44 protein-coding genes (2 of these 44 cut by a window edge) are annotated in these 57671 nt (G+C 74.5%); 17 read left to right on the forward strand and 27 right to left on the reverse strand.

Going from position 1 to position 57671, the window contains the following annotated elements; genetic code table 11:
* Positions 1-628, forward strand: partial view of a penicillin-binding transpeptidase domain-containing protein gene (locus WA788_RS14430; protein ID WP_335977175.1) — the 3' end only. It extends 863 nt beyond the left edge of the window; 628 of the gene's 1491 nt are visible here — the last part of the coding sequence; its start codon lies beyond the left edge, outside the window; its stop codon occupies positions 626-628.
* Here WA788_RS14430 and WA788_RS14435 read toward each other — a convergent pair.
* On the reverse strand, positions 606-1601 hold the full coding sequence (locus WA788_RS14435) for a polysaccharide deacetylase family protein (RefSeq protein ID WP_335977177.1): 996 nt from the start codon (positions 1599-1601) through the stop codon (positions 606-608). The genes WA788_RS14430 and WA788_RS14435 overlap by 23 nt on opposite strands.
* A 222-nt stretch (positions 1602-1823) precedes the next feature.
* Positions 1824-2933: a ferritin-like domain-containing protein gene (locus WA788_RS14440; RefSeq protein WP_335977180.1), complete on the reverse strand. Its 1110-nt coding sequence runs from the start codon at positions 2931-2933 to the stop codon at positions 1824-1826.
* A 174-nt stretch (positions 2934-3107) separates the two neighbouring features.
* Here WA788_RS14440 and WA788_RS14445 point away from each other — a divergent pair, with 174 nt between their 5' ends.
* From WA788_RS14445 to WA788_RS14455, 3 genes are all read left to right on the forward strand, one after another.
* Positions 3108-3998, forward strand: coding sequence for an AurF N-oxygenase family protein (locus tag WA788_RS14445; protein ID WP_335977181.1), 891 nt, complete (start codon positions 3108-3110; stop codon positions 3996-3998).
* Positions 3999-4723: 725 nt separating this feature from the next.
* Positions 4724-4909 carry a hypothetical protein gene (locus tag WA788_RS14450; RefSeq protein ID WP_335977183.1) on the forward strand — a complete coding sequence of 62 codons (186 nt, stop codon included), beginning with the start codon at positions 4724-4726 and terminating at the stop codon, positions 4907-4909.
* 83 nt (positions 4910-4992) lie between these two features.
* Positions 4993-5766: a bestrophin-like domain gene (locus WA788_RS14455; protein WP_335977184.1), complete on the forward strand. Its 774-nt coding sequence runs from the start codon at positions 4993-4995 to the stop codon at positions 5764-5766.
* 385 nt (positions 5767-6151) lie between these two features.
* Here the strand turns inward: WA788_RS14455 and WA788_RS14460 are convergent, their stop codons facing one another.
* Entirely contained in the window at positions 6152-6724 is a 573-nt protein-coding gene (locus tag WA788_RS14460; protein WP_335977187.1) for a TetR/AcrR family transcriptional regulator, read from the reverse strand.
* A gap of 84 nt (positions 6725-6808) precedes the next feature.
* Between WA788_RS14460 and WA788_RS14465 the strand changes: the two genes are divergently transcribed.
* On the forward strand, positions 6809-7759 hold the full coding sequence (locus WA788_RS14465) for an NADP-dependent oxidoreductase (protein ID WP_335977189.1): 951 nt from the start codon (positions 6809-6811) through the stop codon (positions 7757-7759).
* Between the two features lie 459 nt (positions 7760-8218).
* Here the strand turns inward: WA788_RS14465 and WA788_RS14470 are convergent, their stop codons facing one another.
* Together WA788_RS14470 and WA788_RS14475 are read right to left on the reverse strand one after the other, a co-directional pair.
* The gene (locus WA788_RS14470; protein WP_335977190.1) at positions 8219-8512 is read right to left on the reverse strand and encodes a hypothetical protein; all 294 of its coding nucleotides are present in this window, start codon (positions 8510-8512) and stop codon (positions 8219-8221) included.
* A gap of 34 nt (positions 8513-8546) precedes the next feature.
* The gene (locus WA788_RS14475) at positions 8547-9251 is read right to left on the reverse strand and encodes a TetR/AcrR family transcriptional regulator (RefSeq protein ID WP_335977192.1); all 705 of its coding nucleotides are present in this window, start codon (positions 9249-9251) and stop codon (positions 8547-8549) included.
* 75 nt (positions 9252-9326) lie between these two features.
* On the opposite strand from WA788_RS14475, the gene WA788_RS14480 reads away from it, so the two are divergent.
* The 3 genes from WA788_RS14480 to WA788_RS14490 all read left to right on the forward strand — a co-directional run bounded on the left by WA788_RS14480 (position 9327) and on the right by WA788_RS14490 (position 12974).
* Complete coding sequence (locus WA788_RS14480) at positions 9327-9581, forward strand: hypothetical protein (RefSeq protein WP_335977193.1); 255 nt, start codon at positions 9327-9329, stop codon at positions 9579-9581.
* Positions 9582-9847: 266 nt separating this feature from the next.
* Positions 9848-11398, forward strand: coding sequence for a chitinase (locus tag WA788_RS14485; protein WP_335977565.1), 1551 nt, complete (start codon positions 9848-9850; stop codon positions 11396-11398).
* A gap of 340 nt (positions 11399-11738) precedes the next feature.
* A complete protein-coding gene (locus WA788_RS14490) occupies positions 11739-12974 on the forward strand; it encodes a C40 family peptidase (protein WP_335977195.1) in 1236 nt (411 codons plus the stop codon).
* Positions 12975-12983: 9 nt separating this feature from the next.
* On the opposite strand, the gene WA788_RS14495 is transcribed toward WA788_RS14490, so the two are convergent.
* The 5 genes from WA788_RS14495 to WA788_RS14515 form a co-directional block, all read right to left on the reverse strand.
* Positions 12984-14258 (reverse strand): styrene monooxygenase/indole monooxygenase family protein, encoded by a 1275-nt coding sequence (locus WA788_RS14495; protein WP_335977567.1) that lies wholly within the window; start codon positions 14256-14258, stop codon positions 12984-12986.
* Between the two features lie 26 nt (positions 14259-14284).
* Positions 14285-14893 (reverse strand): GTP-binding protein, encoded by a 609-nt coding sequence (locus WA788_RS14500; protein WP_335977197.1) that lies wholly within the window; start codon positions 14891-14893, stop codon positions 14285-14287.
* The gene (locus WA788_RS14505) at positions 14874-15332 is read right to left on the reverse strand and encodes a DUF742 domain-containing protein (protein ID WP_443034028.1); all 459 of its coding nucleotides are present in this window, start codon (positions 15330-15332) and stop codon (positions 14874-14876) included. The genes WA788_RS14500 and WA788_RS14505 overlap by 20 nt, the downstream gene beginning before the upstream one ends.
* Positions 15329-15763 (reverse strand): roadblock/LC7 domain-containing protein, encoded by a 435-nt coding sequence (locus WA788_RS14510; protein WP_335977572.1) that lies wholly within the window; start codon positions 15761-15763, stop codon positions 15329-15331. Before WA788_RS14510 ends, WA788_RS14505 begins: the two co-directional genes overlap by 4 nt.
* Before the next feature lie 230 nt (positions 15764-15993).
* Positions 15994-18840: a sensor histidine kinase gene (locus tag WA788_RS14515; protein ID WP_335977199.1), complete on the reverse strand. Its 2847-nt coding sequence runs from the start codon at positions 18838-18840 to the stop codon at positions 15994-15996.
* A gap of 341 nt (positions 18841-19181) precedes the next feature.
* Between WA788_RS14515 and WA788_RS14520 the strand changes: the two genes are divergently transcribed.
* Positions 19182-19937, forward strand: a complete 756-nt coding sequence (locus tag WA788_RS14520) for a protein phosphatase 2C domain-containing protein (protein WP_335977201.1) — start codon at positions 19182-19184, stop codon at positions 19935-19937.
* Positions 19938-20030: 93 nt separating this feature from the next.
* Here the strand turns inward: WA788_RS14520 and WA788_RS14525 are convergent, their stop codons facing one another.
* Complete coding sequence (locus tag WA788_RS14525) at positions 20031-20534, reverse strand: MarR family winged helix-turn-helix transcriptional regulator (protein ID WP_435173017.1); 504 nt, start codon at positions 20532-20534, stop codon at positions 20031-20033.
* 198 nt (positions 20535-20732) lie between these two features.
* On the opposite strand from WA788_RS14525, the gene WA788_RS14530 reads away from it, so the two are divergent.
* Positions 20733-21617, forward strand: a complete 885-nt coding sequence (locus WA788_RS14530) for a lysozyme (protein ID WP_335977202.1) — start codon at positions 20733-20735, stop codon at positions 21615-21617.
* A 121-nt stretch (positions 21618-21738) separates the two neighbouring features.
* Here WA788_RS14530 and lon read toward each other — a convergent pair whose 3' ends face one another.
* A complete protein-coding gene (gene lon / locus WA788_RS14535; RefSeq protein ID WP_335977203.1) occupies positions 21739-24162 on the reverse strand; it encodes an endopeptidase La in 2424 nt (807 codons plus the stop codon).
* Positions 24163-24373: 211 nt separating this feature from the next.
* Positions 24374-25312: a class I SAM-dependent methyltransferase gene (locus tag WA788_RS14540; protein ID WP_335977205.1), complete on the reverse strand. Its 939-nt coding sequence runs from the start codon at positions 25310-25312 to the stop codon at positions 24374-24376.
* 147 nt (positions 25313-25459) lie between these two features.
* Between WA788_RS14540 and WA788_RS14545 the strand changes: the two genes are divergently transcribed.
* The 4 genes from WA788_RS14545 (at position 25460) to WA788_RS14560 (ending at position 32292) form a co-directional block, all read left to right on the forward strand.
* Positions 25460-26173 (forward strand): spermidine synthase, encoded by a 714-nt coding sequence (locus WA788_RS14545; RefSeq protein ID WP_335977207.1) that lies wholly within the window; start codon positions 25460-25462, stop codon positions 26171-26173.
* 74 nt (positions 26174-26247) lie between these two features.
* Positions 26248-26961: a response regulator transcription factor gene (locus WA788_RS14550; RefSeq protein WP_335977209.1), complete on the forward strand. Its 714-nt coding sequence runs from the start codon at positions 26248-26250 to the stop codon at positions 26959-26961.
* Positions 26958-28157, forward strand: coding sequence for a HAMP domain-containing sensor histidine kinase (locus tag WA788_RS14555; RefSeq protein ID WP_335977211.1), 1200 nt, complete (start codon positions 26958-26960; stop codon positions 28155-28157). The genes WA788_RS14550 and WA788_RS14555 overlap by 4 nt, the downstream gene beginning before the upstream one ends.
* A gap of 259 nt (positions 28158-28416) precedes the next feature.
* Positions 28417-32292, forward strand: coding sequence for a multifunctional oxoglutarate decarboxylase/oxoglutarate dehydrogenase thiamine pyrophosphate-binding subunit/dihydrolipoyllysine-residue succinyltransferase subunit (locus tag WA788_RS14560; RefSeq protein WP_335977213.1), 3876 nt, complete (start codon positions 28417-28419; stop codon positions 32290-32292).
* Between the two features lie 87 nt (positions 32293-32379).
* Here WA788_RS14560 and fxsT (WA788_RS14565) read toward each other — a convergent pair whose 3' ends face one another.
* The 12 genes from fxsT (WA788_RS14565) to WA788_RS14620 form a co-directional block, all read right to left on the reverse strand.
* A complete protein-coding gene (fxsT, locus tag WA788_RS14565) occupies positions 32380-35811 on the reverse strand; it encodes an FxSxx-COOH system tetratricopeptide repeat protein (RefSeq protein ID WP_335977216.1) in 3432 nt (1143 codons plus the stop codon).
* Positions 35808-37214 (reverse strand): CHAT domain-containing protein, encoded by a 1407-nt coding sequence (locus WA788_RS14570; RefSeq protein ID WP_335977218.1) that lies wholly within the window; start codon positions 37212-37214, stop codon positions 35808-35810. The genes fxsT (WA788_RS14565) and WA788_RS14570 overlap by 4 nt, the downstream gene beginning before the upstream one ends.
* Positions 37201-39210 (reverse strand): magnesium chelatase, encoded by a 2010-nt coding sequence (locus WA788_RS14575; protein WP_335977221.1) that lies wholly within the window; start codon positions 39208-39210, stop codon positions 37201-37203. Before WA788_RS14575 ends, WA788_RS14570 begins: the two co-directional genes overlap by 14 nt.
* Positions 39207-40136, reverse strand: a complete 930-nt coding sequence (locus WA788_RS14580; RefSeq protein WP_335977224.1) for an AAA family ATPase — start codon at positions 40134-40136, stop codon at positions 39207-39209. Before WA788_RS14580 ends, WA788_RS14575 begins: the two co-directional genes overlap by 4 nt.
* A complete protein-coding gene (locus WA788_RS14585) occupies positions 40133-40513 on the reverse strand; it encodes a CU044_2847 family protein (protein ID WP_335977226.1) in 381 nt (126 codons plus the stop codon). Before WA788_RS14585 ends, WA788_RS14580 begins: the two co-directional genes overlap by 4 nt.
* A gap of 57 nt (positions 40514-40570) precedes the next feature.
* A complete protein-coding gene (gene fxsT / locus WA788_RS14590; protein WP_335977228.1) occupies positions 40571-43579 on the reverse strand; it encodes an FxSxx-COOH system tetratricopeptide repeat protein in 3009 nt (1002 codons plus the stop codon).
* Positions 43580-43675: 96 nt separating this feature from the next.
* Positions 43676-45289 (reverse strand): aKG-HExxH-type peptide beta-hydroxylase, encoded by a 1614-nt coding sequence (locus WA788_RS14595; RefSeq protein WP_335977229.1) that lies wholly within the window; start codon positions 45287-45289, stop codon positions 43676-43678.
* Positions 45286-46482, reverse strand: coding sequence for an FxsB family cyclophane-forming radical SAM/SPASM peptide maturase (locus WA788_RS14600; protein ID WP_335977230.1), 1197 nt, complete (start codon positions 46480-46482; stop codon positions 45286-45288). The genes WA788_RS14595 and WA788_RS14600 overlap by 4 nt, the downstream gene beginning before the upstream one ends.
* 152 nt (positions 46483-46634) lie before the next feature.
* Positions 46635-46835 carry an FxSxx-COOH cyclophane-containing RiPP peptide gene (gene fxsA / locus WA788_RS14605; protein ID WP_335977231.1) on the reverse strand — a complete coding sequence of 67 codons (201 nt, stop codon included), beginning with the start codon at positions 46833-46835 and terminating at the stop codon, positions 46635-46637.
* A gap of 162 nt (positions 46836-46997) precedes the next feature.
* Positions 46998-50387 carry an SAV_2336 N-terminal domain-related protein gene (locus WA788_RS14610; protein ID WP_335977233.1) on the reverse strand — a complete coding sequence of 1130 codons (3390 nt, stop codon included), beginning with the start codon at positions 50385-50387 and terminating at the stop codon, positions 46998-47000.
* 7 nt (positions 50388-50394) lie between these two features.
* Positions 50395-51417, reverse strand: coding sequence for an AAA family ATPase (locus WA788_RS14615; protein WP_335977234.1), 1023 nt, complete (start codon positions 51415-51417; stop codon positions 50395-50397).
* 36 nt (positions 51418-51453) lie between these two features.
* Complete coding sequence (locus WA788_RS14620) at positions 51454-53538, reverse strand: VMAP-C domain-containing protein (protein WP_335977235.1); 2085 nt, start codon at positions 53536-53538, stop codon at positions 51454-51456.
* A 333-nt stretch (positions 53539-53871) separates the two neighbouring features.
* Between WA788_RS14620 and WA788_RS14625 the strand changes: the two genes are divergently transcribed.
* From WA788_RS14625 to WA788_RS14635, 3 genes are all read left to right on the forward strand, one after another.
* Entirely contained in the window at positions 53872-54054 is a 183-nt protein-coding gene (locus tag WA788_RS14625) for a DUF6104 family protein (protein WP_335977236.1), read from the forward strand.
* A 186-nt stretch (positions 54055-54240) separates the two neighbouring features.
* Positions 54241-55161, forward strand: a complete 921-nt coding sequence (locus WA788_RS14630; RefSeq protein WP_335977237.1) for a DUF4097 family beta strand repeat-containing protein — start codon at positions 54241-54243, stop codon at positions 55159-55161.
* Position 55162: 1 nt separating this feature from the next.
* Positions 55163-56167 (forward strand): PadR family transcriptional regulator, encoded by a 1005-nt coding sequence (locus WA788_RS14635; protein WP_335977240.1) that lies wholly within the window; start codon positions 55163-55165, stop codon positions 56165-56167.
* Here the strand turns inward: WA788_RS14635 and WA788_RS14640 are convergent.
* Both WA788_RS14640 and WA788_RS14645 read right to left on the reverse strand, forming a co-directional pair.
* Positions 56157-57119: a zinc-binding dehydrogenase gene (locus tag WA788_RS14640; protein WP_335977243.1), complete on the reverse strand. Its 963-nt coding sequence runs from the start codon at positions 57117-57119 to the stop codon at positions 56157-56159. The two genes, WA788_RS14635 and WA788_RS14640, sit on opposite strands and share 11 nt — an antisense overlap.
* A 143-nt stretch (positions 57120-57262) precedes the next feature.
* Positions 57263-57671, reverse strand: partial view of an NAD(P)-dependent malic enzyme gene (locus tag WA788_RS14645; protein ID WP_443034029.1) — the 3' portion only. The gene runs 806 nt beyond the window's last position; only the last 409 of its 1215 coding nucleotides appear in the window; the start codon falls outside the window, past its right edge; its stop codon occupies positions 57263-57265.

Below are 57671 nucleotides of genomic sequence, written 5' to 3' on the forward strand. Positions count from 1 at the left end.
GGACGTGGTGGCGCAGGCGGAGCTGTTCGGCTTCAACGACAGCCGGTTGCGCATCCCGCCGAGCGTCGCGAAGAGCAACGTGGACACCGTCATGAGCCCGGACCAGGTGGCCCTGTCCTCGATCGGGCAGTACGACACCACCGCGACGCCGCTCCAGATGGCCATGGTGGCCGCGGCGGTCGGCAACGGCGGGCGACTGATGGCGCCGTACCTGGTGGACCGGGTGACCAACCACGCCGGGAGCACCGTCTCGCAGGCCCGGCCGCACCTGCTGCACCAGGCGGTGGACGCGCGGACGGCCGCGGCGCTCCAGGAGCTGATGGAGGGGGTGGTCACCGAGGGCACCGGGACCAGCGCGGCGCTCCCGGGCGCGGTGGTCGGGGGGAAGACCGGCACCGCGCAGCACGGCCTGGCCAACACCGGTACGCCGTACGCCTGGTTCCTGTCCTACGCCAAGCCGCCCGGCGGGACCCGGGCGGCGGTGGCGGTCGCGGTGGTGGTGGAGGACGCCGACGCGGTGCGCGCGGACATCTCCGGGGGCGGGAACGCGGCGCCGATCGCCCGCGCGGTGATGGCGGCGGTGCTGCGGCAGCCCGCGGCCGGGCTCAACCGACCTGGGGGAAGCTGAACGCGTAGCCCTGCTGCTGGAGCCAGGTCAGGGTCTGGTCGAGCGCGGCGACGGTCTGCGAGCGGTCGCCGCCGCCGTCGTGGAAGAGGATGGTCGGGCCGTTGCCGATCTCGTACTTGACGGTGTTGACGATGGTGGACACGCCCTTGCGCTGGTAGTCCTCGGTGTCGACGTTCCAGCCGAGCGGGCGCATGCCGTGCTGGGCGGCGAAGGCGCGGCTGGCCGGGGTGAAGGCGCCGCCGGGCGCGCGGTAGTAGTACACCCGGGCGCCGCCGGACGCGGTCTCGATCATCTGCTGCGCGTCCCGGATCTCGGACTGCTGGTAGGCGACGGACTTCTTGTCCATTCCCTCGTCGTGGTGGACGGTGTGGTCGCACAGCCGGTGGCCGGCGGCGACGACCTCGCGGACCAGGGACGGGTTGTCGCGGGCCTGCGGGCCGATCATGCAGAAGGTGGCGTGCACGCCGTGCTGCTTGAGCACCGCCAGCACCTTCGGGGTCCAGACCGGGTCCGGGCCGTCGTCGATGGTGATGTTGACGGCTTTGCCGGACGCCTCGGCGGCGTGCACGATCGAGTCGGGGACGACCGGGTACTGCTGGTTCGTGCCCTTGCCGCCGGACTTCCCGTCGCCGGTGCCGCCGGTGCCGCCGCTGCCGGGCTGTGCGGAGTGGTTGGTGCCGGTCGGGCCGGAGGCGGCGGAGGCGGAGTGGCCGGAGCCGGGCGAGACGACCGCGGTGACCACCGCGGCGAGGACGACGACGGCCACGGCGACGGCGATCGCGACGAACCGCGGGGTGAACCGGCGCGGCCGCTGCGGCCCGCTGCTGTTCCAGCCCGGTCCGCCGAACCCGGCCGACCCGTACCCGGCCGATCCGTGGTCGGCCGGCCCGTACTCCGCCGGCCCGAACTCGCCCGGCCCGGTGAACTCGCCCGGCCCGTACGGCTGCTCCGGTATCTGCCCCGGTTCCGTCATGTGCTTCCCCGCCCGCTTTCCGTCTCGCTCGGCTCCTTGCGGCGGCAGGTCTCCCCGTCCGCGTTCGGTCGGATAGATGCCACCGCCCGAGCCGCGGTTCCGCGCCTGGTCAGCGGTACCGGCACCGTTACAGAATCCGGACGGCGCCGCCGTGCGAGGCGGCGCACCGGTGCCCCGGGCGCGAGACCCCCGGGGCCCACGGTACGGGAGGGACCGGCGACGTCAGGAACCGTCGGCGCCCCGGGCCACCGCCTCGGTCACCTCGGCGACGCGGGCGGCCTCCTCGGCCGCGAACCGCTCGGCGTCCAGGCGTTCGGCGATCTCCTCGTCCTGGGTCATCAGCAGGTCCAGGTTGGAGTCGCCCAGGTCGAACACGCCCAGGTCCAGGTACGCCTTCTGGAGCCGCGGCCCCCACAGCCCGATGTCCTTCACGCACGGCACGATCCGGCTGAAGAGCAGCTTGCGGAACAGGTGCAGGAACTCCGACTCCTCGGTCAGCGCGACCGCCTCGGCCGGCGGGATGCCGAAGTTCGCCAGCACCTCGGTGCCGCGCAGCCGGTCCCGCATCAGGTAGCAGCCCTCGATCACGAACTCCTCGCGCTCGCGCAGTTCGGCGTCCGACAGCTGCTTGTAGTAGTCGCGCAGCGCCATCCGCCCGAACGCGACGTGCCGCGCCTCGTCCTGCATCACGTACGCGAGGATCTGCTTCGGCAGCGGCTTGTCGGTGGTGTCGCGGATCATGCCGAACGCGGCCAGCGCCAGGCCCTCGATGAGCACCTGCATGCCCAGGTAGGGCATGTCCCAGCGGGAGTCGCGCAGGGTGTCGCCGAGCAGCGCCTGGAGGTTGTCGTTGATCGGGTACAGCATCCCGACCTTCTCGTGCAGGAACCGGCCGTAGATCTCCGCGTGCCGGGCCTCGTCCATGGTCTGGGTGGCCGAGTAGAACTTCGCGTCCAGGTCGGGCACCGACTCCACGATGCGGGCCGCGCAGACCATCGCGCCCTGCTCGCCGTGGAGGAACTGGCTGAACTGCCAGGAGGTGTAGTGCTGGCGCAGCAGCCCGCGTTCGCCCGCGCTCATCGCGTCCCAGTAGCGGGTGCCGTACAGGGTCATCGCCTCGTCGGGGGTGCCGAGCGGGTCGTACGGGTCGACCTCCAGGTCCCAGTCGATGCGGCGCACCGCGTCCCACTGCTTGTCCTTGCCCTTCTGGTAGAGGGCGAGCAGGCGGTCGCGGCCGTCGTCGTACTCCCACGAGAAGCGGGCGGCGCCGTGGGCGGGGACCTGCCACGTCCACTCGGTGGGGGGCTGCGGGTAGAGACCTTCCGTCGACATCGACACACTCCGATCGGGCGGCTGCGGATGTTCTGCGGGCGCGCTGTGGGGGTTCTGCACGGGCGCTGTGGGCGTCGTCACCGTTGTCGCACGGGGACTTGACGGGCTTGTTGACACAGAGTCTCATAAGAACCGTACCCAAGGTAACCCTCGTGCGGCGGAGGCCGGTTCACCATGGACGCAACCTTGATCAGCCGGGAGAAGACGGCAGAGCGGCTGCTGACCGCCTCGGCGAAGCACTCGTTCGACCCCGACACGGAGCTGGACTGGGAGGCCCCCTTCGAGGAGGGCGCCTGGTTCTGGCCGCCGGAGCTCGTCTCGCTCTACGACACCCCGCTGTGGCGGCGCATGCCGGAGGAGCAGCAGCGCGAACTGTCCCGCCACGAGGCGGCGTCGCTGTGCGCGTCGGGCGTGTGGTTCGAGACGATCCTCATGCAGCTGCTGCTGCGGCACACGTACTCGCTCGACCCGACCAGCGCGCACGTGCGGTACGCGCTCACCGAGATAGCGGACGAGTGCCGCCACTCCAAGATGTTCGCCCGCGCGGTCACGAAGTTCGGCACCCCGACCTACGGGCCGACCCGCCTCGACCACTCCCTGGGGCGCATCCTCAAGACGTTCTCCACGACGCCGGGTTCCTTCACCGGCACCCTCCTCGCCGAGGAGATCCTCGACTGGATGCAGCGGCTGACCTTCCCCGACGAGCGGGTCCAGCCCTTCGTCCGCGGGGTGACGCGGATTCACGTCGTGGAGGAGGCCCGGCACATCAGGTACGCGCGGGAGGAGCTGCGCCGGCAGATGGAGACCGCGCCGCGGTGGGAGATCATGCTCACCCGGACCATGTCCGCCGAGGCCGCCCGGGTCATCGCGCGCTCCCTGATCAGCCCCCAGGTCTACGCGAGCGTCGGCCTGAACCCCGCGGAGGCGGTCGCGGCGGTGAAGGAGAGTGGGCACCGGCGGGAGATGATGCGGCACTCGGCGAAGAAGCTGATGGACTTCTTCGACGAGATCGGGCTGCTCAGGGGGCCGTCGATGCCGCTGTGGCGGGCGTCGGGGCTGCTGTAGGGGCTGGCGCCGCCCTCCGCCGCCCCACCCTCGCCGGTGGCCGGAACTCGCCGCCGCGCGGCCCGGGTCGCCGGCCTTTCAGCGGACGTACGTTCGGCTTTCGGAACGGCGGCGGGGGCATGGTCGAACAGTTCGGGTGGGCGGGGCGCGGCGGGTGAGGGGGTTCGCGTCATTGCGGGGCGTTCCGGGGGTGTCGCCCATCTGGGCCATTTAGCTTAATAGTTATGAAAATGGGGAGACCGAGGACCCGTTGGGGCGGGTGGTGCGTGCGGGGTGCCGTGGCGGTGGTGGCCGGGGGGATGGCCGTACTGGCGGCGGGCGGGGTCGGGCAGGCCGCCCCGGCGCGGGGGGACGGCGGGTCGGGGGACGGCGGGTGTGTGGTCGTGGTGCTGGCCGGGGTGGTGGTGCGGATCGGGCCGTACGGATCGGCTGCGCCGACGTCCCGGCCGCCGACGTCCAGCGCTCCCACCTCCGGTGCTCCCACGTCAGTTGCTCCCTCCGGTGGCCTTCCGACGTCCACGGCGCCCGGGTCGGGTACGCCGTCGTCCAACGCGCCGACCTCGGCTGCTCCTTCGTCCGGGGCGCCGACGCGTGCGGGGGCGGGGCCGTCGGCCGGTCCGGCGGCGGGTTCCACGGCCGGCGTTCCGGGGAGTCCACCGGCGTCCGGCGGCGCGACGTCCGGTGCGGCTGCGACCGCGGCGCCGTCGGCCGGCCTGCCGGTGGGGGTGGCGGGTGCGGGCGGCCGGGCCGTCCACGCGTCGGGCGAGGACGTCTACGAGGCGGGGCAGGAGGCCGCCGTGCCCGGCCGGGAGGGGGGTTGGGACCGGTGGTGGGGGATGGCGCTGGTGGCCGTACTGCTGCCGGCGGTGCTGGCGGCGGCCGTACCGCGCGGGGTGCCGCGCCGCCACTGAGGCCGCACTGCCGTTGGGACCGCATTGCCGTTGAGGTGCTTCGCGTTGACCGCCCGTCCGGTGCCCGTACCCAGGGAGTGGCCATGTCCATCTATGTCGTCTCGCTGCTGGCCACGGTCGGCGGCGGGTGTCTCGCGCTGCTGCTCGGGCGGTTCCTCGGGACGGGACGGCGGGCGGCGGCCGGGGAGTTCGGCGGGCAGGCGCAGTCGCTGATCGGCGCGGTGCTGCTCAGCTCGTTCATCCTGCTCACCGGGTTCCAGGTGGCCGGGAGCTGGTCCGCGCTCAGCGACGCGCGGGAGGGGACGTACGACGAGGCGCGGGCGCTGGCGGACGCGTACTGGGCGGTCGGGGGGCTGGCGCCGGCCGACCGGGCCAGGGCGCGGGAGTTGCTGCGGGTGTACACCGGGGAGGTGCGGGGGGCGGAGTTCCATGAACTGGCCCGGGGGCGGACCAGTGCGGCCGCCTGGCGCGACCTGGACGCCGTGCGCTCGGCGGTGCGGGCCGCGCCCGCGACCACGGCCGGGCCGCAGACGGCGAAGGCGGCCGCGCAGACCGCGCTCAACTCCGTCTACCAGGACCGCACCGAACGCGCCGCCCAGGTCAAGGGGCAGATGCCGCGGGTGACCTGGATCGCCATGCTCGTCGTCGGCGCCTTCCTCGTCGCCTTCCCCGCGCTCCTCGGGCTCACCGCCACACCGCGGCACCTCGCCGCGCTCTGCTTCGTCGGAGCCGTCGTCGCCTTCGCGATCTGCTTCTCCGCCCAGCTCAACTCCGCCTTCCGCCAGCCCTTCGGCGTCCGCCCCACCGCCTTCACCCTGGCGACCACCCGCTTCAGCCAGCTCGACACTCCCCGCTGACGTTCTTTCCCGGTGACGCGGCGACTCCGGCGGTGGGGTTCGGGACTGCATATTTACGGCGCCCACGGGTGATGCCGCAGAGTTGCCCTTCGCCCCGGCGCCACAAATATACGAACGTCCCGAACCCCACCCCCTCCGCCGCCGCTCGCCTCTCCTGAGCCCCCACGGCGCCGACCCACTCCACCTCGCGCTCGTCTTCGGCATCGACGAGAAGACCGCCATCCGCTACGCGGACTCCGCCCGGCAGCTTCTCCAGGCCGACCTCGACGCCGGGGTATCGCCGAGGCGAGCCCAAAAGGGGCGATTTCGGTCAGTCCATGCCGGCCGACCCGGGACGGGACACCGTCGTGTCCGTTGGGGACGGCTTCGGGAGTCGTAGGCCGACTCAGCGGGTCGTCGGAGCCGGCGGCGCGACCTCCTCACGCAGCTCGGCGGCGGCCTGGGCCATGAGCTGAGCGAGGGTGGTGTCCGGCTCGGCCAGCCAGCGAGGCATGGCGCGCCGGTGGATCGCCAGCACCACGTCGATGATGAAGCGTGCCTTGCCGGGCTCGACGCCGCGGCGCTCAAGCGCTGGCGCCAGCGCGTCGGCGATGTCGGCGAGCTTGATCAGATCGCGCTCAGCCAGTGCCGGGTTGGCGGCGATCACTCTTCCCCGGCGCAGCAGGAACTCGCGCGGGCGGAAGATCTCCTCGGCGGTTCCCAGCGCGGTCAGCAGCGCCTCGATCGGCGTGAGGCCCGGGTCGGTCGCCTCGACCTGGGCGACGAGGTGGGCCTCGAGTTCGTCACCGGCGAAGAGGACTTCCCGCTTGTCGGGGAAGTAGCGGTAGAAGGAGCGCTCCTTCAGGCCGGCTGCGCCCGCGATCTGCGCGACCGAGGTGCGCTCGTACCCCTGCGTCTCGAACAGCTCGAGCGCCGCGCGCTCGAGCCGGCCCTGTGCGTCGGATTCCCATCTCGGCATACCCGCCAGGGTACGACAACAGCATCTGTTGTCACGGTGATAACGTCGATGACAACAGATGCTGTTGTCACTCGGGAGATCGTCATGAAGGCTCTTCAGTTCGACCGGTTCGGGTCCCCGGACGTGATCGTGCTCCGCGATGTCCCACAGCCGGAGCCGGGACCCGGTCACATCCGGATCGCCGTGCGGGCGTGCGGCCTGACACCGGCCGACTGGCACGTCGTCGACGGTCTCCTCGCCGATCATCTGCCGCCGCTGCCGCGCGGGCTCGGCCTTGAGATCGCGGGCACCGTCGACGCGCTCGGCGAGGGCGTCACCGGTGTCCAGATCGGCGACCGCGTGTTCGGCCCGGCCGCCTTCGACGGCCCGACGGCCGGTGCTGCCGAGTACGCGCTGATGCCGGCCTGGGCACGTATCCCCGAAGGCGTCACCGTCGAGCAGGCCGCCGCGCTGCCGATGGCGGCCGAGACGGCGTGGCGCGCGCTCGACGAGCTCGGCGTCCAGCCGGGTGAGCTGCTGCTCGTCCACGGCGCGGGCACCACCGTGGGTGAGGCGGCGGTGCGCTTCGCGCTGCACCGGGGCATTCGGGTGATCGCCACCGCCGGGCAGACCCGGGCGGCAGCTCTGGAAGAGATCGGCGCCCAGGTGACCGCCTACGGCGAGGGCATGGCCGAACGCGTCAGGGCACTGTCCGGAGGCCACATCGATCGTGCCCTCGACGCGGCGCCGACCGGCGGCCGGATCGACCGCGCCGACCAGCCCAGCCCGGCCGGCGGTTCACTGCCGACGCTGATCGAGCTGACCGGGGACCCCGGCCGTGTCCTCACCGTCTCGGACTTCGCCGCCGCGGCCGAACTGGGCGTCCGGACCACCACCGAGATCCGCTATGGGCAGATGGACGAGTTCGCCCGGCTCGCCGGCGAAGGCATCTTGGTCGTACCGGTCGCACGTACCTACACGCTCGACCAGATCCAGGAAGCGGCCGAGCTCAGCCAGTCCCGCCGACCCGGCGGCAAGCTCATGCTCGTCCTGTGATCGCCCGGCCGGCCTGACAAGGCGAGACCACCTCGACAAGGAGCTGGGGCAGACATCTTTTCAGGCCGGCCTCGAAGCCGATCCCGCGTGTTCGCCGCGAAACCACGGGTCAAGCCCCGACCATGGCAGTCTCGGACCCACGGGTTCCCGCTGAAGAAGCTTCAGCTTCCGCGAACTCGCGGGGATCTCGGCCCTGTTCTCCCGAAGCTGCGGCGAAGTGACAAGTAGCTCCCTGTAGCGGATCAGGGGTGAGCTTGTCGGCCGTTTCGATCTTCTGACCTTCCCGAAGGCTGCGCTCGGCCAGGTTGGGCGTGTCATGACACGACGACTGCTCGCCCTGCCCCTGCTCCAGTCCGCGCTGGTGCACGTCAACACCCTGCTGCTCCAGGACATTCTGAGCATCCAGCGTCGCGGTCACCGTCGAGTGCCATGAGACGTTCCTCTTGCGAATGGGGCTGGTTACCGGGATCGGGGCTTGGGGGTGTTCTGCGTTCGCGTTGTCTGCGTTTTGTCGGTCGCGGCGGCAGGGGTGGTCCCGGCCGTGCGTGGTCCGGGGGGCTTGGCGGTGGTGCTGGTGCCGCGCAGCAGGGAGGCGAGCGCGGCGAGGAAGGCGAGGGTGGCGCCGAAGGCGAACACGACGACCAGGCCGGAGTGGAAGGGCCCGGAGATCAGGTGCGGGAAGAACTCGCGTCCGGTCAGGGTCTGCTGCTGCGCCGCCGTCAGGTGGGTCAGGGTGCCGCTGGGCTGGAGCAACTGCTGGACCGGGTTGACGCCCGTCGCTCGCGCCCTACGGGAAGAGGGTGGTGATGTTGGTGAGGAGGAGGCGGCCGGGGCTGGTGGGGGTTTCCTGGGAGAGGGCACGGGCCGCGGCTTCGGCGGCTTCGGGGTCGGTGAGGGCGGTCGCGAGGAGGAGCGCGGTGAAGTGGTCGACCAGCCAGGCGCGGAGTTCGGGCAGGGGCGGCTGCTTGCCGTTGTCGAGCCAGAGGAGGGAGACCGTCTCGACGGAGGCGATCCAGGAGCGGACCATCATGGTCAGGCGGGGCCCGGGTTCGGCCACGCCGAGGTGGTGCAGGACCTGGGCGGCGGCGCCGCTGCGGACCCCCTCGATGATCGCCTCGGTACGGCTGGTGCCCACGACACCGCCGCCGCGCAGCAGCGCGCCGTACGCGGCGTCGTGCTCGTCGACGTAGCCGAGGTAGCCGTCGAGGGCGTCGGCGAGGCGCTGGGTGGGCGGGCCCTCGGCGGGGACGCCGAAGAGGCCGACGAGTTCCTCGGCGGCGCCGAGCACGGCGGATTCGTAGAGCTGCTGCTTGCCGCCGGGGAAGTAGCGGTAGACGAGGGGGCGGGAGACGCCCGCGGCGGCGGCCACGTCCTCGACGGAGACGTCCTCGGGGCGGCGGTGCCCGAAGAGGTCGAGCGCCGCGGCCAGCAGCTGCTCCCGGCGCTGCTCGACGCTCATCCTGCGGTAGGCGGGCACCGCGCTGCTGGTCATACCGGAAGCGTAACCACCTCGCCTCGCCGGGGTCGCGGCCGCATCCGGTCGCGTGGGCGTGGGAGCCTGGGCGGTGTGCGACACGAGAAGACCGAGTTCGTCGGTGGGCCGCTGGACGGCCGGGTGCTGGAGGTGATGGTGGGGATGACGGGGCAGCCCCCGCTGGACTACCGGGTGCCGGTGCCCGCGCCCGAGGGCGGCCCGGAGCAGGTGCACGTCTACCACCGGGAGCGCGGCGGGCGCGACCGCACCCGCTGGGTGTTCGTGTACGACCCGGACGGCAGCCCGCACCCGGACCGCCCCAGGTGGCCGTGGTCGAAGCGGCGTTGAACCGTAGGGCCGTCGCACCGGTACGGGCGTCGAGCCGACGCGGGGGTGAACGGCGGGTGCCGGCATGCGGCCAATCTTGGTCCGGACCATTGACGCGTATTGGTCTGGACCTGTTTGCTGCCTGGTGACATGAGCACTCCTCGCCGAAGGAGCATCCCCCCATGCCCACCCCCACCCCGCCCGGCCCGCACGGGCCCTCCCCCGCCCACAGACGCGCCCTGGCCGCCGCCGCCACCGCCCTCGCGGGCGCCCTCGCCGTCGGCGGCATGGTCGCCCTCGCCCCGTCGGCGAGCGCCGGCGAGTTCCTGAGCAACGGCGGCTTCGAGGCCGGCTCGCTGAACGGCTGGACCTGCGACGCGGGCGCCCAGGTCGTCAGCGGCTCGGCGCACAGCGGCAGTTACGCGCTGAAGGCCGCGCCGTCGGCGAGCACCACCGGCCAGTGCGCGCAGACCGTCACCGTCGCCCCGAACACCGCGTACACGCTGACCGCCCAGGTGGACGGGTCGTACGTCTACCTCGGCGTGGACGGCGGCACCTCCACATGGACCGCGGACACCGGCTCCGGCTACGCGCCCCTGAGCGTGTCCTTCACCACCGGCGCGACCCAGACCAGCGCGAAGATCTACGTGCACGGCTGGTACGGCCAGCCCGCCTACCTCGCCGACGACATCTCGCTCCAGGGCCCGGGCAGCGGCGGCACCACCACGCCGCCCACCACGCCGCCGACGACACCCCCCACGACACCGCCGACGACTCCCCCGACGACTCCGCCCACGACGCCCGCCTCCCCGCCGTCCTCGGACCTGCCCACCCACGCGCTCGTCGGCTACCTGCACGAGACGTTCGCCAACGGCTCCGGCTACACCAAGCTCGCCGACGTCCCCGACGACTGGGACATCATCGACCTCGCGTTCGGCGAGACCGACTCCCCCACCTCCGGGCAGATCCACTTCACCCGCTGCTCGGTCAGCGAGTGCCCGTCGGTGGAGTCCGACGCGGACTTCAAGGCGGCCATCGCGGCGAAGCGGGCCGCGGGCAAGAAGGTGCTGCTGTCGATCGGCGGCGCGGGCGGCGAGGTCCAGCTGACGACCACCGCGGCGCGCGACGCGTTCGTCTCCTCGGTCAGCGGCATCATCGACCAGTGGGGCCTGGACGGCATCGACATCGACTTCGAGAACCAGTCGCTCTCGCTGAACGCCGGCGACACCGACTTCAAGAACCCGACCACCCCGGCCATCGTCAACCTGATCTCGGCCGTCAAGTCGCTCAAGGCGAAGTACGGCGACGGGTTCGTGCTGACCATGGCGCCGGAGACGTTCTTCGTCCAGATGGGGTACCAGTACTACGGCTCGGGCCCCTTCAACGGCCAGGACCCGCGGTGCGGGGCGTACCTGCCGGTGATCTACGCGCTGCGCGACGACCTGACCCTGCTCACCGTCCAGGACTACAACTCCGGTCCGATCATGGGCCTGGACAACCAGTACCACACGATGGGCGGGGCGGACTTCCACATCGCGATGACGGACATGCTGCTCACCGGCTTCCCGGTGGCCGGCAACACCTCGAACATGTTCCCGGCGCTCGACCCCTCGCAGGTCGGCATCGGCCTGCCCGCCTCCGTCAACGCGGGCAACGGCTACACCTCACCCGATCAGGTGGACCAGGCGCTGGACTGCCTGACGAAGAAGACGAACTGCGGGTCGTACACCACCCACGGCACCTGGCCCGGGCTGCGCGGCCTGATGACGTGGTCGATCAACTGGGACGGCTTCGGCGGATGGGCGTTCAGCCACAACTTCGACAGCTACTTCGGCTGACACCCCGCGGAAGGCGCGGCGCCGTTCGGGGAACGGCGCCGCGCGGTACCTCGCGTGATATTCGGCCGATCCGGCGGCAACCGGGCGGCAAACGGCGGCAATCGGCCCGCGGAAGGCGGTGGCAGGGCCGGCGGCGGTGACGGATGATGGCACAGTGGGCCGCGAGTGGCCCCGGACCGCCTCGCGCGCGCCGCCGCCCGCCGCCCGCCGGGCCATGCGGATGGCGGACGGCGGATGACCGTTCCGCGGAGATTCAGCCACTACCTCTGTCGAAGATATGACAATCCATGATTGGCTACCGTCGCTGCTTGTTACCCGCCGGTCATGGGGAGATGAGGGAATGTCAGTGGCCCGTCAGCCCAGCTCGTGGTTCCGCTCGGCCGTGGTGTGCGGCGCCCTGCTCGCCGCGGCGGCGCTGTCCCTGCCCGCCGCCCAGCAGGCGTCCGCGCAGCCGTACGACCCGCCGGCCGACCAGGTCCCGCTGTCGACCCTGCTGACCCAGCTCCAGACCTACTACCAGCAGACCGAGACGGCCACCGAGGCGTACAACCAGGCCAAGGAGACCGCCGACCAGAAGCGGACCGCGGCCCGCAAGGTGGACAAGCAGCTCGCCGACCAGAAGGCCGCGGTCGCCGCCAGCCGGGCGCAGCTCGGGCTGATGGCCACCCAGATGTACCGCAACGGGGGCGTGTCGCCCTACCTGTCGCTGCTCAGCGGGCAGAGTCCGCAGGACTTCTTCGGGCAGCGGCACGTCCTGGGGCAGATGGCCCAGCAGCAGCGCAGCGTGCTCGGGCGGCTCACCTCCGGCGAGGCGCGGCTGAAGACGCTCAACACGCAGGCGCAGAAGGCGCTCGACACCGCCGAGCAGGCGCAGACTGTCGCCGGGGCGAAGCAGAAGGACGTCCAGAAGCACCTCAAGCAGGTCGAGGGGATGCTCTCCGGACTGACCGGGGTGCAGATCGCCGAGTTGCAGAAGCTGGAGCAGGCCGACACCGACCAGGCCCAGCAGCGGTTCATGGACTCCAAGGCGCTGGGCGGCGACCCGGCGCTGCGGGCCCCCTCGAAGGCCGGCGACCGCGCGATCGGCTACGCCTTCGACCAGCTCGGCAAGCCCTACGTGTGGGGCGCGCAGGGGCCGGACTCGTTCGACTGCTCCGGGCTCACCTCGCAGGCGTGGGCCCACGCGGGCACCACCATCCCCCGCACCAGCCAGCAGCAGTGGGCCCAGCTCCCGCACGTGCCGCTGGAGTTGCTGCGCCCGGGCGACCTGGTGATCTACTTCAAGGGCGCCACCCATGTCGCGCTCTACATCGGCGACGGGCTGGTCATCCAGGCGCCGCGCCCCGGGTCCTACGTCAAGGTCTCGCCGATCGCGGCGAACCCGATCCTCGGCGCGGTCCGCCCCGACCTCGGCGAGCAGCCGATCAGCGACTACACACCGCGGTCCATCCCGAAGAACGCCGAGCAGCCGCTGCCGATCGCCGCGGAGACGAAGGCCCCGGCGAAGTCCACGAAGTCCGCCAAGTCGGCCAAGTCCACGAAGTCCGGCGCCAAGGGCAAGGCCGAGGACAAGTAGCCGCCGGGCTCAGCCGGCCGCGGGAGCCCCGCCCGCGGTGCCCGTCTCCGCCGCCTCGCGCACCCGCGCGAGATACGCCCGCGCCGACGCCGCGTCGTAGAACCACCCCTCGAAGTCCGCCGGTTCGTCGAACCCGCCCGCGAACCGGTCCGCGACCGGCTGGAGTTCACCCGCCGCGCGGAGCAGCTCGAGGACGTGGTCCGGCGACGGCGCCAGCATCGCGTGGGTCCACTTGGTGGCCGGCGCGGCCAGCGCCCAGTACCGGTCGAAGGTCCCCTGCATCCAGGCGCGGTCGAACGGACGGTCCCCGTGCGCGATGATCCGCTCCAGGTGGACCGCCGCGCACCGGGCGGCGTTGTTCGCCCCCTGCCCGGTGACGGGGTCGTTGGCGACCACGACGTCCCCGACGCCCAGCACCAGTCCACCGGAGGGCAGTTCAGCGACGGGATGGCGTACGACCGGGGTGACGTGGCCGGTCAACGTGCCGCCCGCGTCGGTGAGTTCGACCTCCGAGGCGCGGGCGTGCTCCCAGGGGACGTGGCACCGCATGAGGTCGAGGGTGAGCCGCAGGTGCTGCCGGGGGTCCCGGACGCCGGTGAAGACGTCCGCGGGGCCGTCGGGGAGCGCCTCCCAGAAGAGGATGTCGCAGGGCCCGGACGTGGTCAGGGCGGGGATCGCGAAGAACTCGCCGACGCCCGGCACCAGGTTGCAGTGCAGCGCCCGTGTGTCCGGGTGCTCGGGGCGCGGCCGCAGCCCGTGCACGTAGCAGACCGCCAGCGCGCGCTGCGGGGCTCGGTACGGGGAGCGGTCCGGGTCCCGCCCGAACATCGCCGCCGGCTCGCCCCGGCCCGCGGCGACCAGCACCAGGTCGTAGGCGCGGGAGAAGTAGTCCAGGTCGGAGACGGCGGCGGCGTGCACGACCACCTTGCCGCCGCGCTCGGCGAACGTCTCCAGCCAGCCCGCCATCTTCACCCGCTGGTCCACCGACTGCGCGGCCCCCTCGAGCCGGCCGAGCCAGTCGACCGCGCGGGTGCCGTCGGGCGCCGTCACCGACACGCCCAAGTCCGTGATGCCCGGGGCCTGTTGCCGCCAGAAGTCGATGCCGAGCCGCCGCTCGTGGGCGAGCGCGCCGGCGAACATGACCTGCGTGGACAGCACCCGGCCGGTGCGTATCTCGTCCGCGGTGCGGTGGGTCATGACGGTCACGCCGTAGCCCCGCGCCTGGAGGCCCAGGGCGAGTTGGAGACCGGCCTGGCCGGCTCCGACGATGAGCACGCTGCGGATGGCGGTTCGCCTCCCCGTTCGTCAGGTCACAGCGGTGCCTCGGCCATCGCGTGCGTCACCAGCGCGAGCAGCGCGTCGACCACGGACCGCCGCTCGCGGGCGTCGATGACCAGGACCGGGATGTGGTGCGGGACGGCGAGGGCGTCGCGTACGTCGTCCGGACCGTAGGCCGCGGTGCCCTCGAACTGGTTGACCGCCACGGTGTACGGCAGGCCGGTGCTCTCGAAGTAGTCCAGCGCCGGGAAGCAGTCCGCCAGCCGGCGGGTGTCGGCGAGCACCACGGCCCCTATCGCGCCGCGCACCAGGTCGTCCCACATGAACCAGAACCGCTGCTGGCCCGGCGTGCCGAACACGTAGAGCACCAGGTCCTTGTCGAGCGTGATCCGCCCGAAGTCCATGGCGACCGTGGTGGTGGTCTTCTCCGGAGTCGCCGCCAGGTCGTCCAGCGCCTCACTGGCCTGGGTCATGACGGACTCGGTCGTCAGCGGGGTGATCTCCGAAACGGCGCCGACGAACGTGGTCTTGCCCACGCCGAACCCGCCGGCGACGACGATCTTCGTGGAGACCGGTGCGCGTTCGCGCGTGGTCTGCCAGTCCCGCAAGCCCTCCTGCTGGTCAAAGCCTGCGAAGTCCACTGAGCACCCTTTCGAGCAGCGCGCGGTCGGGCCCGCCGGGACCGTACCCGGTGCCGTACACGCGAATTCTTCCCTGGTCGGCCAGGTCGCTGATCAGGACCCGGACGACGCCGAGCGGTATCCGCAGGAGCGCGGAGATCTCGGCCACCGACCGCAGCATGCGGCACAGTTCGACGATCGCGCGCAACTCCGGCATCACCCGCTCCGCCCAGTCGCCCCTTGTGAGGGCGGGCTGTTCGTCCGGTCGCTCGATCGTAGCCACGAAAGTCTCGACCAGCAGCACCTGCCCGGCTCCGGTCCGCCCGCGGGTGAGCGCGTAGGGCCGCACCCGGGAGGTCCGGCGGTCGCTGTCGCGCTGCCTGGGCACCCCGGTGGCGGCGGCCGGCCGACGACCCGCCGGCGGGCCGGCGGAGCCGGTCGGGCCGGGCGGCCGGCTCACCTTTCGCCCGCCATGACCTGCCGCAACTCACCGCGCAGCGCCGGGGTCAGCACATGGCCGGCCCGGCCGACGAACAGGGCCATGTGGTAGGCGATAACGCTCAGGTCGCAGTCTGCGGAGGCATGCACGCCAAGGAGTGAACCGTCGCTGATGGACATGACGAACAACATGCCGTCCTGCATCGCGACGGTGGTCTGCCGCACCCGGCCGCCGTCCATCAGGCGGGCCGCGCCGATGGTGAGCGAGGCCAGCCCGGAGACCACCGCGGCGAGGTCCATCCGGACGTCGGAGACCCGCGCGGGTCCGGCCGCGGGCCGCGGGGCGACGGGGTCGGGTTCGGAACTGAGCAGCAGCAGGCCGTCGGAGGAGACGACCGCGACCGAGCGGACGCCGGGCACCTCGTCGACGAAGTTCGCCAGCAGCCAGTGCAGGCTGCGGGCGTCGTGGCTGAGGGCGCCGGGGTGGCTGCCGGTGCCGGGGTGGGCACCGGTGCCTACGGGGCCGCTCTGGCCGTTCGTGCTGGTCGGGCGGGTCGGGATGGTGGGGCTGATGGCACTGCCGGGGCCGGTCGGGCTGCTGGGGGCAGGGCCTTCGGTGAGGCCGGTGGTACCTGCGGTACCGGTGGTGCCGGCGTGCGTACTGGCGTGCGTGCGGACCGCGTTCAACGGGTCGCCTCCTCGACGGTTTCTCCCGGGCTGGCTGATGGTGCGGGCGGCGGCGCCGCGTGGTCGGCCGCGCCCCGGGTCTCCAGCGCGGCGTCCCTGCGGCCGTCGCGCAGACCGCGCTGCAACCCGGCGAGCTGGCGGCGCAGCCCCTCCGCGTCGAGGGGCTCGGTGCGGCGCCGGCCGTCCTGCGCGGCGGCCCGTATCCCGCTGGCCTTCCGGACCCGGCGCGGCAGCGGCCCGTCCAGCCCGGGGGGCGCGGACGGGGCGTCCGGGGAGTGCGCCGGCGCGCGCTCGGCGCGCGTGTGCTCGGCGGGCGCCAGGGGGGCGCGCGCCGCCTCGGTCCCGCCCGACGGCAGGGCGGGCTCCGGAACGATCAAGGTTTCCGCCACGAGCGGCTGCACTTGCACGGCCGGGACGGCCCCCGGGGGCATCGGTGCAGGTGGAACGTCCAGGCGTTCGACGCGTACCCGCGACTCGGCGGGGGCGTCCGCGGGGTGGGCGGATACGAGGCCGGTCGCGCCCTGCTGCTCGGGTAGCAGCCCGCGCTGGGCGAGCGGCCGCCGACTGGGCAACGGGGGCGCCGAGGGCGCCGGTTCGGCCGGCTGCGGGCGCACCCGCCGGTCGAGCGGCGGAAGCCCGCCCGGCGCCGCCCCCGCGGCCTCCTGAGCGCCCTCTGCGGCCGCCCCGGGCGCCGCCTGCTCCGGCGGTACGGCCGCCGGCTGCGCGGGCACCAGCGGTACGGCCAGGGGCGGCCCCGGCTCCGCGGCGAACGGCCCGACGCCCAGCGGGACTTCCGCGGACGGCAGCCCAGCCGGGGCCGGCACCGGCGACTCCGCACCGGGGCCGTAGGCAGCCACGGGGGCCGCGGAGGCCGCGGGCTCCGTGCGGGCGGACGTCTGCGCCGGCGCGTTCGGGGGCGTGCCGTACGCCGTTTCGCGCGCCCCCTCGCGCTGGGCGGGCAGCACCTGGGTGAGCGGGTCCGCGCTCGGCACCAGCAGCCGCGGCAGCATCACGACCGCCGTGGCGCCGCCGTTCGCGTGCGGCCGCAGCTGGACCCGCACTCCGTGCCGGTGCGCCAGCCGCGCCACCACGTACAGGCCGAGTCCGGCCGCCGCGCCGGGCGCCGCCGGATCGGGTTCGGCCAGCAGCGCGTTGAGCCCGTCGATCCGCTCGGCGGGCACCCCGATGCCCGCGTCCTCGACCGCGACCATCACCTCGCCGCTCTCCATCACCCAGCCGTTGAGGTGCACTTCGGACTCGGGCGGGGAGAACGCGGTGGCGTTGTCGAGGAGTTCGGCGATGAGGTGGCCGATGTCGTCGGCGGCGCGGCCGGCCACCTCGGCCTCGGGCATGGTCAGCACCCGCACGCGTTCGTACCGCTCGACCTCGGAGATGGCCGCGCGGGCCACGTCGATCAGCGGCACCGGGCGGGCGGTGGCGCCGTGGCTGTGCTCGGTCCCGGTGAGCAGCAGCATGTTCTCGCTGTTGCGGCGCATCCGGGTGGCGAGGTGGTCGAGGCGGAAGAGCGTGGCGAGCCGGTCGGGTTCCTGCTCGTGCTCCTCCATGCCCTCGATCAGGGTGAGTTGGCGCTCGATCAGGCCGAGGGTGCGCAGTGCCAGGTTGACCTGGACGACCTGGGTGGCGTTGCGCGCGGTCGCCTGGTTCAGCTGCTCGGCCAGCTCCTCGCGCGAGCGCAGCAGGTCGTCGCGGGTGCGGGCGAGTTCGGCGGCGGTGGCCAGCGCCGACCGGTGGTCGGCGGCGAGCGCGGTGTGGGCGGCCTCGGCCTCGGCGCGCTCGGTGTCGAGTTCGGCGGCGCGGGCGCGCAATGTACGTGCGTCCTGGGCGAGGGAGTTGATACGGCGGGCGACGGCGGCGAACTCGTCGGAGCCGATCGCCTCGGCCTGCTGGCCGCTGTCCGTGGCGGCCTTCGACCAGCGGTGCAGGGCGGCGAGCGGGCGGGTGAGGGTGCGGAAGAGCGTGACCAGCACCGCGGCCAGCAGGAGCAGGCACAACGCGGCCAGTGCGGCCCGCAGTTCGAGGACGGTGACCTGGTGGTCGCGGTGGGAGGCGGCGGTGGCGGCCTCGTCGGCGGCGGCGGACGCCTCGACGCCGCGCATCAGCGAGAGCCGGGCGGTGAGCGCCGCGGCGACCTTCCCGGTGCCCAGTTCCCGGTCGGCGGAGGTCAGTTCGCTGCCGCCGAGCAACTGGTCCAGGTCGCGGTCGGCTTCGGCGGTGTCGGCGCCGGTGACGGTCCGGTCGTAGGTCCTGCGCAGGGCGGCGGGCGCGGTGGCGTCGAACTCGGCGAGCGCGGCCTGCTCCTGGAGCCGGGCTGCCTGCGCGGCGGCGACCAGGGCGCGCTGGGTGCCGCTCGCGGTCAGCCCGGCGACGAGCAGGCCGCGCTGGACCGAGGCGGCCGCGGTGGCCCGGGCCAGCGGGGCGCCGACCGGGCCCATGGCGCGTCCGAGCGCGTCGATCAGCGGCTGGTAGCCGGCGACGGCGGCCTGTGCGGTGGCGGCGGCGAGGGCGGCCTTGCGGACGGCCGGCAGGGTGGCGAGCGCGGTGCGCAGGTCGGCGGAGAGGTGACCGCCGCCGGTGACGTCGGCGAGTTGGCGGTCGGTGCGCTGCCGGTCGGCGGCGGACGCGGCGGGCTGGCCGGCCGCGACGGCCCCGGCCAGGTCGTCCCGCTCGTCGGCGAGGTCGGCGGCCAACGCGGCCGCGCGGGTGGCGAGCCGGGCGGCGCCGACCCGGTCCTGGGCGGACGACAGGTCTCCGGTGGCGAGGGCGACACCGGGCGCCGCCGCGGCCAGGACGATGGCCGAGCAGAGCAGCAGGGCGGCGAGCATGCGCTGCCTGACCCGCCGTTCGCGCCGTCGGAGACGTCGTTCACGCACTGTCGGTGCTCGCATTCACGGGTTGCGGGGCCCGGGGTCGCCCCGGGATACGTGCAAAGTCCCTCAGACCCTCGCAGGCCAGCGGGGAGGGGAGCCAGGCGTCGTCCCCTCGGACACCCGAACGAGTGAATCGCACCGGTGAGTTGACCGACAAGTCGGGCACGGGCGCCACCATGCGCACCGCGCCCGCCGCGCCGGACACGGCCTGGCACCCGCCGTTCCGCTTTGAGAGGATGCCCGCGCACAGCAGGGCGTTGCCGTGGTCCGGACCAGCCGGCTGCGAGACTGGGCGCATGCGGATCGAGACGGCGACCGAGCCCGGCACGGCGGGCGTGCCCAACGAGGACTTCGCGGCGGTGGCGCTTCCGGCGTCCGGCGCCGGCGGGGTGGTGGTGGTCCTGGACGGGGTCACGCCCCCGCCGGACAACGGCGGCTGTGTGCACTCGGTGCCGTGGTTCACCGCGCGGTTGGGCGGCGCGCTGCTCGAACTGGCGTCCGCCCGGCGGGAGTCGGCGCTCGCGGAGTGCCTCGCGGAGGCGATCGCGCGGACCGCGGCGGCCCACCAGGACACCTGTGATCTTTCTCACCAGCTGACGCCGCAGGCCACGGTCGTGGCCGCCCGCTGGGACGCGGAGGCGGTGGAGTACCTGGTGCTGTCGGACTCGGCGCTGCTGGTGGAGGACACCGCCGGGGTGGTGACGGCGGTGCTGGACGACCGGATCGACCGGCTGCGCGCGGCCGGGCTGCGGCTGGCGCCGCTGCGGAACCGGGAGGGCGGCTTCTTCACGGCCGCGGCGGACCCGGCGGTGGTGAAGCGCGCGGTGACCGGGCGGCTGCCGCGCGCGGACGTCACGGCGCTGGCCGCGCTGACCGACGGCGCCGCGCGCGCGGTGGAGTACTACGCGGTCGACGACTGGACGGGCACCTTCGCGCTGCTGCGCAAGTCCGGGCCGGAGCGGCTGTTCGCCCGGGTGCGGGCGCTGGAGGCGGAGCAGCCGCCGCCCGGCAAGCAGCATGACGACGCGACGGCCGTGCTGGTGGAGCTGTAGCCGCGGCGGTCAGCGGTAGCCGTGGCGGTCAGGTGCGGCCGCGGCGGTCCCGGCGGCCCGCACGGTCCGGGCCGCCGTGCAGGCGCGTCGGCGTCAGCCGTCCTGCGTCGCGTTGAGGCGGTGCAGCAGGCGGGCGAGTTCGGCGACGTCCCGCGGGTCCCACTCCGCGAGCTGCCCGAGGTAGCGCTCGCGGCGGGCGCGCCGCACCCGGGCGAAGCGCTCCCGGCCCTCGTCGGTCAGCCGCATCAGGTAGGCGCGGCCGTCGGCCGGGTCGGGCTCGCGGGTGACCAGCCCGAGCTCCTCCATCGCCCGCAGCTGGCGGCTCATCGTGGCCTTGCCCACGCCGAAGTACGCCGCCAGCTCGGTGGCCCGCTCGGGTTCGGCCTCGTCCAGCCGGACCAGCAGGCCGTACGCGGCGGCCTCCAGTCCGGGGTGCACCTCGCGGGCCACCTCGCCCGAGGCGGCCCGGGCCCGGCGGAAGAGGACGGTCAACTCCCGTTCGAGGGAGCCCGCCACGCTGTCGCCGGGCACCGGCTGCGGCTCGCCCGCACCGTCCGTTCCGCCCGCTTCGCCTGCGGCACGGTTCGCTTCGGTCACAGGAGCCCCGCTTTCAACGGCTGAAAGTTTGCTTCACCCACGGTGGTTTCCGCAGCACGCCAAGTATTTCGCAGGCGTAGACCAACGGCGGTTCCCGGCCCCTCTTTCCACGCGCGTAGCGTCCAACGTACCGTCAGATCTGTCATGACCACACCATGACGCTGCGAGTCCCCCGACCTGCCCCTCATGGAGGCACGCATGTCCCACGGAGTTCCCTCCGTCGTGCACGGCACCGGCTCGGCAAGAACCCGGCTGGCGGTCCTCGTCGGCCTGATCGTTTCGCTGCTCACCTTGGCGTTCACCGTCCCCGGCGCGGCCCATGCGGCGGCTGCGACCGGTACGGCGAAGAGCGCCGGCCACCTCACCCACCCGGAACTGGACTGGATGGGCTCCACCGTCCCCGCCCACGAGGGCTCGGACGCCGGCTCCGGTTCCGACACCGCGGTCCCGATGGCCACCCAGACGCCCGGCATGGACGTCTCCGGCTACCAGGGCAACGTCAACTGGACCACGGCCTGGGCGAACGGCGGCAAGTTCGCCTACGTCAAGGCGACCGAGAGCACCACCTACACCAACCCGTACTTCACCCAGCAGTACAACGGGTCCTACAACGTGGGCATGATCCGCGGGTCGTACCACTTCGCCACGCCGGACACCTCCGGCGGCGCGACGCAGGCGGACTACTTCATCGCGCACGGCGGTGGCTGGTCGGCCGACGGCAAGACCCTGCCGGGCGCGCTCGACATCGAGTACAACCCCTACGGCGCGACCTGCTACGGCCTGAGCCAGGCCAGCATGGTCAGCTGGATACACGCCTTCGCCAACGAGTACCACGCGAAGGAGGGGGTCTACCCGGTGATCTACTCGACCTACGACTGGTGGTCGACCTGCACCGGCAACAACAGCGGCTTCGCCACCACCAGCCCGTTCTGGATCGCGAAGTACTCCACCAGCGCGGGGACCCTGCCGGGCGGCTACACCTACTACACGTTCTGGCAGCACGCCGACAGCGGCACCTTCCCCGGTGACCAGGACTACTTCAACGGCGACACCACCCGCCTCAAGGCGCTCGCCCTGGGCTGACCGGGACCGCCCCGGGCCACCGGCCCGGACGCGGACGTTCCCCGCGCCCCTGAAGTGGCGGCTCCTTCGGCGGAAGGACGCCCACCACCACGGGGCGCGGGGAGCGGGGAGCGGCGGAGGCTCACGCCGCGAGCGGGACCTCCTCGGCGGAGGTGTCCGCGGCCGCCGGCTCGAGCGCCAGCTCGAGCACCTGGCGGACGTCGCCGACCGGGTGGACGTCGAGGGCCGCGAGGATCTCCGCGGGGACGTCGTCGAGGTCGGCCTCGTTCCGCTTCGGGATCACCACGGTGGTGATCCCGGCCCGGTGCGCGGCCAGCAGCTTCTGCTTGACCCCGCCGATCGGCAGCACCCGCCCGGTCAGGGACACCTCACCGGTCATGGCGACATCGGTGCGGACGCGGCGGCCGGACAGCAGGGACGCCAGCGCGGTCGTCATGGTGACACCCGCGCTCGGCCCGTCCTTCGGCACCGCCCCGGCCGGGACGTGCAGGTGTACGCCGCGGTCCTTCAGGTCGCCGACCGGCAGCTCCAGTTCCGCCCCGCGCGAGCGCAGGAAGGAGAGCGCGATCTGCGCGGACTCCTTCATCACGTCGCCGAGCTGGCCGGTGAGCTGGAGCCCGGACCCGCCGGTCTCCGGGTCCGCGAGCGACGCCTCGATGTACAGCACGTCGCCCCCGGCGCCGGTCACCGCGAGCCCGGTGGCCACACCCGGCACCGCGGTACGCCGCTCCTCCGGGTCCTGCGCGGCCTCCGGCACGTGGTGCGGCCGCCCGATCAGCGCCCGCAGGTCTCCGGCGCCGACCGTGAACGGCAGCTCGCGCTCGCCCAGTTCGTGCTGCGCCGCGATCTTCCGCAGCAGCCGCGCGACGGTCCGCTCCAGGTTCCGCACACCGGCCTCGCGGGTGTACTCCCCGGCCAGCCTGCGCAGCGCGTCCTCCTCGAGCCCGACCTCCTCGGCGTCCAGACCCGCGCGCTCCAACTGCCGGGGCAGCAGGTGGTCGCGGGCGATGACGACCTTCTCGTCCTCGGTGTAGCCGTCCAGCCGGACCAGTTCCATCCGGTCCAGCAGCGGCTCGGGGATGGCCTCCAGCACGTTGGCGGTGGCGAGGAACACCACGTCGGACAGGTCGAGTTCGACCTCCAGGTAGTGGTCCCGGAAGGTGTGGTTCTGCGCCGGGTCGAGGACTTCCAGCAGCGCGGCCGCCGGGTCGCCCCGGTAGTCCGAGCCGACCTTGTCGACCTCGTCGAGCAGCACCACCGGGTTCATCGACCCGGCCTCCTTGATCGCGCGCACGATCCGGCCCGGCAGCGCGCCGACGTACGTCCTGCGGTGGCCGCGGATCTCCGCCTCGTCGCGGACGCCGCCCAGCGCCACCCGGACGAACTTGCGGCCCATCGCGCGGGCCACGGACTCGCCCAGCGAGGTCTTGCCGACCCCGGGCGGCCCGACCAGCGCCAGCACCGCGCCGCCGCGGCGCCCGCCGACCACACCGAGGCCGCGGTCGGCCCGGCGCTTGCGGACCGCCAGGTACTCGGTGATGCGCTCCTTCACGTCGTCCAGACCCGCGTGGTCCGCGTCCAGCACGGCCCGCGCGCCCGCCACGTCGTACGTGTCCTCGGTGGTGCTGTTCCACGGCAGTTCGAGGACGGTGTCCAGCCAGGTGCGGATCCACGAGCCCTCCGGGGAGGCGTCCGAGGAGCGCTCCAGCTTCTCGACCTCCTTCAGGGCGGCCTCGCGGACCTTCTCGGGCAGGTCGGCGGACTCCACCCGGGCCCGGTAGTCGTCCGTTTCGTTGTCCGGGTCTCCGTTCAGCTCCGACAGCTCCTTGCGGACCGCCTCCAGCTGCTGGCGGAGCAGGAACTCGCGCTGCTGCTTCTCCATGCCCTCCTGGACGTCCTTGCGGATCGTCTCGGCGACGTCCTGCTCGGCGAGGTGGTCGCGCAGCCACTGCGTGGCGAGCTTCAGCCGGGCCACCGGGTCGGCGGTCTCCAGCAGCTCCACACGCTGCTCCACGCTCAGGAACGGCGAGTAGCCGGAGTTGTCGGCGAGCTGGCCGGCGTCGTCGATCTGCTGCACCCGGTCGACGACCTGCCAGGCGCCGCGCTTGCGCAGCCAGCTCGTGGCGAGGGCCTTGTACTCCTTCATCAGCTCCGCGACGGTGCCCGGCGCCTCCTGCGGCGCGGGCTCCTCCACCACGGTGCCCTCCACCCACAGCGCCGCGCCCGGGCCGGTCGTGCCGGCGCCGATCCGCACGCGCGAGCGGCCCTTGATGACGGCGCCGGGGTCGCCGTCGGAGAGGCGGCCGACCTGTTCGACCGTGCCGAGGGTGCCCACGGCGGCGTACCTGCCGTCGACCCGGGGGACGAGCAGGACCCGGGGCTTGCCGCTGCCGCGGCCCGCGTGGGCCGCCTGTGCGGCTTCCACCGCGGCCCGTACCTCCGTGTCCGTCAGGTCGAGCGGTACGACCATGCCGGGCAGGACGACCTCGCCGTCGAGGGGCAGTACGGGGAGGGTGAGGTTGGAACTCTTCGGCTCAAACGCCATGATCGCTCCCTATGCAAGCAAGTTGAGTACACCTCACTCAATGCAAGGGGCTTCGCCGATGTTCCCCGGTCCACGTTCGCCCTGAGCGATCAGGGCGCCCCCGTCCCCCGGAAGGGGGCGCCTCCTGTCCGCCCGGGACCTTGCGGCCGTACGTGGCCGGTCGCGCAGTTCCCCGCGCCCCTGACTTGCTCGGGTCCTTCCGGGGTCCGGGTTACCGCGCCCGCAGGAACGCGGAGGTCGAGACGCGCCCGAGAAGGACAAAACGGGTGGAGCCGGCGAGGTAGGCGTCGGCGCCCTGCTGGACGCCGGCCCACTTGTCGTCGCCGTAGTCGTCGAGGACGACGACCGCCCCGGGGGCGGCGATCTGCTCGGCCCACTGAAGGTCCTCGGCGACGCCCTGGGCGGAGTGGTCGCCGTCGATGACGATGACGCCGTACTCGCGGTCGGAGACGGCCGCGCGCACGTCCGGGTCGCCGGAGAACCCGACCTGGACCCGGGCCCGCTCCCCCGCCTTGCCGCCGAGCGCGAGGTTCGCCCGGACCACGTCGAGCCGTACCGGGGTGCCGGTCGGGTCGAGGCCCTCCAGCCCGCCGGGCTGGAGCTGGGTCCCGACCAGCGGGTCCACCACCGTCAGCTCGGGCTCGATCCCGGCGCGGTGCAGCATCCGCAGCATCGTGGCGGAGAACAGCCCGTACAGCGTGCCGATCTCCAGCACCTGCGCGTTGGGCGGGTCCAGCAGCGGCACCGCGGCGAGCTTGCCGCAGACGTTCTGGGTCGAGCCGGCCAGCCGGCCCACCGCCAGCGCCTCCAGCGCGATCACGTTGCGGAAGGCGATCGTGACGTTGCGCCGGGCCGCCTTCGGGTCCGCGCCGGTGGTCTCGGCGACCTGCGCCACCAGCTGGTCGATCTGCGCCGCGGTGGGCAGCCGCGGGCCGCTGCGGCCGGTCCGGTCGAAGAGCAGGCCGACCGCGTACTCCTGGCCGCGCAGCTCGTCGACCTGGCGCCGCAGCTTCTCCAGCTCCTTCACCTCCCGCCGCAGGGTGTCCATCTCCTTGCGCAACCGCGACACCGGACGCTGCACACGGCGGTCGACGAGGGAGGTCGCGGGACGCAGGAGCCGCTTGGCCACAGGGCTGTTGAGTATCGGCATGGGGCGGAACCTACGCCCCGGCTGTGCGGCCCGGACCAGCACCGGGCGCAGTTCACCGGAAGTCCTCCGGTACGGGAGTTGAACGCCCGGTGACCCGGCGGCCGACGGGCGGCCATGGAATTCCCCCGGGTACGCCAAAATGAGGTCATGTCTGCGACGAACACCGAGGAACCGGTGGTGCTGGACCGGCGCGACGGCCCGTACGGGGAGGCGGTGCTGCGGCGGCGGGGCCCGCACCTGGAGATCATCGCCAACGGCACCTTCCTGATGGACACCTCCGACGGCCGCTCGGAGCGGCTGCTGGTCGACGCGGCGCTGGCCGCGCTGCCGCCCGGCCGGGACGGCGCGAGCGTGCTGATCGGCGGGCTCGGCGTCGGGTTCTCGCTCGCGCACGCCGCCGCCCAGCCGCGCTGGGCGCGGATCGACGTCGTCGAGCGGGAGCGGGCGGTGATCGACTGGCACCGGGCCGGCCACTTCGCCGCGCACACCGGCGGCGCCCTCGACGACCCGCGGGTGCGGCTGGTCGAGGCGGACCTGCTGGCCTACCTGCGCACCGCGCCCGGCCCCGCGGCCGCGCCCGCCGCGGGCCCCGAACGCGGTTACGACGCGCTCTGCCTGGACATCGACAACGGGCCGGACTGGACAGTCACCGACAATAACGGCAGTCTCTACAGTCCCAGCGGGCTTGACGACTGCCGGGAGCTGCTCCGCCCCGGCGGTGTCCTGGCCGTGTGGTCGGCGCAGCCCTCGGCCGCCTTCGAGGCCGCTTTGACGGGGGCGGGGTACTCCGGGGTGCGGACACTCGAGGTTCCGGTCGCGCGCGGGGTGCCCGATGTGGTGCATGTAGCCGTCAAGGCGTGAAGGCGTCATAGTCAGGGCCGCGGCCCGCCCCGTACGCTGCCGGTATCGGACGAGCTTGTGGGGCGGAAGCGGAAGTGGACAGCGCACAGACGACGGGCGCGCAGCGCCGTGTCCTGGTGGTCGAGGACGACCAGACGATAGTTCAGGCGATCGCGGCCCGCCTCCAGGCGGAGGGGTTCCAGGTGCGCACGGCGAGCGACGGCCCGTCCGCGGTGGACGCGGCCCACAGCTGGCAGCCCGACCTGCTGGTGCTCGACGTGATGCTGCCCGGGTACGACGGGCTGGAGGTCTGCCGCCGGGTGCAGGCCGACCGGCCGGTGCCGGTGCTGATGCTCACCGCGCGCGACGACGAGACGGACATGCTGGTCGGGCTCGGCGTCGGCGCCGACGACTACATGACCAAGCCGTTCTCGATGCGCGAGCTGGCCGCCCGGGTCCATGTGCTGCTGCGCCGGGTGGAGCGGGCCGCCGACGCGGCGTCCACCGTGCGCGGCGCCAGCATCCACCTCGGCGACCTGGAGATCGACCACACCCAGCGCCGGGTCCGGGTCGGCGGCAGCGACGTGCACCTGACGCCGACGGAGTTCGAGCTGCTGGTGTGCCTGGCCCACCAGCCGCGGGCGGTGCTCTCCCGCGAGCAGCTGCTCGCCGAGGTGTGGGACTGGACCGACGCGTCGGGCACCCGCACCGTGGACAGCCACGTCAAGGCACTGCGCCGGAAGATCGGCGCGGAGCGCATCCGCACCGTGCACGGTGTCGGCTACGCCCTGGAGAACCCGACGCCATGACCCCGGGCCCCATCGGGGACCCCGCGCGCACCCGGGACCCGGCGCGGGCCCTGGGCGCGTTGTGGTGGACCCGCCGCCGGGCGCCGCGCGGCAACCGGCGGCCGGCCCGGGTCGTGGTGCGCGCGTGGCTGAGCCGGCTGTGGGAGGCGCTGCGCCCCTGGGACCCGACCCGCTCGATCAAGGCGGCGCTCCAGGCGCTGGTGATCGCCTCCGTGATGATCACCACACTGCTGGTGACGCTGGCGATCCACTCCAGGACCGAGCTGCGGGTGATCACGATCTTCTCGATCATCGCCTCGCTGCTGATCACGCAGATCGTCGCGACCAACCTGACCGCGCCGCTGCGCGAGATGACGGCGGTGGCGCGGGCGATGGCCGGCGGGGACTACAGCCGCCGGGTGGCCCGCAAGCGCCGCGACGAGGTCGGCGAGCTGGCCGAGACGTTCAACCGGATGGCGGCCGACCTGGCCGCCGTGGACCGGCACCGCAAGGAGCTGGTGGCGAACGTCTCGCACGAGCTGCGCACGCCGATCGCCGCGCTGCGCGCGGTGCTGGAGAACGTGGTGGACGGCGTCTCGGCGGCCGACCCGGAGACGATGCGGCTGGCCCTCCAGCAGACCGAGCGGCTGGGCAAGCTGGTCACCCAGCTGCTGGACCTGTCCCGGCTGGACAGCGGCGCGGTACGGCTGGACGCCAAGCGGTTCGAGGTGTGGCCGTACCTGTCGGCGGTGCTGAAGACGGCGAGCCTGGGCGCGGACCGCGGCAGGTCCGGCGGCGCCCAGACCCGGGCCCGGGCGGACGTGCCGCTGCACCTGGACGTCTCGCCGCCGGAGCTGGTGGCGTACGCCGACGGGGAGCGGCTGCACCAGGTGGTGGCCAACCTGGTGGACAACGCGATGAAGCACAGCCCGCCCGGCGGCCGGGTCACCGTACGGGCCCGGGGCGGGCCGGTGCCCGGCAGCCTGGACCTGGAGGTGTGCGACGAGGGGCCGGGCATCCCAGAGGCGGACCGGGTGCGGGTCTTCGACCGCTTCCACCGCGGCTCGCATCCGGGCACGGACGGCGGCACCGGTCTGGGCCTGGCGATCGCGCGCTGGGCGGTGGACCTGCACGGCGGGCGGATCGAGGTGGCCGAATCCCCGCGGGGCTGCCGCATCCACGTCACCCTCCCGGGGAAGCCGGCGCAGCAGCGTTGACGCGGCGCCGCCGCGGCGGTCGGCGGGGTGGGCGGCGAGGCGGGCGGAACACGCCGGCGGACCCGCCGCCGGAGGCCCGCCGGCGGACGGGCAAACCCGCAAGAGGGACCACTTTCCCGCCACGATCCGTCCCGAAACCAGTCTTCGGGTGTGACTTACGCGACGACTGCCCCCCTAAACTGCATGGAGACGCCAGGTAGGCGTAGCCTTTATTCCCGCTGTCCACCATCTTGTGAAGCGGAAGAGGGCGGTTGCCGCCGTGTCGCCACAGTCCCCCAATAGCTCTAGTGTCTCCACCGACCACGAAGCGCAGGGCGAGGGCCCCGCAGCGGGTTTCGGCCCGAACGAGTGGCTCGTGGACGAGATCTACCAGCAGTACCTCCAGGACCCGAACTCGGTAGACCGAGCCTGGTGGGACTTCTTCGCCGACTACAAGCCGGACGGCTCCGCCGCGCCGGCCGCCCCGGCGGGCCAGGGCGGTGCCTCGGGCGCCGCCGCCCGCGCCAGCGCGGGCGTACCCGGCTCCACGCCGCCCTCGGCCCCGGCCGGCCCGCAGGCCGCCGCGGCTCCCGCCCCGGCTCCCGCGGCGCCCCCGGCCCCGGCCCGCCCGGCTCAGGCCGCCGCTCCCGCGCCGGCCCAGCCGGCTCCCGCCGCGGCCCCGAAGCCCGCCGCCGCCCAGGCCCCGGCCAAGGCCGCCCCGGCGCCCGCGGCCACGCCCGCCGCGAAGCCGGCCGCCGCACCGGCCGCCGCGCCCGCCGCCACGCCCGCCGCGACGGAGTACGTGCAGCTGCGCGGCCCGGCCGCCGCGGTCGCCAAGAACATGAGCGCCTCCCTGGAGCTGCCCACCGCCACCTCGGTGCGCGCGGTCCCGGTGAAGCTGCTCTTCGACAACCGCATCGTGATCAACAACCACCTCAAGCGGGCGCGGGGCGGGAAGGTCTCCTTCACCCACCTCATCGGCTACGCCATGGTGCAGGCCCTGAAGACGATGCCGTCGATGAACCACTCCTTCGCGGTGAAGGACGGCAAGCCGACGCTGGTCAAGCCCGAGCACGTGAACCTCGGTCTGGCCATCGACCTGGTGAAGCCGAACGGCGACCGCCAGCTCGTCGTCGCGGCCATCAAGAAGGCCGAGACGCTGAACTTCTTCGAGTTCTGGCAGGCGTACGAGGACATCGTCCGGCGGGCCCGCGCGGGCAAGCTCACCATGGACGACTTCTCCGGCGTCACCGCGTCGCTGACCAACCCCGGCGGCCTGGGCACGGTGCACTCGGTGCCGCGGCTGATGCCCGGCCAGTCGGTGATCCTCGGCGTCGGCTCCATGGACTACCCGGCCGAGTTCCAGGGCACCTCCCAGGACACCCTGAACAAGCTGGGCATCTCCAAGGTCATGACGCTGACCAGCACCTACGACCACCGGGTGATCCAGGGTGCGGCGTCCGGCGAGTTCCTGCGGATCATGAGCCAGCTGCTGCTGGGCGAGAACGACTTCTTCGACGACATCTTCGCCGCGCTGCGCATCCCGTACGAGCCGGTGCGGTGGCGCACCGACATCGACACCGGGCACGACGACGACGTCACCAAGGCCGCGCGGGTCTTCGAGCTGATCCACTCCTACCGGGTGCGCGGCCACGTGATGGCCGACACCGACCCGCTGGAGTACCGGCAGCGCAAGCACCCGGACCTCGACGTCCTGGAGCACGGGCTGACCCTGTGGGACCTGGAGCGCGAGTTCGCCGTCGGCGGCTTCGCGGGCAAGTCCCTGATGAAGCTGCGCGACATCCTCGGGGTGCTGCGCGACTCGTACTGCCGCACCGTCGGCGTCGAGTACATGCACATCCAGGACCCCAAGCAGCGCAAGTGGATCCAGGACCGGATCGAGCGCCCGCACGCCAAGCCTGAGCGCGAGGAGCAGCTGCGCATCCTGCGCCGCCTGAACGCCGCCGAGGCGTTCGAGACGTTCCTCCAGACCAAGTACGTCGGCCAGAAGCGGTTCTCGCTGGAGGGCGGCGAGTCGGTCATCCCGCTGCTGGACGCGGTGCTGGACGCGGCGGCGGAGTCCCGGCTGGACGAGGTCATCATCGGCATGGCCCACCGCGGCCGGCTGAACGTGCTGGCGAACATCGTCGGCAAGTCGTACGCGCAGATCTTCCGCGAGTTCGAGGGCAACCTCGACCCGAAGTCGATGCACGGCTCCGGCGACGTGAAGTACCACCTGGGCGCCGAGGGCACCTTCACCGGCCTGGACGGCGAGCAGATCAACGTCTCGCTGGCCGCGAACCCCTCGCACCTGGAGACCGTCGACCCGGTCATCGAGGGCATCGCCCGCGCCAAGCAGGACGTCATCAACAAGGCGGGCACCGACTTCACGGTGCTGCCCGTCGCGCTGCACGGCGACGCGGCCTTCGCCGGCCAGGGCGTGGTGGCCGAGACGCTCAACATGTCGCAGCTGCGCGGCTACCGCACCGGCGGCACCGTGCACGTGGTGATCAACAACCAGGTCGGCTTCACCGCCGCCCCGGAGTCCGCGCGCTCGTCGATGTACAGCACCGACGTGGCCCGGATGATCGAGGCGCCGATCTTCCACGTCAACGGCGACGACCCGGAGGCCGTGGTCCGCGTGGCGCGGCTGGCCTTCGAGTTCCGGCAGGCGTTCAACAAGGACGTCGTGATCGACCTGATCTGCTACCGGCGCCGCGGCCACAACGAGTCGGACAACCCGGCGTTCACCCAGCCGCTGATGTACGACCTGATCGACAAGAAGCGCTCGGTGCGCAAGCTCTACACCGAGTCGCTGATCGGCCGCGGCGACATCACCCTGGAAGAGGCCGAGCAGGCGCTCCAGGACTACCAGGGGCAGCTGGAGAAGGTCTTCACCGAGGTCCGCGAGGCCGTCGCGGCACCGGCGGAGAGCCAGAGCCAGGACAGCCAGGCGGAGTTCCCGGTCGCGGTGCCGACCGCGGTCAGCACCGAGGTGGTCAAGCGGATCGCCGAGTCCCAGGTGAACATCCCCGACCACGTCACGGTGCACCCGCGGCTGCTGCCGCAGCTCCAGCGCCGGGCGGCCATGGTCGAGGACGGCACCATCGACTGGGGCATGGGCGAGACGCTGGCGATCGGCTCGCTGCTGCTGGAGGGCACCCCGGTCCGGCTGGCCGGCCAGGACTCCCGGCGCGGCACCTTCGGCCAGCGGCACGCGGTGCTCATCGACCGGGTGACCGGCGAGGACTACACCCCGCTGCTGTACCTGTCCGAGGACCAGGCCCGCTACAACGTCTACGACTCGCTGCTCAGCGAGTACGCGGCGATGGGCTTCGAGTACGGCTACTCGCTGGCCCGGCCGGACGCGCTGGTGATGTGGGAGGCCCAGTTCGGCGACTTCGCCAACGGCGCCTCCTCGATCATCGACGAGTACATCTCGGCGGCCGAGCAGAAGTGGGGCCAGACCTCCGGCGTCACCCTGCTGCTGCCGCACGGCTACGAGGGCCAGGGCCCGGACCACTCCTCGGCCCGGATCGAGCGCTACCTCCAGCTGTGCGCGCAGAACAACATGACGGTCGCGTTCCCGACCACCCCGGCGAACTACTTCCACCTGCTGCGCTGGCAGGTGCACAACCCGCACCACAAGCCGCTGATCGTCTTCACCCCGAAGTCGATGCTGCGGCTGAAGGCGGCGGCGTCGAAGGCCGAGGACTTCACCACCGGCCAGTTCCAGCCGGTGATCGGTGACACCACGGTGCAGCCCGAGGCGGTCCGCAAGGTCGTCTTCTGCACCGGCAAGGTCTACTACGACCTGATCGCCGAGCGGGAGAAGCGCGGCGCGGGCGATGTCGCCATCATCCGGATCGAGCGGCTCTACCCGCTGCCCGGCACGGAGATCCAGCAGGCGCTGGCGCCCTTCACCAAGGCCCAGAAGTTCGTGTGGGCCCAGGAGGAGCCGGCCAACCAGGGGGCGTGGCCGTTCATCGCGCTCAACCTGATCGACCACCTCGACCTGGTGCTGGGTGCCGCCCCGGACAACGCGGACCGGCTGCGCCGGGTCTCCCGCCCGTCCTCGTCGTCGCCCGCGGTGGGCTCGGCGAAGCGGCACCAGGAGCAGCAGCAGAACCTGGTGAACGAGGTCTTCGAGATCTGACCTCCGGCCCGGCTCAGCCCCGGGCCCCGTACGGCCGCCGGCCCCCTGTCCCGTCCCGGGCAGGGGGCCGGCGGCCGTTCCCGGCGCTCACGCGCTGAACGGCTCGAAGTCCCAGCACGGCAGGGCGCCGGCCCTGGCCGCGGCCGTCCGCGGGTGGCCGGGGCCGAGGGCGGCGGCCAGGGCCCGCACGGCGTCCTGGTCGAGCAGGTCCGCCTCGGCCGCGCGGCCGGCGCCCCGCAGCGCCGCCGCATGGGCGGAGCGGCACATCGCGGTGAGCACATGGGCCGGGCCGAGGGCCCGTTCGGCGCGGGCGGCCGCGTCCCGTGCCGCCTCTTCGGCAGCGGGGTCGCCGGCCTCCTGCCGCACCACGGCGGCGTTCAGGGCGCAGCCGGCCGTCCAGGGGTGGTCCGGGCCGACCGCGCGCTCCATCGCCGCCAGCGCCGCCTGTGCCCGCGTGTCCGCCTCGATCCGCTCCCCCGCCGCCCGCAGCACCAGCGCGTGGTTGGCGAGCGCACCGGCGGTGTACGCGTGCTCGCCGCCCAACTGCCGCCGGTAGCAGTCCAGTACGGTGCCGGTCAGCGCCCGCGCCCGGTCCAGGTCGCCGTGATCGCGCTCATGGCAGGAGTACGACGCGGTGACGCGCAGCGTCAGCGGGTCGGTCTCGCCGAGCACCCGCTCGCAGCGGTTCACCAGCCGCCCGAGGGTCGCCAGCGCCCCCGGCCCGTCGCCCGCCTGGCCCTGGCACTCGGCGAGGTTGTGCTCGGCGCGCAGCGACTGGGGGTTGTCCGGGCCCAGCACCTCCGCGTGCCGGGCGCAGTTGATCTCCTGGGCCCGCAGCGCCTCCTCGGTCAGGCCGAGCAGGCGCAGGTCGAGCGCCCAGGAGTCGGCCGAGGACAGGGTGCGGGCGTGGCGGGCGCCGAGCCGGTCGCGCTGGGCGGCCAGGGTGCGCCGGTCCAGTTCCAGGGCCTCGGCGTAGCGGCCGAGCAGGCGGTAGGTGACGGCCACGTTGTTCTGCGCGGTCAGCTCGCCGCCCTCGTCGCCGATCCGGTGGTAGCCGGTGCGCACCAGCTCGGCGAGGTCCAGCGCCTCGTGGTAGCGGCCCAGTTGGCGCAGGTCGGCGGCGAGGCTGCCGGCGGCGCGCAGGACCAGCACGTCGTCCCGGCCGCGGTCGGCGCTCAGCCGTTCGTAGGCGTCCCGGTCCAGGGCCTCGCTCTCGGTGTACTCGCCGAGCGCGCGCAGCAGGTTGGCGCGGTTGTGCGCGAGGTCCCACAGCCGGGCGTCGCCGGGGTCGAGCAGCTGCGGCCAGTACTCGTTGGCGCGGGCGGCGGTGCGCAGGCCGGCGCCGTACTCGCCGGACAGGAAGAGGTAGCGCATGCAGCGGATCACGGTGGTCTGGACGGCCGGGTCGGCGGTCTCCAGGGCGCCGGATGCCTCCAGGTGCGGCACGATCTGGGCGTAACGCGGCCAGTGGGCGGGCTCGTTGGGGCGGCCGGGGTCGGCGGCGACCAGGGCGGCGCGCACCACCCGGGAGTAGCGGCTGCGCTCCTCTTCGGGCAGGTCGGCCCGGACCGCCTGGTAGACCAGCCGGTGCATCTGGACGACGTCGGTGGAGCCGGCCGGCTCCACGGCGCCGTTCTCCTGCGGGTCGGACTGGATCACCGACCACTGGGCGAGCTTGCCGACGGCCGCGTCCCACGCCTCGGGGTCCGCGGTCAGCCGGGCGAGTTCGGGGGGGATCTCGGCGCCGGTGCCGTCGTCCCCGGCGTCGTCCCCGCCGGCGGCGCCGAGGCCGAGCAGGTCGCGCAGCAGCCGGACCGGGACCGGGCCCGGCGCGAAGAACACGCACAGCCGCAGCAGGTCCACCGCCTCGGGCCGGTCCTCCCGCAACCGGTTCAGCAGGATCGAGAACGCGGTGAAGTACGTCATCTGGAAGTCCGCGGCGACCTTCAGACCGGACTCCACCTCGGTGCCGCGGCGCAGCAGTTCGACGTACTCGTCGACCGGCATGAGCGAGTCGTTGAGCGCGCCCGCGTTCTGGTCCAGCGCCAGCGGCAGGTCGCCCAGCGCCTCGGCGAGCTTGTCCGCATCGGCGTCGTCCAGCCGCGGCGCCCGACGGCGTACGAACGCCACCGACTCGTCCCGGTCGTAGACGGGCACCTCGACCAGGGCGCTGTTGTACTCGCCCCACTCCCGGTTCTGCGAGGTGATCAGCACCTGTCCCGGCCCGGCCGGCAGCAGGTCGTGGACGTCCTCCGGCCGGTCCGCGCCGTCCAGCACCACCAGCCACCGCGCGTACGGGTCCCCGCGGCGCAGCGCGTCCCGCACCGCCCGCAGCCGCTCGCCGTACTCCCGTCCGGTCACCAGGCCCAGGACGGGCGCGAGGCCGGCCAGGTGCTCGCGCAGGGTGCCGCGCTCCCCGGCAGGCACCCACCACACCACGTCGTACTCGGCGGCGAAGCGGTGGACGAACTCGGTGGCGACATGGGTCTTGCCGACGCCGGACAGGCCGATGAGCGTGCTCACCGCGGCGCCCGACGGGGCCTCGGCGAGCCGGCGGTGCAGCGCGGTGAGGACCTCCTCGCGGCCGGTGAAGCGGGTGTTGCGGCGCGGCACACCGCCCCACACCGCCGGCTGCTCCAGCGGGAAGCGCGGGCCGTCCGCGGTCTGCTCCGGCGGCTGGGCGCGCTCGACGCCCAGCGCCGCGAGCAGCCGCGCCTCGGCTTCCGGCGCGGCGGTGTCCCACAGGTCGGCGCCCGCCAACAAGGCTGCGGCGGCGGGCAGTTCGGCGGCGCTGACGCGGACCGCGGCGAAGTGGCCGGCATGCGCCGGGACCACCGCGCGCAGCGCCTCGTTCCACTCCTGCGGGTCGCGCAGGCCCAGCCGGAAGTACCACGCGCTGAGCACCACCAGCACCCGGTTGCCGGACAGCAGCAGGTCCCGCAGCCCCTGCTCGACCGAGGCGCCCGGCACGACGTTCCAGCGCTGCAACGACACCTGGACGCCCTGGAGTTCGAGGCGGTGCGCGATCCACACCGCCCAGGGCCGGTCGGTGCCGGCGTAGCTGACGGTGACGCGGTGGGCGGGTGGCGGGCCGCCGGTCCGGCCGGGCGCGGCCAGTACCGCGACGCCCTCGACGGGGAGGGCGGCCGCAGCTCCCGTGGCCACGATCCGCACCGGCAGCCCGGCCGTACGCACCGGGACGCCGTGCCCGTTGAACACCGACAGCCGCAACTCGGCAGGTCCCGGGCGGCCGTTCGCGGTGACCACGAACCGCGCCGGACCGTAGGTGCCGCCGAAGCGGTGCAGCACCACCGAGGGGTGGCCGAGCGCCTCGCAGACCAGTTCGGGGCCGCCGTCCAGTGCGACACCGAACGCGAACTCCTCCTGCTCGTAGGGCCATTCGCCGGGGTCGCAGGTGCTGCGCAGGTCCACCGTGACCAGGTAGCCGCGGCCTGCCTCCGCCACGCGCGGCCGGGCCACGACCGGTTCGACGCGCAGCCGCGCGCCCTCGCCGCTCACCGCGCCTCCGGTCCGCGGCGGCCGGAGGTGAGCCGGAGCGTGGTCAGCGGGTGCCCGTAGTAGACGTACATGAAGTGGTAGAGCAGCGTGAGCACCCGGCGCTGGGCCTCGACGTCCTGGCCGCCGCCGGGCTCCCGGGTGCGCGGGAGCCGCCGGGGCAGCTGGCCGACCGCCAGCGCCCGGAAGTCGCGGAGCATGTGGGCCAGCGGTACGCCCGGCCGCTCGCGGGCGTACTTCACCAGGTGCCGCAGCAGGGCGCGCGCCTCGCTCTCGCCGACCTCGCCGCGGGTGGCGATGCACGCCTTGGCGCCCTTGCGCAGGAAGAGTTCGGAGAAGCCGCGCAACGCGTCCTCACCGCCGCCCTTGTTCTCCACCAGCCGCCCGGAGTGGCAGACGTTGAGGCAGACCAGGGTGCCGTCGCTCCCGGTGCCGCCCCGCAGTGCGCGCATCGCCGGCTCGTCCATCTCATGCCAGGTGAGCATGCCCGCCGTGAGGTCGTCGATGCGCTTTCCGTGGGTGCCGTGGCAGCCCATGTAGACCAGGCCGAGGCCGGGTCGGTCCGGCTCGCCGGGGCGGTCCGGGTGGTCGGGGCGGTCCGCGCGGCCGGGGTTGTCGGGGTGGTCCGGGCGGTCGGGGTCGCGGCGGCGCTCGTCGAGGCGGTCCAGGAAGCGGTCCACGTCGGTGTGCGGTTCGTGGTCGAAGGGCGCGAAGACGTCGATGTCCTGGCGCATCCGCCCGTCGAAGTAGCCGAGGACCCGGCCCGAGCAGTCCGCGGGCACGTCCAGCAGCGGGCGCCGCAGCTCCCGGATCGTGGTCCAGCGCGCCACCGGCACGGCGGCCCCCAGCGGCAGGTCGGGACCGCCGTCGCCGGTGGTGAGCAGCAGCAGTTCCCACGGGATCTCGTAGTCGGTGTCGTCCCAGACCACCACGTGCAGCGCGGCGCCGTGCCGGGCCCGCTGATCGTTGAGCCAGCCGACCAGCGGCCGTTGCAGCTGCGACCAGTGCCGCACCGCGCGGTAGAACTGGCTGGGCACCGCGCCGGCGGCGTGCACCCGGGCCAGATTGATGTCCGTGGGCGGCAGTTGGGGCTCGGGCGGCCCGTACGGGCGCTCCTCCTCGGACCCGCCGCAGGTGCCGGTGAGCACGTACGCGGGCTCGCCGGCGGCGGACCGGGCGCGCTGCACCCGGAGTTGGGCGAGGCCGCCCGGCAGCCGCCCGGTGGGGTCGGTGGTGGCGGTGCCCAGCGCCTCGGGCGGGGTGTCCGGGACCGCCGCGTCCGGTGCGCGGGCCGGGCGCGGCACGGGCAGCGGCGCCGGCCGCGGGCTGCGCGGGCCGGCGCCCGCCGCGCCGCGGACCCCGGTGATCCACGCGGTGGCCCGCCGCATCCGGTCAGCCGGCGGCATCCTCGTCCCCCTCCGTCGCGGGCCCGGCCACCACGCTCCCGCCGAGCGCGTCGGCCAGCTCGAACGGCAGCTCCGCGTACGGCTGCGCGCCGGTGTCCAGCACGACCGTGTGCAGCCGCATCCGGCCCATCGCGCCGAACTGGCCGGCCGCGACGAGCGCGTCCTGCACCCCGCGCCGGCCCACCGGCCCCTCGTGCAGCCCGGTCAGGCTGGTGCGCAAGGGTATGTTGCCGCGGCCGTCGCTGGCGACGACCAGCCATGCCTCGGCGAGCGCGGTCGGCTGCTGCTGGAACGCGCGGCGCACCAACTGGGCGGCGAGCAGCAGCCCGTGGGCGAGCGGACTGGCCCGGCCCGGGGTGCGCTCCAGTGCCTCGGCCAGCCGCGGGTCGAGCACGTTGCGGGCGTGGAAGGTGTGCGCGCGCAGCTCGTCGGCGGTGGGCGCGCCGCCGACCTCGACCACGGCGACGGTGGCGCGGGCGGCGTACGCCCACTGCACGTACGGGGCGATGGCCTGCTGCCAGTCCGGCCCGGGCCGGCTGGTGTGGTCCAGCAGCAGCACCAGCATCCGCTCGGGTTCCGCGGCGCGGGCGTGGCTGCGCAGATCGCCCGCGGTGATGGCCAGGGCGCCGCGGTCGCGGACCCGGCCGGGCAGCCGCTGGTGCTTGGCCGCCTCGATGACGGTCGGCACCAGTGCGAGGTCCCGCAGGTCGGTGGCGCGGCGGATGCCGGTGACCGGGCCGCGGTCGGCGGCCGGGCCGGAGGCGCGCCGCCAGGCCGCGCGCAGCGGCGCGTACTCCCGCAGCGGCTCGGCCTCGTCCTCGGGGTAGGGGCCGCCGGGCTCGGGCCGGGCGGGCGCCGGGTCGGCGAAGGGGGTGAGCGGTTCCTCCGGGCCAGGGGCGGGCAGTTCGGTCGTGTGGACGGCCGAGCCCGGCTCGGCGCCCTCCGGCTGCGGCGGTGCGGCGGGCGGCTCGGGCGGCGGCAGCGGCTCGGGGTGGTCCGGCCGCGGCCGGTCGGCGTCGGGCGCGGGCGGACGGTCCGGTGCGAGCCCGATCAGCCGGGCCGCCTCCGCGACATGGGCGGCGGTGGTGGCGGGCGCGGCGGGGTCGGCGAGGCCGGCCAGCGCGCGGGCGATGCGGGCCAGCGCGAGGGCCCGCCGCTCCCCGGGCTGCTCCGCGACGCGGGCGAGCGCCTCCTCGTCGAGCGGCGGTCGGCGGTACCGCCCGCCGGCCGGGCGGCCAGCAGCAGTCCGGTCGGCGGCCAGACGGTCGGCGCCCGGACCGTCGGCGGCCAGACGGTCTGCGCCGGGACCGTCAGCGCCCGGACCGTCAGCGGGCAGGCGGTCTGCGGGCAGCCGGTCGGCGGCCGGACCGTCAGCGGCCAGACCGTCAGCGGGCAAGCGGTCGGCGGCCGGACCGTCAGCGGCAGTCCGGTCGACGGGCAGCCGGTCAGCAGCAGTCCGGTCAGCAGGCAGCCGCAGTCCGGGCACCGCCAAGCGCAGCGGAAAGCGGTCGAGCAGGTGCGGGGAGACCCGTCCGGCGTCCTCGGTGCGGCAGAAGGCGAGCCAGCGGGCGCGCGGCCGCCAGGTCGCGCTGGCCCCGTGCCGCTCGACGGAGGCCGCCTCCGCGCCCAGCACGGTGACCGCGGCCCGCAGCCCCGGCAGCGGCAGGCGGGCCAGGTCCGGCACGACCACCGCGCGCGGCGGCGCGGCCGGGTCGGCCTCCACCAGGTCCCCGGGGAGCACGTCCAGCGCGATCCGCCCGCGTGCGGGCCGCAGCCGCGTCCGCGACCACAGGTCGTCCTCGCGTACGGCCGCACCGAGGTGCACCACCTGCCCGCCCTCGGCGACGGCCGCGGCGAACAGGCCGACGACCTCGGCGGTCAGCGCCGGCGGGACGTCGAAGAGCAGGACACCGGACAGGCGGGGGTCGGCGGCGGCGCAGGCGAACACCCGCAGGAGGCGGCCGAACGACGCGTCGGCGGGGTCGCGGCCGGTCATGACAGCAGCTGGTCGAGGCGTTCGAGGTCGTCCGGCGCCCAGTCGGCCGAGCCGCCGTGGGTGCTCTCGGGGCGCCGGTGCCGCAGCGCGAGCGGCGCGGTGACCCGCAGGTGGGCGGCGGTCACCGCGGGGGCGCCCTCGGCGGCGGCCTGGGCGCGGGCGGCCTGGAGCATGACCACCTCGCCGCGGTGCCCGACCACCTGGAAGGCGGCGGCGGTCTTCGCGCAGAGCCCGACGACGTCGTCGCCGACCTCGACGTCGAACAGCCGGGCCCTGGCCGCCAGCAACTGGTCGCGGCGCTCCCGGTCCAGCCGGCGCCCCTCGGCCAGCCACACCGATCCGGGGTCCGCGCTCTCCTCGTCGAACCGCAGCACCGCGCGCAGCATCGCGTGCCGCCCGGCGGTGTCGAGCGGCTGGGCGGTGGCCATCAGGCCGAACCGGTCCAGGAGTTGGGGCCGCAGCCCGCCCTCCTCGGGGTTCATCGTGCCGACCAGGCCGAACCGGACGCTCATCACCTTGTCCAGGCCCTCCCGCTGCACCGACAGCACACCGGTGGAGGACACGTCGAGGATGATGTTGACCACGTGGTCGTTGAGGAGGTTGACCTCGTCGATGTAGAGCAGGCCGTCCGCGTGGGCGGCCTCCAGCAGCCCGGGCTGCTCCGTCGTCTCGCCGCGCAGCAGCGCGTTGAGCTCCCAGCCGCCCAGGACGCGGTCGTCGGTGGCGTCGATGGTGAGGGTGACCGGCAGCCGGCCGCGGGCCATCAGCGCGAACGCCCGCACCACGGTGGACTTCGCGGTGCCCGGCTGACCGGAGATCAGCACTCCGCCGATCGCCTCGGCGATGAAGTTCAGCTCCAGCGCGAGCTTCAGCTCCTCCTGGCCGACGACGTAGCTGTACGGCAGGATCGTGATCCCGGCCGTCACGACGCGGCGCCGGTGTGCCAGCGGAACGTCACCTGTAACTGGGCCTCGGCGGAGCTCTGCACGACGTAGGCGCCGAGCGAGGCGTCCATCTTGATGCCGAACTGCATCTCGACCTCCTGCGGCCGGGTGCCGTCCGGCAGCGCCCGGAACCGTGCGGCGGCGACCTCCGCGCAGCGGCAGGCGAGCGCGATGCCGTCGTCGTACACGTCGCGGGACAGTTCGGCGACGCGCCGGGCCGGATTGCCGCGGGTGGCGCCGTACACGCCCTCGGCGGGGCCGGCCGGGCCGGACTGCTGCGCCGGGCCGGGCTGGACCTCGACCTGGACCTGGACCGGCGGCGCGCCCGAGGCGCCGGGCGGGCCGCTGACTACGGGCATCTTTCTCGTCCCCCAAGGCGGTGGTGGCGTGCGCGGGTCGCGGCGGGCGCGGCCCGGTCAGGAGCTGAACGGTTCGAAGTCCCAGTACGGGCGGCTGCGGGAGCGCCCGGAGATGGTGTGCGGGTGCTGCGGGCCGAGCGTGCGGGCGAGTGCCTCGAGCGCCTCCTCCTCGACCTTGTCGGCCTCCGGGCGGCGCCGCAGGTTCCGCAGGTCGGTGGCGAGCGCGACCCGGCAGGACAGGCTGAGCGGGTGGTCCTTGCCGAGCCGGGCGGCGGCCCGGTCCGCGGTGATCCGGCTCAGCTCGGCGGCGCCCTCCGGGTCCCCGGCGAAGTTGCGGGCCGCGGCGACGTTGAGCGCGCAGCCCAGCGTCCAGGGGTGCTCCTCGCCCACGACGCGGCTCATCGCGGCGAGCGCGTCCTCCACCTCGATCTGGGACTGCTGGCGCTCGCCGGCCGCCCGCAGCAGCAGCCCGTGGTTGGCGAGCGCGCCCGCGGTGTACGGGTGGCCGGCGCCGAACTGCGTGCGGTAGCGGGACAGCACGGCCTCGCCCAGCTCGCGGGCGCGGTCCAGGTCGCCGTGCTCGCGCTCGAAGGTGGACAAGGTGGCCGCCACCCGCACGGTCAGCGGATCGCTGTCGCCGAGCACCCGCTCGCAGCGCTCCAGCAGCGAGGCGAGCAAGACGGCCGCCTTGGGCCGGTCGCCGCCGCGCTGGTGGCACAGCGCGAGGTTGTGCTGGGCGCGCAGCGTCTGCGGGTTGTCCGGCCCGAGCACCATGCGGTGGATGTCGGCGTTGCGCTCCTGGACCGAGGTGGCGTCCTCGTAGCGCCCGAGCAGCCGCAGGTCATGGGCGTAGGAGTTCTCCGACGACAGCGTCAGGTTGTGCCGGTCGCGCAGCTGCTCGCGCAGCGCCTCCATGGTCTGCCGGTCCAGTTCCAGCGCGTCATGGTAGCGGCCGAGCAGGCGGTAGGTGACGGCGATGTTGTTCTGCGCGACCAGGGTGCGGGCGTCCTGCGGGCCGAGCAGTTCGCGATAGCTGTCGCGGACCCGCTGGGACAGGTCGAGCGCCTCGTCGTACTCGCCCAGCGCCCGCAGGTCCGCGGCGAGGCTGCCGGCCGCGCGCAGCGCCAGCAGGTCGTTGGGGCCGCGGTCTGCGCTGAGCCGGGCGTGCGCGCGGCGGTCGATGGCCTCGGTGGTGGTGTAGTCGCCGGTGGCCCGGATGGCGTTGGCCTGGTTGTGCAGCAGGTCCCACAGCCGGGGGTGGTCCGGTTCCAGCAGCCGCGGCCAGATCTCGGCGGCGGCCGCGGCGATCCGCTGGGCGGCGCGGTACTCGCCCGAGAAGTACAGGTAGCGCAGGCAGTTCAGGACGGTCGACTGGATCTCGGGGTTGGTCGAGCTGAGCGCGCCGGACGCCTCCAGGTGCGGCACGATCTCGGCGTAGCGCTGCCACAGCCGGGTGTCGTTGGGGCGGCCGGGGTCGGCGGCGGCGAGCAGCTTGCGCACCACCCGCGAGTACAGGCTCTGCTCCTCGCGGGGCATGTCGGCGCGCACCGCCTGGTAGACCAGCCGGTGCATCTGGACGACGTCGGTGGAGCCGGCCGACTCCTCGGTGTCGGTCTCCTGCGGGTCGGACTGGATCACCGACCACTGGGCGAGCTTGCCGATGGCGGAGTTCCACAGCAGCGGGTCCTCGATGAGCCCGGCGAGCCGCTCGGGCACGTCGCGGATCGGCAGGTCCCGCAGCAGCCGGACCGGGATCGGCCCGGGCGCGAAGAACACGCACAGCCGCAGCAGGTCGACCGCCTCCGGCTTGTCCTCGCGCAGCCGGTTGAGGAGTATCGAGAAGGCGGTGAAGTACGTCATCTGGAAGTCGGCGGCGACCTTCAGACCGGGCTCCACGTCGGCGCCGTGCCGCAGCAGTTCGATGTACTCATCGACCGGCATGTTCGAGTCGTTGAGGGCGCCCGCGTTCTGGTCCAGGGCCAGCGCGAGGTCGCCCAGCGCCTCGGCGAGCTTGTCCGCGTCGGCGTTGTCCAGCCGCGGCGCCCGGCGGCGTACGAACGCCACCGACTCGTCGCGGTCGTAGACGGGCACCTCGATCAGGGCGCTGTTGTGCTCACCCCACTCCCGGTTCTGCGAGGTGATCAGCACATGTCCCGGCCCGGTCGGCACCAGGTCGTGGATCTCCTCGGGCTGGTCCGCGCCGTCCAGCACCACCAGCCACCGGAAGTACGGGTCCCCGCGGCGCAGCGCGTCGCGCACCGCCCGCAGCCGCTCGCCGTACTCCCGCCCCGTGACCAGGCCGAGGGCGGGGGCGAGGCCGGCGAGCTTCTCGCGCAGGGTGCCGCGCTCGGAAGCGCGCACCCACCACACCACGTCGTACTCCAGGCCGAACCGGTACACGAACTCGGTGGCGATATGGGTCTTGCCGACGCCGGACAGGCCGTGCAGGGTGACGACGGCCGCGCCGGGCTCGGCGGCGGTCAACTGCTGGTACAGCCCGTACAGCAGCGCCTCGCGGCCGGTGAAGCGGGTGTTGCGGCGCGGCACGCCGCCCCACACCGAGGGCTGCTCCAGCGGGAAGCGGGGGCCGCCGGCGCCGCTGAGGGTGTCGCCGGCGGACGAGCGCGGCGGGGAGACGCCCAGCCGGGACAGCACCCGCCGCTCGGCCTCCGCCGCGCCCAGGCCCCACAGGTCGGCCGCGCTGAGCGAGGCCGCGGCGCTGGGCAGCGAGGCGGCGGTGACGCACACCGCGGCGAAGCGGTCGCTGTGCTCGGGGACGACCTCGCGCAGCGCCTCGTTCCACTCCTCCGGGTCACGCGGGCCGAGCCGGAAGTACCACTCGCTGAGCACCACCAGCACCCGGCCCTCGGACAGCAGCAGGTCGCGCAGGCCCTGCTGCACGCTGGTCCCCGGCAGCAGGTCCCAGCGCTGCATCGACACCTGGAGGCCGTGCCGCTCCAGCCGGCTGGCGATCCATGCCGCCCACGCCCGGTTGTACCCGGCGAAGCTGATCGTCACCGGTCCCCGTGCGGCTGCTGCTGAAGCGGTGTTCCGCCCTCCGGCCATGCGACCGACTCCCTCGTTGTGCGCGCAGAGTGCTCTGACGGTGCGACAGGTGACTGCGCCAGAAACTACACCGAATGCTCCCCCGTTGACGTGCCGTCATGCCGGTTCGCGCCCGTTCGTGGCAGTCTGCGCCCGTCTTCTGCGCCAGATGGCCCGGGCGGTCTCCACATAGGCGCTCGCGCGGGCCAAATGGCCGTCGGGCGGGGCGTGTTCCGCCAACCGGGCGTGGTGCGCGGCCATCGCGGTGGCCAGCGCCCGGCCCTGCCGGGTCAGGGCCCGGGCGCCGAGCAGTTGGGGCAGCGCGGCGCCGACCTGCTCCCGGCAGCGGCAGTGGTCGGCCCAGGCGGCGTCCCGGCGGGCCGGGTCGGTCAGCGCGGTGGCGGCCCGCAGGTGGAAGTCGGCGAGCGCGAGGTGGGCGTAGGCGCCGTGGAAGAGCCCGTCGAAGGGCCGCGGGTCGGGGCGCCAGGGCGCGAAGTAGCCGGGCGCGTCGTCGGCGGTGTGCAGCACCACCAGCTGGGAGACGGCCAGCAGCTTGGCGTGCTGGAGTTCGTGCACCAGGGTGGCGGCCAGCTCCAGGCCGTCGCGCGGGGTGCTGGACAGCAGCGCCCCGAACGCCTCGCCGCGGGTGGCGCTGCACTGCGCGCCGGGCGCGCCGGTCAGCGGCACCACGCAGTCCAGCAGCGCGGCCACCTCCTGGGCCCGGGTGGTGCCGCCCAGCCGCAGCCAGGGCCGCGCGTCGCGCCAGGCGGTCCGCCACGCGGCGTGCCCGGCGGGGTCGAGCCGGTCGGCGAGGTCCAGGCCGTAGGGGTTGGTGCGGCGCTCCTCGTCGCGGTAGGGGTCCACGTCGTCGATGAGGACGGCGCGGCCGTCGGGGTGGCGCAGCGCCTGGAGCGGGCGCCAACCGGGGGCGGCGGAGCGCCAGATGCCGTCGGGGCCCTCGCGGACCTCGACGGCGCCGGGGCCGGGGGCCGGGGGCCGGGGGCCGTCGGGCGGCAGCGGGAGCAGCCACAGCCGGTGGGGTTCGCCGACGACGCGGACGGTGGGTACGGGGGCGGGTACGGGGGCGGGGCCGCCGGGTCCTTGGCCGCGGGTTCCGCCGGTTCCGACGGGTCCACCGGGTCCACCGGGTCCGACCGGTCCGGGGCCGCCGGGCGCGCACCTCGCGGCGCCTGCCGCGCGGCCCGGCCGGTGGCCGCCGATCGTGGGCAGCCGCAACTCCCCGCCGTACGCGGGTACGTCGACGGTGAAGCGCAGCCCGGCGCGGGCGGCGGCGGCCGCCGCGAGCGCGGCCAGGTGCGGCAGCTCCGCGGCGGCGCGGTGCGCCTGCCCGGGCCGCGTCAACGCGCGTAGGCAGCGCTCCGCCCAGGCCCCGGTGTGCGGGTACTGCACGACCCGCCGGGTGGCGGCGCTGTCCGCGCGGTCGGCGGCCTCCAGCAGCCGCCAGTCGCGCAGCACCCGGTCGGCGGTGCCCTCGGGCAGGGTCCCGGCGGGGGCGGTCGCGACCGCCTCCAGCAGGGCGCGCAGCGTCAGCAGCCGCCGCGCGTGCTGGTGCGCGACGAGCAGGTCGAGCAGGCCCGGGGTGCTGCCGGTGCTGCCGAGCACCGGCAGCATGTCGGCGGGCAGTCCGTCGCGGCCGGCGCCGCCGGGGGCGCCGGGGGCGCCGGGCCCGCGGGGCGGGGTGGTGGGGCCAGGGGTGCCGAGCGGGTTCACCGGATGGTCTCCCGGGTCGTGTGGCGGCCGGACCCGGTACCGGCCGCCTGGGCGAGCCGGCGGGCGGTGTGGCGCACGAGGTGGGCGAGGTCGGCGCAGTACACCGACGGGTTGCGGAAGCCGGCGCCGGCCCGGTAGCGGTGGGCGTAGTGGCCGCCGCCGCAGACCGCGACCAGGGCGCAGGCCCGGCAGGTGGCGCCCAGCGCGGCGAGGCCGGCCTGCCGGGCGGCGACACCGGGGTGGGCCAGCGCGTCGTCGAAGCTGTGGTGGAAGACGTCGAGGCCGGTGGCGGCGGCGCCCTCGTACGCGGACTTGAGCGAGTCGACCTGTTCGATGCTGCCGTCGGTCTCGACCACCACCGCGGTGAACGGCTGGAGGCCGAGCCGTTCGATGGCGGCGGGCACGCCGAGCAGCAGGGCGACGCACTCCTCGAACAGCCGTATCCGGGTGCGGCGTTCGGGCGCGTCCCACCAGCGGTCGAAGACGGCCGTCAGCCAACTGCCGTACGGCGCGGGGTCGTCGGGCGCGGCGGGCAGGCCGGGGGGCGGGGCGGTCCAGTTGCCGTGCGGCAGCAGCAGGTCGACCGCGGGCGGGCCGAAGGCGAGCAGCGCGTCGTAGACCTCGAGCGGGTCGTGCCGCAGGTCGACGACGCACAGCACGCCGCCGTACGCCTCGGGCGCGTGGGCGGCCAGCAGCCGCAGGCCCGCGGCGGCCGCCGGCCACGAGGGGCGCCCGGCGTGGTCCACCCGCTCGCGGTTGTGGTGGGGCAGCCCGCCGTCGAGGCTGACGCCGATCCGCAGCCCGGCGCGGGCGAGGGTGCGCACCCGGTCGCGGGTGAGCAGGGTGGCGTTGGTCTGCACGCTGCCGTGCGCGGTGCAGCCGGGCGGCAGCGCCCGGCGGATCACGTCGAGGTCGGCGGCGAGGCGTTCGGCGCCGGCGAGCAGCGGCTCCCCGCCGTGGAAGACCACGGCGACCTCGCTCAGGCGGTGCGCGGCGGCGTGCTCGGCGATGCGCGCGGCGGTGCGCGCGGTCACCTCGGCGGCGGGCACCCGGGGGCGGTCGCGCCAGGTGTGGTCGGGGCCCGCGTACAGGTAGCAGTAGGTGCAGGCGAGGTTGCAGCGGCTGTGCGTCTTGAGGATGAACTGCCGGATCGGAAAGGGCGGGCGTCCGGGTGGCCCGGCCGTGTGCCGCACGTCCTCACCTCCCCCGGGCGCGGGCCATCGAGGGGCTTCCCGCCGGCCCCCGCGGTTGTTCCCGCCAGTTGCGGGGCGGCAAACACCCGTCCGGTGAAATGGCCGTATCCCTTCCGGCGCGCGGCCGGAAGAGAGCCGGCGCGCGGCGGCGCTCACGTGTCGTTGTCGAACCCCCACAGCGCCTCGCTGCCCGGCTTCGCCACCCGTGCGCGCAAGTCGCCGACCAGCGCGGACAGCACCGGGTGCTGCACGGTGCGCAACTGCTCCAGGTCCATGCCGAGCAGGTCGATCCCGGCCTCGCGAAGGGCGGGTTCGGTGTACGGCTCCGCGCCTTCGTTGGGTCGTTCCTCCATCGTGCTCCTCCCCGAACCTAAAGGTGTGCCGCCCGCCCCGCGCTCCCGCCGTGCTGCCACCGCCCGCCCCGACCGCCCGTCAGGTCCATGGTGCCCCACCAGGCGCGCGGCAACCACGCCTGCCCGCACGGGAGTTCGGCCTGTACGGGGGTGACGTGCGGCTCAACTGGTCAGGGCGTCCAGGCGCGCGCCGGTGTCGCGGCCCTCCTCGCCTCCGTCGTCGGGGAGTTGGCGCCACTCGCGCAGCGCCGCCCGGTAGGCGTCGGCGGCGGCGCGGGGCCGGCGGGCCGTCTCGTACGCGTCGCCGCGCCAGTGGTGCGCGCGGGCCGCCAGCCGCACCATCGGCTCGGGTTCGGCGGCCGCCCGGGCGGCGTCGGCGGCCGCGGCGGCCGCCTTGCGGTAGGCGTCGGCGGCCTGGTCCAGGCGCTCGGGGCGGCGCGAGTGGCTGGGCACCAGGCGGTGCGACTCGCCCAGCTCGAACCATATCCGCGCGGCCAGGTCCGCCACGTCGGCGCCCTGCGCGGCCAGCCCGAGCACCTGCTCGGCCTCGCGCAGGTCCACCAGCTCCTGTTCGGCCCGGTAGCGCAGTATCAGCGCGCGCCCCAGCATCAGCAGCCGCTCCGGCTGACGCGGGTCGGACTCGGGCGTCTCCATCCGGCAGTCGCGCAGCACCAGCACCGCGCGGTTGACGAACGTCCAGCCGCCGGGCAGCTCCGAGCGCGCCAGCAGCGCCGCGCCCCACTCCGCCATCAGGCCGCTGTACTCCGTGCGGTCGCGGGGGGTCAGCCGGGCCGCCTCCTCGAACCGGGCCGCCGCCGCCTCCAGTTCGGTGGCAGGCCCGCCCGCGGCGTGCCGGGCCAGCCTGATCCGCCCGGCGCGGGCCAGCAGCGCGGCCCGCTGGAGCCGGTCGCGGGTGCCGTCCAGGGCGTCGTCGACCAGCCGCTGCGCCTCCACCAGCCGCCCGCCGGTGAGCAGTTCGGCGTCGACCAGGGCCAGCGTGGCGGCGGTGACGGCGTCCCGGTCGGCCTCCTCGCGGCGCAGCGCGGTGAGCGCGCCGGCGTAACTGCGGGCGGCCTGCTGGGCGTAGGTCTGGCGGCGCTCCCGGCTGTCGGCGGCGTCGGCCAGCCGCAGCAGGGCGCGGCCGTGCGCGAGCAGCAGCGCGCTGGGCCGCGGGCGGCGCGGCGACCAGGAGTCGGCGACCGCCTCCAGCGTCCCGACGGTCTCCTGGAGCAGCACCGCGTCGCCGCTGATCACCCACTGCTCCTCCAGCACCGCGACCCGCTCCAGGGTCGCGTCGAGCAGCTTCGCGGAGTCCAGGCCGGGCGCCGCGCACACGGCGGTGAACTCCCGGTCGGCGCGCTGGAGGAGTTCGAGCGCGCCGCGGTTGTCGCCGGCGGCGGCCCGCTCCTGGGCGGTGGCCTGGAGCACCCGGGCCCGCACCGAGCGGGCGGGCAGCGAGGAGTGGTGGGCGGCGGCGGTCTCGGACGCCTCGCGGGCCTCCGCCAGCAGTCCCGCGCCGCCGCGCAGCCGCCACAACCGCAGCAGCTGCTGGGCCAGTTCGGTCCACAGGTCGGGGTCAAGGCCGCGCATCCGCTCCTCCGCGGCGGCCCGCCGCAGCAGCCCCACCGCGTCCAGCAGGTACTGCACCAGGCCCTCGGCGGTGAACCGGTCGGCGAGGTCCCGGGCGCGCTGCACCACCGTGGAGGACTGCACCGCCGCGGAGCCGGGGTACGGTCCGGGCGCGCCGTCGTCGGGCAGCGGCATGAAGCGCTCCAGCACCCGCGCGGCGACCTCCGCGAACGGCTGCCGCGACTCCGCGACGGTGCCCTCCTCGCCGCCGCGCCCGCCGCCGGCGCTGCCGGGGCCGGCGCCGAGGGCGGCCCGCCGCACCGCGGAGCGCACCGCGGCGTCGGCGGTCGGGTCGCCGGGGCCCTCGGCGAGCTGGGTGATCGCCAGCGCGGGGAAGTTGGGGCCGGACTTGCCGAACCGCTGCTCGACGTACTCCGAGCAGTGCTTGAGCACCAGGCGCGCCTCGTCCACGCCGAGCGGGCCGAGCAGCGCGTCGCGGACGCCGGGCGCGAAGTGGTACCAGCGCTGGTCGTCGCCGCTCCTGCGCACCACCAGGCCGCTGAGCAGCACCTCGGCCAGTTCGGCCGGGCCGGAGTCGGGCAGCATCGTGCGCTGCACCAGCTGGATCACCGGCAGGAACAGCGGGGCGGCGGCCAGGTAGACCGCGAGCTGGGCGGCGGCCGGCGAGGCGGCGGCGCGGAACTGGCGGACCAGCGCGGGCACCGGCACCGTCGTCCGGCGCGGCCGGGAGCGGACCGCGGGCTGGTCGGCGCGCACCCAGCCGACGGCGGCGGGCACCTCGCCCGCGCCCATCCCGGCCAGCAGCCGCGCCCAGGAGCCCAACGCCGCGGCGGTGGGCGGCAGTACGGGCACCGGCAGCGCCTCGGGCTCGGGCGGCACCCCGGTGGAGCCGGGCGAGAACCGCAGCGGCGAGGAGAGCAGCATCCCCTCCGAGCGGTGCAGCACCCCGTAGGAGACGGGCAGCAGGGTGCGGCTCCACAGCCGGGCGGGCAGCGGCTGGAGCACGCCGACCGGGCCGTGCCGGCTCAGCCGGTGGAGCAGCCGGTGGGCCTGCCCCGAGCGCCACAGCGGCCCGGCGCAGTCGCTGACCATGAGGGTGATCCGGCGGCCGGTGGGGTCGCCGAGCTGCTCGGCGGAGAGCAGCCCGGCCGGTTCGGGTTCGAAGCGGCTGCTCACGCCGAGCGTGCCGTCGGGGGTGGCGTGCAGATAGCGGACGTGCACCTCGTGGAAGGCGCCGAGGCGTTCGAAGACGCCGGCCAGTTCGCGGAGCATCCGCTCCCAGACGAACATCGAGGAGGAGGTGTCCATGAGCAGCTGCATCGAGGCGTCGCCGTGGGAGGTCGGGCGGAAGACCGGCAGCAGCAACCCGCCCGCGCGGGCGGCGTGTTCGGCGGTCGCGGCCTCGTCCAGCTCCTCGCGCAGCGGCCGGGCCGGGCTCCGGTAGCGCTGCAACGGGCGCAGCGCGGCCTGGAGTTCGAGCAGCTGCGGCAGGGCGCCGGCCTCCGGGACGGCGACGCCCAGCGCGGTGCCCAGGGGCGCCGCGCCGACCGGGCCGGCCACGCCCTGCCCGGGGTAGAGGCCGATCAGCCGTTCCTCGGACGGGTGTTCGGCGGTGTCGGAGCGGGTCGGGGGGACCAGGCGGGTGCCGGCGCCGTCGGTGCCGTCGGGGCGGTGCGCGTGCGGGTAGTCCACGCCGCCCGGCGAGGCGCGGTGGGCGCCGCCCAGGCCCTCCGGGTCGGGCCGGGCGGTCGGGCGGGACCAGCGGGCCAGCCACAGGGCGTCGGCGAGCTCGCCGGGGTCCGGGTCGAGCCCGGCCCCGCGGATCGCCCCGACCACCCGGGCCAGCGGGTCGGTGCCGCCGCGACCGCCGCCGTCCGCGCCGCCGTCCGGCGCGCCGCGCGCCGTCAGGTCGCCGCCGACGGGTGCGTCGTCGGGGTAGCGCCCGGGGCCCTTCTCGGCCATGGCCGCCTCACCTTGGCCTGTCGAGCCGCTGGATGAGCATGTCCGCGAGCCGCGCGCGGGACGGCGGCGCCGCGTGGTGGGTGAGGTATATGGCGTTGAGGAGCTGGTCGGTGGCGAGCAGTTCGCTGCGGGAGCGCTCCAGGAAGCGGCGCACCAGGTCGTCGCCGAGGGTCGCGGCCTCGTCGCCGAGGTGGGCGCGCACCACGGTGGACAGCCGTTCGTGGTCGGGCCGGCCCAGCTCCAGGTGGATGCAGCGGCGCAGCAGCGGCGGCGGGAAGTCCCGCTCCCCGTTGCTGGTCAGGATCACGAACGGGAAGGCCCGGCAGCGCACCCGGCCCTCGCGCAGCGTGACCCGGTTGCCGTCGTCGGTCAGCACCTCGACCTGCGGCTCGCGCTCGGCCAGCCGCTCCAGCTCCGGGATGCCGAACTCGCCCTCCTCCATGACGTTGAGCAGGTCGTTGGGCAGGTCGATGTCGCTCTTGTCCAGCTCGTCGACGAGCAGCACGCGCGGCTGCGCGGTGGGCAGCAGCGCGGTGCCCAGCGGCCCGAGCCGGATGTAGCTGCCGATACCGCCGGGGGGCGCGGTGCCGGAGTTCGCGGCGATCTGGGTGTCCTGGAGGCGGGCGATCGCGTCGTAGCGGTACAGGCCGTCCTGGAGGGTGCTGCGGCTGACGATCGGCCAGTGCAGCACCCGCCCCAGGCCCAGTTCGTAGGCGACCGCGTGGGCCAGGGTGCTCTTGCCGGCGCCGGGGCTGCCGGTGACCAGCAGCGGGCGGCGCAGGTAGAGCGCCGCGTTGACCATCTCCAGCTCCTCGGGGCTGGGGCGGTGCAGTTCGGCCATGTGCCGGTAGGCGCCCAGCCTTCGCGCGGAGGAGCTGTCCGGGCCGGGGCCCGGTCCGACCAGCGGGCCGCCGTCGAAGTCCCGCCAGGGGGGCGGCTCGGGCAGGTTGTCCATGCCGGTGTGCGGCTCGCCGGTGCCGCGGTAGATGAGCCACTCGCCCGATGCGCCCGAACCGGTCACGTCACTCATCGCGGTCCCCCCGTCGGTCCCGGGTGTCGGTGTTCGTCATGGAGTCTCCAACAGCTCGTCGGTTCCGGGAAGGGTCAGGGGACGGGTCGGATCGTCGTACAGCAGGGCCAGGGCGCCGGACCAGAACGCCTCGGGCACGCCCTCCGCGACGGCGGCCCGCAGGTCGGCGAGCCGGGCGGGCAGCCCGGCGGCGGTACGGGCGGCGCGGACCGCCCGCGGCACCCCGCGGTGCAGTTCGGAGCAGACCTGCCGGGACTCGATCGGGTCGCGCCGCCACAGCGCCACCGAGTAGCCGCAGCGCAGCAGCCGGTGCAGCGCCTCGGGGGCGGCGGCGCCGCTGCGGCACAGCACGGGCAGCATCTCCTGCGGCCGGGCGCGCAGTTCGTCGTCGTCGGGCAGCGGCCGGGTCTGCGAGTCCTCGCAGTCGAGCACTTCGGGGTCGGGCGCGCGGCGGTGCAGGGCGTGCCAGCGGCCGAGCCGCTCCTCGGCGACGTCCGCGTCGGTGTCCGGCGGCGGGTCGGTGCGGCGGACCACCACCGGGCGCAGCGCGCCGAGCGTGGCGCCGTCCGGGTCCAGCCGCCAGGTGTCGGCGGCGAAGGCCATCAGGGAGCCGGGGACGGCCAGTTGGAGCGCGGCGACGTAGCCGGGCTCGTCGCAGCGGCGGAACGCCTCGGTGAGCGGGGCGGCCAGCCGCGCGGGCAGGTCGGCGACCGCGGTGCCGCGGAAGTCCTCGTCCACGCAGTCGACTTCGCCGCTCTCCGGGGAGACGGTGACCCGCCAGTCGAAGCGGTCGGGCTCCCAGCCGCGCGGGATGATCTCCAACTGGGCCTCGCCGCGGGCCCGCAGGGCCGGGTCCGGGCCGGTCTGCGCCGGCACCTCCGCGTGCCGGGCCCGCAGCCGCGACGTCCACTCCCCCATCAGGGAGGTGCGGAAGAGCATGGTCAGGTCCTGGTCGGCCGCGGTGGACTGGGCCCACTCCCACAGCTTGCGCTCGTCGGACTCCCGTGCCGGCTGGGTGCGTTCGGCGGTGGCGGCGAGCACCGCGTAGCGCAGCACCGCCTCCAGTTCGGAGCCGTGCGGCAGGTTGTAGAGCATGCCCAGGCCGTCGCGCCAGGCGCGCGGGGCGACCGCGAAGCCCTGGCCGGCGGCGCCGCGCACCTCGGTGACGATGTCGCCGAGCGCGCGGGCGGAGGGCGGCGGGAGCTGGGCGAGCAGGCCGAGCAGGGTGGTGCGGCGGCCGGGGGTCAGGGCGCGGCCGGCGGAGGCGCCGATCTCGCCGTGGGCCTCGGTCCAGCCGTAGAAGTCCCGGTTGAGCAGGAACTTGTGGTGGTCGGCATGGTAGAGGTCGTGGGCGGTCATCACCCGGTGGTAGAGGTCGTCGGCGGGGTTCTCGGCCGTCGGCAGCAGCCGTAACTGCTGGATGCTGACGGCCAGTCCGCCGTCGCGTTCGGCCCGGCGGGCCTGGAGCACGCCGATCACCTCGCCGCGCACCAGGTCCACCACGGGCCCGCCGGACAGGCCCTGCGGCATCTCGTCGTCGTTGCTCAGCCGGATCAGACCGCCGCCGCCGACGCCGAGCTGGCCGCTGATGACGCACCGCCCGCTGTACGGCACGAGGACGTCGCCCATCGGCAGCCAGCCGAAGTACGCGACCGGGTTGGTGGTGTAGCCCTTGGCGGTGCGCTCGGTGAGCCACACGCAGGGGTGGTCGAGCGGGTCGACCAGGCGGATCAGGGCCAGGTCGGGGGCGGCCCACCCGGTGGGGACGCGGTCGGCGGCGCGGTAGCCGGACCCGCCGGGGCCGTAGCCGGTGCCCTGGTTCTGGCCGGGGACGCCTGCGGCGGGACCGGCGGGCTGGGCCCACTCGACGACGCCCGCGAGGAGCCGGTCGCGGTAGCCGACGCGCACTTCCTTGCGGGGCGCGCCCACGAGTGTCACCTCCCCTTCGGCCCTCGCGACGTGGGCGCAGGTGAGCACCCAGTTCGGCGCGACGAAGAAGCCGCTGCCCAGGAGAGGATTCCCGGCGTCCGCGCCGTGAATGCGTACGGTGGCCTCCTCGGCGAGCGGGACCAGGATCTCGGCGGCCTGGGCCAGCTGCTCCGATGCGCCCCCGGACGTCACCGTGCGCCCCTTGCCCGGCCGTCGGCGCACGCGGCGGCGCGGGTCGGCGCCCCCGCGCGGGCCGCGGCGGTGCGCGGCGCGCCGCCTGCCGCCGCCCTCGGGCTCCTCACCGCCGTCCGCACCTGCTCAATCCCCCCACTGCCGGGTCGTGCAAGGAAGGTTATCGCCCGCCCGACCTGCGCGGGGTCCTTCCCGGACACTGCCTATCCTTGACCGTGTGCGGGCCTGGGGACCGCCGGCCCCGCCGCCCGCCCGGGCGGCACCGCCCCCCGGCGCCTCCTGCGCTGTCCCTGCCCTGCCACAGCCCGTCCCACCCCTGTTCCGGAGCAGATCTTGTACTTCACCGACCGCGGTATCGAGGAACTGGCCGACCGGCGCGGCGAGGAGGAGGTGAGCCTGGAGTGGCTGGCCGACCGGCTGCGCGAGTTCGTCGACCTCAACCCCGAGTTCGAGGTGCCGGTCGAGCGGCTGGCCACCTGGCTGGCCCGCCTGGATGACGAGGAAGACGACGAGTAGCGGCTTCCGGTTGCCGGAAAACCGGCCGTACCCCGCGGGCGCCCCGACCAGGGCCGCGGCCCCGCCCCGCGCCCGGGTGCGGGGCGCCTGGCGACGACAACCGCTTGACTTGTGCAGCACGCGATATATCGTGTCTTTCGGAAGACGCGATATGTTGCGTTGGCCGGGTACCCGAGGAGGGGCACGATGAGCGGGACGTCGGAGCGGCACGTCGCCGGGCCGGAGAAGTTCGTCTTCGACGAGCGGATCGACACCCTGAAGGTCCGGATCGTCAACGGAGCGGTCAACGTCGTCGGCGCCGACGACGGCCCGGCCAGAGTGGAGATCACCGCGCTGGACGGCCCGCCGCTGAGGGTCCGGCTGGACCACGGCACGCTCAGCGTCGGCTACGAGGACCTGGAGTGGAAGGGCTTCACCAAGTGGCTGGAGCGCAAGGGCTGGACGCGGCGCGCCGAGATCTCCCTCGCGGTGCCGCAGCACACCAGGGTCGAGGTCGGCGTGGTCGGCGCGAACGCGGTGGTCTCCGGGATCAGCGGCGCCACCACGGTGCACGGCGTCAACGGGGACGCGACCCTGGTGGGCCTGAGCGGCCCGGTCAAGGCGCACACCGTCGGCGGCAACGTGGAGGCGCAGGCGCTCTCCGGTGACCTGCGGTTCAGCACCGTCTCCGGCAACCTGACCGTGGTCGACGGCGCCGGGCGGGAGGTCCGCGCCGACTCCGTCAGCGGCAGCATCGTGCTCGACCTGGACCCGTCGGCCGGCGGCGAGGTGCGGCTGAACACCGTCTCCGGCGAGATCGCGCTGCGCATCCCCGAGCCGGGCGACGCCGAGGTCGACGCCAACACCACCAGCGGCAGCGTCTTCTGCGCCTTCGACGAGCTGCGGGTGTCCGGCGGCTGGGGCGCGAAGCGGATCACCGGGCGGATCGGCCGCGGCACCGCCCGGCTGAAGGCGACCACGGTGTCCGGCTCCCTGGCGCTGCTGCGCCGCCCCCCGGTGGACGACCCCGACAGCCCCGGCGGGCCCGAGAGCCCCGACAGCTCTGACAGCCCCGAGGGCCCCGGCCACCCGGACGGCGACGCCCCCTCGCTGCGGAAGGACGTCTGACATGCCCCCCGTCTTCGCCCACGGCCGGCTGCGGCTGTACCTGCTGAAGCTGCTCGACGAGTCCCCCCGGCACGGCTACGAGGTGATCCGCCTGCTGGAGGAGCGCTTCCAGGGCCTGTACGCGCCCTCCGCCGGCACCGTCTACCCGCGGCTCGCCAAGCTGGAGCAGGAGGGCCTGGTCACCCACTCCACCGAGGGCGGCCGCAAGGTCTACGCGCTGACCGCCGAGGGCCGCGCCGAACTCGCCTCCCGGGCCGACGAGATCGCCGGGCTGGAGGCCGAGATCCGCGAGTCGGTCTCCTCGCTGGCCGCCGAGATCCGCGAGGACGTCCGGGGCGCCGCCGGCGACCTGCGCCGCGAGGTGCGCGCCGCCTCCCAGCAGGCCCGCGCGCACCCCGACGACCGCGGCGGGGCGCACCAGCAGTGGAAGGAGCAGACCAAGCGGGCGAAGGAGGAGAGCCGCCGCGCCAAGGAGGAGGCGCGCGACGCCCGCCGCCAGGCCAAGGCGGCCCGCGAGGCCGCGCGCGAGGCCACCCGCGACGCGATGGACTCCGCCCGCGACGAGATGCAGCGGATCGCCCGGCAGGTCCAGGAGCATGTGCAGTCGCACGCGAAGGCCGGCGACTGGCAGAGCGGGCTGCGCGAGGGCCTGGCCGAACTCACCCGCGAGCTGGGCCAGTTCGGCCAGCCGCCGGCCGGCGCGGCCAAGCCCGCACCGCCCACCGCCCCGCCGCCGCCCGCGCCCCCCGCACCCCCGGCCCCGCCCGGCGCCGGCAAGTCCACCGCGGGCGAGCCCGGCGCCGACGAGCCCGACGACGGCCTGCCGCCCTCCGACGATCCGCGCCGCGACCTCGAACGGCTGCTGGACCGCTTCCGCGACAGCGTCCGCGACACCGCCCGCGACCACGGCGTCACCGACGCGCAGCTCCGCGAGGTACGGCGCCACCTGTCCACCGCGGCGGCGCACATCACCGCCGCGCTGCACGGCCGCGGACCTACGTCGTGAGCACCAGCTTGCCGAACACCTCGCCCGCCGCCAGCCGTTCGAAGCCCTCCCGGGCCCGGTCCAGCGGCAGCACCGAGTCGATCACCGGGCGCACCCCGGTCGCGGCACAGAACGCGAGCAGGTCCTCCAGCTCGTCCTTCGTGCCCATCGTGGACCCGACGACCTTCAACTCCAGGAAGAAGATCCGGTTGAGCTCCGTCGCGGGCGGGTTGGCGCCGCTGGTGGCACCCGAGATCACCAGGGTGCCGCCCGGGCGCAGCGACTTCACCGAGTGCGACCAGGTGGCCGCGCCGACCGTCTCGATCACCGCGTCCACCCGCTCCGGCAGCCGCGCGCCGGGCTCGTACGCCCCGTGGGCGCCCAACCCCTGGGCCCTCTCCCGCTTGGCGGGGCTGCGGCTGGTGGTGTAGACGCGCAGGCCGGCGGCCTTGGCCAGCACGATCGCCGCGGTGGCCACGCCGCCGCCCGCGCCCTGCACCAGCACCGAGTCGCCCGGGCGGACCCCGGCGTTGGTGAAGAGCATCCGGTAGGCGGTCAGCCATGCCGTGGGCAGGCAGGCCGCCTCCTCGAAGGACAGCTCCGGCGGCTTGGGCAGCAGGTTCCACGTCGGCACCGCGACCTGCTCGGCGAAGGTGCCCTGGTACTTCTCGGTGAGGAGCGAGCGCCGCTCACGCGGGCCGACCCCGTGCCCGGTCTGGCCGATCACCGAGTGCAGCACCACTTCGTTGCCGTCCTCGTCCACCCCGGCCGCGTCGCAGCCGAGGATCATCGGCAGGCTCTCCTCGCCCAGCCCCACCCCCCGCAGCGACCACAGGTCGTGGTGGTTGAGCGAGGCCGCCCGCACCTCGACCCGGCTCCACCCCTCGCGCCGCTCCGGCGCCGGCCGCTCCCCCGACTCCAGCCCCCGCAGCGGCTGCTCGGCATCGATCCGCCCCGCATACACAGCAAACATCCCCCGACCCTAGGCCCCCTACCCACCAGTACGAAAGCACCCCTGCTGCGCAGCGCCGAACGCGCCACCGCACGGGGCGCCGGCGGCCCGGGAGGGCGGTCGCACGCGCCGCTCGTCCCGGGCCGGGGCCAGGTCGGTCACGGCTACCTGCGGGCGGTGCCCTCGGCGCGGGCGGCGGCCGCAACGGCCGCGGTGACCGCCGGGGCCACGCGGGGGTCGAACGGGGACGGGATCACGTGGTCGGCGGACAGCTCGCCCGCGACCACCGCGGCGAGCGCCTCGGCCGCGGCCAGCTTCATGCCCTCGGTGATCGCGGAGGCCCGCACCTGCATGGCGCCGGCGAAGATCCCCGGGAAGGCGAGCACGTTGTTGATCTGGTTGGGGAAGTCGCTGCGCCCGGTGGCCACCACCGCCGCGTAGCGGTGCGCGACGTCCGGGTGCACCTCGGGCGTGGGGTTGGCCATCGCGAAGACGAAGCAGCCCGGCGCCATCCGCGCCACCGCCTCCTCCGGCACGGTGCCGCCCGAGACGCCGATGAAGACGTCCGCGCCG

The sequence above is a fragment of the Streptomyces sp. CA2R106 genome (assembly GCF_037034245.1).
Lineage (GTDB): Bacteria > Actinomycetota > Actinomycetes > Streptomycetales > Streptomycetaceae > Actinacidiphila.

Excerpts from the sequence above, each read along its gene's own strand:
- WA788_RS14440 (WP_335977180.1), bottom strand. The coding sequence starts at position 2,933 with ATGTCGACGGAAGGTCTCTACCCGCAGCCCCCCACCGAGTGGACGTGG.
- WA788_RS14640 (WP_335977243.1), bottom strand. The coding sequence starts at position 57,119 with ATGTTTGCTGTGTATGCGGGGCGGATCGATGCCGAGCAGCCGCTGCGG.
- WA788_RS14545 (WP_335977207.1), top strand. The coding sequence starts at position 25,460 with ATGTCTGCGACGAACACCGAGGAACCGGTGGTGCTGGACCGGCGCGAC.
- fxsT (WP_335977228.1), bottom strand. The coding sequence starts at position 43,579 with ATGGCCGGAGGGCGGAACACCGCTTCAGCAGCAGCCGCACGGGGACCG.
- WA788_RS14540 (WP_335977205.1), bottom strand. The coding sequence starts at position 25,312 with ATGCCGATACTCAACAGCCCTGTGGCCAAGCGGCTCCTGCGTCCCGCG.
- WA788_RS14630 (WP_335977237.1), top strand. The coding sequence starts at position 54,241 with ATGAGCGGGACGTCGGAGCGGCACGTCGCCGGGCCGGAGAAGTTCGTC.
- WA788_RS14475 (WP_335977192.1), bottom strand. The coding sequence starts at position 9,251 with ATGACCAGCAGCGCGGTGCCCGCCTACCGCAGGATGAGCGTCGAGCAG.
- lon (WP_335977203.1), bottom strand. The coding sequence starts at position 24,162 with ATGGCGTTTGAGCCGAAGAGTTCCAACCTCACCCTCCCCGTACTGCCC.
- WA788_RS14445 (WP_335977181.1), top strand. The coding sequence starts at position 3,108 with ATGGACGCAACCTTGATCAGCCGGGAGAAGACGGCAGAGCGGCTGCTG.
- WA788_RS14465 (WP_335977189.1), top strand. The coding sequence starts at position 6,809 with ATGAAGGCTCTTCAGTTCGACCGGTTCGGGTCCCCGGACGTGATCGTG.
- WA788_RS14610 (WP_335977233.1), bottom strand. The coding sequence starts at position 50,387 with ATGGCCGAGAAGGGCCCCGGGCGCTACCCCGACGACGCACCCGTCGGC.
- WA788_RS14455 (WP_335977184.1), top strand. The coding sequence starts at position 4,993 with ATGTCCATCTATGTCGTCTCGCTGCTGGCCACGGTCGGCGGCGGGTGT.
- WA788_RS14490 (WP_335977195.1), top strand. The coding sequence starts at position 11,739 with ATGTCAGTGGCCCGTCAGCCCAGCTCGTGGTTCCGCTCGGCCGTGGTG.
- WA788_RS14570 (WP_335977218.1), bottom strand. The coding sequence starts at position 37,214 with ATGCCGCCGGCTGACCGGATGCGGCGGGCCACCGCGTGGATCACCGGG.
- WA788_RS14530 (WP_335977202.1), top strand. The coding sequence starts at position 20,733 with ATGTCCCACGGAGTTCCCTCCGTCGTGCACGGCACCGGCTCGGCAAGA.
- WA788_RS14585 (WP_335977226.1), bottom strand. The coding sequence starts at position 40,513 with ATGCCCGTAGTCAGCGGCCCGCCCGGCGCCTCGGGCGCGCCGCCGGTC.
- fxsA (WP_335977231.1), bottom strand. The coding sequence starts at position 46,835 with ATGGAGGAACGACCCAACGAAGGCGCGGAGCCGTACACCGAACCCGCC.
- WA788_RS14635 (WP_335977240.1), top strand. The coding sequence starts at position 55,163 with ATGCCCCCCGTCTTCGCCCACGGCCGGCTGCGGCTGTACCTGCTGAAG.
- WA788_RS14435 (WP_335977177.1), bottom strand. The coding sequence starts at position 1,601 with ATGACGGAACCGGGGCAGATACCGGAGCAGCCGTACGGGCCGGGCGAG.
- WA788_RS14555 (WP_335977211.1), top strand. The coding sequence starts at position 26,958 with ATGACCCCGGGCCCCATCGGGGACCCCGCGCGCACCCGGGACCCGGCG.
- WA788_RS14485 (WP_335977565.1), top strand. The coding sequence starts at position 9,848 with ATGGTCGCCCTCGCCCCGTCGGCGAGCGCCGGCGAGTTCCTGAGCAAC.
- WA788_RS14460 (WP_335977187.1), bottom strand. The coding sequence starts at position 6,724 with ATGCCGAGATGGGAATCCGACGCACAGGGCCGGCTCGAGCGCGCGGCG.
- WA788_RS14520 (WP_335977201.1), top strand. The coding sequence starts at position 19,182 with ATGCGGATCGAGACGGCGACCGAGCCCGGCACGGCGGGCGTGCCCAAC.
- WA788_RS14575 (WP_335977221.1), bottom strand. The coding sequence starts at position 39,210 with ATGACCGGCCGCGACCCCGCCGACGCGTCGTTCGGCCGCCTCCTGCGG.
- WA788_RS14615 (WP_335977234.1), bottom strand. The coding sequence starts at position 51,417 with ATGAGTGACGTGACCGGTTCGGGCGCATCGGGCGAGTGGCTCATCTAC.
- WA788_RS14515 (WP_335977199.1), bottom strand. The coding sequence starts at position 18,840 with ATGCTCGCCGCCCTGCTGCTCTGCTCGGCCATCGTCCTGGCCGCGGCG.